Origin of the sequence: Xenorhabdus santafensis (genome assembly GCF_033949405.1) — a bacterium.
GTDB lineage: Bacteria > Pseudomonadota > Gammaproteobacteria > Enterobacterales > Enterobacteriaceae > Xenorhabdus > Xenorhabdus santafensis.
The window spans coordinates 1-52,528 of sequence record NZ_VCDN01000033.1; the positions used below are offsets into that span (position 1 = coordinate 1).

The 52,528-nt window shown below is 41.5% G+C and carries 41 protein-coding genes and 1 pseudogene; 23 read left to right on the forward strand and 19 right to left on the reverse strand.

Features of this window, described 5'->3' with window-relative positions; genetic code table 11:
* Positions 1-171: 171 nt before the first annotated feature.
* Positions 172-249: pseudogene (locus FE392_RS22130) on the forward strand (IS1 family transposase); the annotation flags it as partial.
* Positions 250-707: 458 nt separating this feature from the next.
* Positions 708-1,940, forward strand: a complete 1,233-nt coding sequence (locus FE392_RS09330) for an MATE family efflux transporter (protein ID WP_319929957.1) — start codon at positions 708-710, stop codon at positions 1,938-1,940.
* A gap of 32 nt (positions 1,941-1,972) precedes the next feature.
* Here FE392_RS09330 and ihfB read toward each other — a convergent pair whose 3' ends face one another.
* From ihfB to ansB, 6 genes are all read right to left on the reverse strand, one after another.
* On the reverse strand, positions 1,973-2,263 hold the full coding sequence (gene ihfB, locus FE392_RS09335; protein ID WP_038237207.1) for an integration host factor subunit beta: 291 nt from the start codon (positions 2,261-2,263) through the stop codon (positions 1,973-1,975).
* Positions 2,264-2,340: 77 nt separating this feature from the next.
* Positions 2,341-4,014, reverse strand: a complete 1,674-nt coding sequence (gene rpsA / locus FE392_RS09340) for a 30S ribosomal protein S1 (protein WP_092507134.1) — start codon at positions 4,012-4,014, stop codon at positions 2,341-2,343.
* Positions 4,015-4,206: 192 nt separating this feature from the next.
* A complete protein-coding gene (cmk, locus tag FE392_RS09345) occupies positions 4,207-4,893 on the reverse strand; it encodes a (d)CMP kinase (RefSeq protein WP_319929992.1) in 687 nt (228 codons plus the stop codon).
* A gap of 229 nt (positions 4,894-5,122) precedes the next feature.
* Positions 5,123-6,409 (reverse strand): 3-phosphoshikimate 1-carboxyvinyltransferase, encoded by a 1,287-nt coding sequence (gene aroA / locus FE392_RS09350; RefSeq protein WP_319929958.1) that lies wholly within the window; start codon positions 6,407-6,409, stop codon positions 5,123-5,125.
* 100 nt (positions 6,410-6,509) lie between these two features.
* A complete protein-coding gene (gene serC / locus FE392_RS09355) occupies positions 6,510-7,598 on the reverse strand; it encodes a 3-phosphoserine/phosphohydroxythreonine transaminase (RefSeq protein ID WP_319929959.1) in 1,089 nt (362 codons plus the stop codon).
* Between the two features lie 714 nt (positions 7,599-8,312).
* Complete coding sequence (ansB, locus tag FE392_RS09360; protein ID WP_319929960.1) at positions 8,313-9,356, reverse strand: L-asparaginase 2; 1,044 nt, start codon at positions 9,354-9,356, stop codon at positions 8,313-8,315.
* A gap of 147 nt (positions 9,357-9,503) precedes the next feature.
* Here ansB and ycaO point away from each other — a divergent pair, with 147 nt between their 5' ends.
* The 7 genes from ycaO to FE392_RS09395 all read left to right on the forward strand — a co-directional run bounded on the left by ycaO (position 9,504) and on the right by FE392_RS09395 (position 19,211).
* Positions 9,504-11,267, forward strand: a complete 1,764-nt coding sequence (gene ycaO, locus FE392_RS09365) for a 30S ribosomal protein S12 methylthiotransferase accessory factor YcaO (RefSeq protein WP_319929961.1) — start codon at positions 9,504-9,506, stop codon at positions 11,265-11,267.
* A 309-nt stretch (positions 11,268-11,576) separates the two neighbouring features.
* Positions 11,577-12,434, forward strand: coding sequence for a formate transporter FocA (focA, locus tag FE392_RS09370; protein ID WP_319929962.1), 858 nt, complete (start codon positions 11,577-11,579; stop codon positions 12,432-12,434).
* Between the two features lie 54 nt (positions 12,435-12,488).
* Complete coding sequence (gene pflB, locus FE392_RS09375; protein WP_319929963.1) at positions 12,489-14,771, forward strand: formate C-acetyltransferase; 2,283 nt, start codon at positions 12,489-12,491, stop codon at positions 14,769-14,771.
* Positions 14,772-14,915: 144 nt separating this feature from the next.
* Positions 14,916-15,656, forward strand: a complete 741-nt coding sequence (gene pflA / locus FE392_RS09380; RefSeq protein WP_319929964.1) for a pyruvate formate lyase 1-activating protein — start codon at positions 14,916-14,918, stop codon at positions 15,654-15,656.
* Positions 15,657-15,813: 157 nt separating this feature from the next.
* Entirely contained in the window at positions 15,814-16,968 is a 1,155-nt protein-coding gene (locus FE392_RS09385) for an endonuclease/exonuclease/phosphatase family protein (RefSeq protein WP_319929965.1), read from the forward strand.
* Between the two features lie 525 nt (positions 16,969-17,493).
* Positions 17,494-18,309, forward strand: a complete 816-nt coding sequence (locus FE392_RS09390; protein ID WP_319929966.1) for a BPSS1780 family membrane protein — start codon at positions 17,494-17,496, stop codon at positions 18,307-18,309.
* Between the two features lie 83 nt (positions 18,310-18,392).
* Complete coding sequence (locus tag FE392_RS09395) at positions 18,393-19,211, forward strand: BPSS1780 family membrane protein (RefSeq protein ID WP_319929967.1); 819 nt, start codon at positions 18,393-18,395, stop codon at positions 19,209-19,211.
* A gap of 80 nt (positions 19,212-19,291) precedes the next feature.
* Here the strand turns inward: FE392_RS09395 and serS are convergent, their stop codons facing one another.
* The 5 genes from serS to lrp all read right to left on the reverse strand — a co-directional run bounded on the left by serS (position 19,292) and on the right by lrp (position 26,913).
* On the reverse strand, positions 19,292-20,581 hold the full coding sequence (gene serS, locus FE392_RS09400; protein ID WP_319929968.1) for a serine--tRNA ligase: 1,290 nt from the start codon (positions 20,579-20,581) through the stop codon (positions 19,292-19,294).
* 89 nt (positions 20,582-20,670) lie between these two features.
* A complete protein-coding gene (locus tag FE392_RS09405; RefSeq protein ID WP_319929969.1) occupies positions 20,671-22,014 on the reverse strand; it encodes a replication-associated recombination protein A in 1,344 nt (447 codons plus the stop codon).
* Between the two features lie 7 nt (positions 22,015-22,021).
* Entirely contained in the window at positions 22,022-22,633 is a 612-nt protein-coding gene (gene lolA, locus FE392_RS09410) for an outer membrane lipoprotein periplasmic chaperone LolA (protein ID WP_319929970.1), read from the reverse strand.
* 113 nt (positions 22,634-22,746) lie between these two features.
* Positions 22,747-26,286 (reverse strand): DNA translocase FtsK 4TM domain-containing protein, encoded by a 3,540-nt coding sequence (locus tag FE392_RS22240; RefSeq protein WP_319929971.1) that lies wholly within the window; start codon positions 26,284-26,286, stop codon positions 22,747-22,749.
* A gap of 132 nt (positions 26,287-26,418) precedes the next feature.
* Complete coding sequence (gene lrp, locus FE392_RS09420; protein ID WP_004256338.1) at positions 26,419-26,913, reverse strand: leucine-responsive transcriptional regulator Lrp; 495 nt, start codon at positions 26,911-26,913, stop codon at positions 26,419-26,421.
* 693 nt (positions 26,914-27,606) lie between these two features.
* Between lrp and trxB the strand changes: the two genes are divergently transcribed.
* The 5 genes from trxB (at position 27,607) to infA (ending at position 33,478) form a co-directional block, all read left to right on the forward strand.
* A complete protein-coding gene (gene trxB, locus FE392_RS09425; protein WP_319929972.1) occupies positions 27,607-28,566 on the forward strand; it encodes a thioredoxin-disulfide reductase in 960 nt (319 codons plus the stop codon).
* Positions 28,567-28,855: 289 nt separating this feature from the next.
* Positions 28,856-30,625 carry a heme ABC transporter permease/ATP-binding protein CydD gene (cydD, locus tag FE392_RS09430; protein ID WP_319929973.1) on the forward strand — a complete coding sequence of 590 codons (1,770 nt, stop codon included), beginning with the start codon at positions 28,856-28,858 and terminating at the stop codon, positions 30,623-30,625.
* A gap of 2 nt (positions 30,626-30,627) precedes the next feature.
* Positions 30,628-32,406: a heme ABC transporter ATP-binding protein/permease CydC gene (gene cydC, locus FE392_RS09435; protein ID WP_319929974.1), complete on the forward strand. Its 1,779-nt coding sequence runs from the start codon at positions 30,628-30,630 to the stop codon at positions 32,404-32,406.
* An 8-nt stretch (positions 32,407-32,414) separates the two neighbouring features.
* Positions 32,415-33,122 (forward strand): leucyl/phenylalanyl-tRNA--protein transferase, encoded by a 708-nt coding sequence (gene aat / locus FE392_RS09440; protein WP_319929975.1) that lies wholly within the window; start codon positions 32,415-32,417, stop codon positions 33,120-33,122.
* Positions 33,123-33,259: 137 nt separating this feature from the next.
* Positions 33,260-33,478 (forward strand): translation initiation factor IF-1, encoded by a 219-nt coding sequence (gene infA, locus FE392_RS09445; RefSeq protein ID WP_092507156.1) that lies wholly within the window; start codon positions 33,260-33,262, stop codon positions 33,476-33,478.
* A gap of 87 nt (positions 33,479-33,565) precedes the next feature.
* On the opposite strand, the gene clpA is transcribed toward infA, so the two are convergent.
* Together clpA and clpS are read right to left on the reverse strand one after the other, a co-directional pair.
* Entirely contained in the window at positions 33,566-35,854 is a 2,289-nt protein-coding gene (gene clpA / locus FE392_RS09450; RefSeq protein WP_319929976.1) for an ATP-dependent Clp protease ATP-binding subunit ClpA, read from the reverse strand.
* A 31-nt stretch (positions 35,855-35,885) separates the two neighbouring features.
* Complete coding sequence (gene clpS, locus FE392_RS09455) at positions 35,886-36,206, reverse strand: ATP-dependent Clp protease adapter ClpS (protein WP_319929993.1); 321 nt, start codon at positions 36,204-36,206, stop codon at positions 35,886-35,888.
* A gap of 328 nt (positions 36,207-36,534) precedes the next feature.
* Here clpS and cspD point away from each other — a divergent pair, with 328 nt between their 5' ends.
* On the forward strand, positions 36,535-36,765 hold the full coding sequence (cspD, locus tag FE392_RS09460; RefSeq protein ID WP_319929977.1) for a cold shock-like protein CspD: 231 nt from the start codon (positions 36,535-36,537) through the stop codon (positions 36,763-36,765).
* A 139-nt stretch (positions 36,766-36,904) separates the two neighbouring features.
* Here cspD and macB read toward each other — a convergent pair whose 3' ends face one another.
* The 3 genes from macB to FE392_RS09475 form a co-directional block, all read right to left on the reverse strand.
* Entirely contained in the window at positions 36,905-38,857 is a 1,953-nt protein-coding gene (gene macB, locus FE392_RS09465; RefSeq protein WP_319929978.1) for a macrolide ABC transporter ATP-binding protein/permease MacB, read from the reverse strand.
* Positions 38,857-40,002 (reverse strand): macrolide transporter subunit MacA, encoded by a 1,146-nt coding sequence (gene macA, locus FE392_RS09470; protein WP_319929979.1) that lies wholly within the window; start codon positions 40,000-40,002, stop codon positions 38,857-38,859. The genes macB and macA overlap by 1 nt, the downstream gene beginning before the upstream one ends.
* 154 nt (positions 40,003-40,156) lie before the next feature.
* The gene (locus tag FE392_RS09475; RefSeq protein WP_319929980.1) at positions 40,157-41,851 is read right to left on the reverse strand and encodes a DUF2813 domain-containing protein; all 1,695 of its coding nucleotides are present in this window, start codon (positions 41,849-41,851) and stop codon (positions 40,157-40,159) included.
* 218 nt (positions 41,852-42,069) lie between these two features.
* Between FE392_RS09475 and FE392_RS09480 the strand changes: the two genes are divergently transcribed.
* The 5 genes from FE392_RS09480 (at position 42,070) to artM (ending at position 46,213) form a co-directional block, all read left to right on the forward strand.
* Positions 42,070-42,972 carry a LysO family transporter gene (locus FE392_RS09480; RefSeq protein WP_319929981.1) on the forward strand — a complete coding sequence of 301 codons (903 nt, stop codon included), beginning with the start codon at positions 42,070-42,072 and terminating at the stop codon, positions 42,970-42,972.
* 228 nt (positions 42,973-43,200) lie between these two features.
* On the forward strand, positions 43,201-43,929 hold the full coding sequence (gene artP / locus FE392_RS09485) for an arginine ABC transporter ATP-binding protein ArtP (protein ID WP_319929982.1): 729 nt from the start codon (positions 43,201-43,203) through the stop codon (positions 43,927-43,929).
* A 149-nt stretch (positions 43,930-44,078) separates the two neighbouring features.
* The gene (gene artJ, locus FE392_RS09490) at positions 44,079-44,816 is read left to right on the forward strand and encodes an arginine ABC transporter substrate-binding protein (protein ID WP_319929983.1); all 738 of its coding nucleotides are present in this window, start codon (positions 44,079-44,081) and stop codon (positions 44,814-44,816) included.
* Between the two features lie 12 nt (positions 44,817-44,828).
* On the forward strand, positions 44,829-45,545 hold the full coding sequence (gene artQ, locus FE392_RS09495; protein WP_319929984.1) for an arginine ABC transporter permease ArtQ: 717 nt from the start codon (positions 44,829-44,831) through the stop codon (positions 45,543-45,545).
* Positions 45,545-46,213: an arginine ABC transporter permease ArtM gene (artM, locus tag FE392_RS09500; RefSeq protein WP_319929985.1), complete on the forward strand. Its 669-nt coding sequence runs from the start codon at positions 45,545-45,547 to the stop codon at positions 46,211-46,213. The genes artQ and artM overlap by 1 nt, the downstream gene beginning before the upstream one ends.
* 211 nt (positions 46,214-46,424) lie before the next feature.
* Here the strand turns inward: artM and rlmC are convergent, their stop codons facing one another.
* From rlmC to FE392_RS09515, 3 genes are all read right to left on the reverse strand, one after another.
* Complete coding sequence (rlmC, locus tag FE392_RS09505; RefSeq protein ID WP_319929986.1) at positions 46,425-47,558, reverse strand: 23S rRNA (uracil(747)-C(5))-methyltransferase RlmC; 1,134 nt, start codon at positions 47,556-47,558, stop codon at positions 46,425-46,427.
* 24 nt (positions 47,559-47,582) lie between these two features.
* On the reverse strand, positions 47,583-48,092 hold the full coding sequence (locus FE392_RS09510) for a type III secretion system chaperone family protein (protein ID WP_319929987.1): 510 nt from the start codon (positions 48,090-48,092) through the stop codon (positions 47,583-47,585).
* A 79-nt stretch (positions 48,093-48,171) separates the two neighbouring features.
* On the reverse strand, positions 48,172-48,489 hold the full coding sequence (locus FE392_RS09515; RefSeq protein ID WP_319929988.1) for a YbjC family protein: 318 nt from the start codon (positions 48,487-48,489) through the stop codon (positions 48,172-48,174).
* Positions 48,490-48,696: 207 nt separating this feature from the next.
* Here FE392_RS09515 and FE392_RS09520 point away from each other — a divergent pair, with 207 nt between their 5' ends.
* The 3 genes from FE392_RS09520 to FE392_RS09530 all read left to right on the forward strand — a co-directional run bounded on the left by FE392_RS09520 (position 48,697) and on the right by FE392_RS09530 (position 52,359).
* Positions 48,697-48,966, forward strand: a complete 270-nt coding sequence (locus FE392_RS09520) for a GrxA family glutaredoxin (RefSeq protein WP_319929989.1) — start codon at positions 48,697-48,699, stop codon at positions 48,964-48,966.
* Between the two features lie 528 nt (positions 48,967-49,494).
* Complete coding sequence (ybjG, locus tag FE392_RS09525; RefSeq protein ID WP_319929990.1) at positions 49,495-50,103, forward strand: undecaprenyl-diphosphate phosphatase; 609 nt, start codon at positions 49,495-49,497, stop codon at positions 50,101-50,103.
* 951 nt (positions 50,104-51,054) lie between these two features.
* Entirely contained in the window at positions 51,055-52,359 is a 1,305-nt protein-coding gene (locus tag FE392_RS09530) for an HAAAP family serine/threonine permease (protein WP_319929991.1), read from the forward strand.
* Positions 52,360-52,528 lie beyond the last annotated feature (169 nt).

Sequence of the window (52,528 nt, forward strand, 5' to 3'; positions counted from 1 at the left end):
AAATATCAATGTGCCTTGAAGAACGACGAGTATAAACATTATTAATTAAGTTAACATTAGGGTGAATTTTAACGTTTCAATAACAATTATTGATTGATAAAAGGGTCGTTTGGATTCGATTAATAAAAGGCTCTCCAAAAAGGTATTTTGGGTAGTGACTCCAAAACGTTATTTGATACAAAGAGAAAGCAGGTAATAACACATGTATTCGGCCCACGAAGAACTGATGCGACCTGTCGCAAGCTAATTTAACTTTACATCATAATGACTATCTACTTATAGCAAGGCGGCAGAAGTTCAATTTATTTATACAAGATGCTAATTATATTTAATCTTAAACTGACAATAATTCATATCTAAATCATCAATCCTCAAAACAGCAAGTTGCAAAATAAATATCACACATGCATTAAAAATGTGACATACATCTCTTGAAAATTTTCTAAAGCCTGGATAAATTTTGTAACGGTTATTTTAACCAAGTGTATATAAGACCATAGACTTTAAATTGCAAACACAACAATCTTAGTTTATATAGCGAATTAAATGATAAATTATTCGGTGCTCAAAAATCAACTTTAGCAGAGCAGTTTCGTGAGGTTTTTATATAGATGTAGATAAAAATAACTACCCTATTGATGGCCATAGCTTTTTATTTTGGGAATCAAAAGAAAATAATGATATCCCGAAATTATCGGAGAGCAAAAATGAAAAATGATTTCATTTCACGTGCACTCATCATCTCCTCAACTCGTTTTATTGCTTTATCATTACCTTTTTGCGATATGATTATGCTAGGACATCAAGGTAATGAATATGTGAAAAATTTTTCTGTTGCTGCACAATTGAGCCAAATCTTTGTGATTTTATCAATAATGCTTAGTATTGGAATTAATATAGTTATTGGTAGAACCAGTTATCAAGATAGAGAGAAATATATTCAAGGCACATTTCGATACTCAATATATCTTGCCATTAGTCTTTTCATATTTAGCCTGCTCACAGCTCCTATTCTCCATTATAATATGGATATACTTAAAACATATCTAATTCTAAGCATTAGCATTTTCCCATTATGTATATCAATATGCTTTTCTAATATATTAGAAACTATTAAGCTGGAAAAGAAAGTTCTTATAATCACTTTATATAGTTCAATTGGAAATCTATTCTTAAATTATGTGCTTATTGAATGGATGGATAATAGTTCGATAGCTGTTTCAACATCAACTTGTTTTGTCAGGCTATTAATTTTATTTCCCTTGTTTCATTTGTTTTTAAAGGAAAAAATCAAATTATCACCTAGGAATGTTAAAGGGCTAAATAAGGAGCTTTTAGTATTAGGAAGAACTAATGCTATAACCAGCCTCTGTTTTACAGGAGGGTTATCACTTTTGGTTATCTATATTTCAAGCAACATGGAAACAGAATTTTCGGCTTTTTTCGGTTTGACCCTAAATTTTATGAATACGATTTCTGTGATTTTTGTTGGAATGACAATATCATTGACAATTTCATTATCAAAAGAAAATAATAATGCTAGATTGGTTACTGCTGGCTATCTTAAACACGCTTTTATTTATATTTTAGTTTTTTCATTTCTATTTTACTGCATTACACCATTATTGTCTTATGCTTACTTAGGTTACAAAAATCAATTGCTCATTAAATATTTTATGTTATCTATTGGTGTAATTGCATTTGATGGTATAGCCCAAGTTTTTATTGCAACTCTTAGAATATACGGTATATCACAGATCCCACCATTATTCAGGCTATCATTAATATTTATTGGGATTCCATTATCATTCATCTTTTCAATTGATAGTGATCCAATTGCAAATATTATCAAATTTATGATGATAGGTAATATTTTGGCAAGTATATTTTGTATCCTTTATTTTGTTAGATATTTTCCAAAACAAAAAACGGCACCCTGAGGTGCCGTTAGTTAATTAAGTAATAACTTATCTTAGCTTTCGCCATAGATATTCACGCGGTCACGTAACTCTTTCCCTGGTTTAAAGTGAGGAACGTATTTACCGTCCAATTCCACTTTATCACCAGTTTTTGGGTTACGACCCACACGCGGAGCCCGGTAGTGAAGAGAAAAGCTGCCGAATCCGCGAACTTCAATACGTTCACCTGCAGCTAATGTTTCTGCCATATGATCAAGCATTTCTTTCACTGCATCTTCAACGGCTTTGGCCGGCATGTGAGATTGTTGCTCTGCAAGTCTTTCGATTAATTCAGACTTGGTCATGGGTATACCTCCCTAAACTACCGTATTCGGGTAATATTATCGCTATGGAAAATATTACCCGCCGTTATTGACTTAGATTATTCGCCTTTAGCTGCTTTGAAAGCTTCAGCCATTGCGTTGTTAGCAAAGTTTGCGTCTTCTTGTTTGTTCACAGAAGCGATAGCGTCTTTTTCATCAGCTTCGTCTTTCGCACGAACAGACAGGTTGATTACGCGGTTTTTGCGATCAACGCCTACATATTTAGCTTCAACTTCATCGCCAACGTTCAGAACTTGAGTTGCATCTTCAACGCGGTCACGAGAAGCTTCTGATGCACGCAGGTAACCTTCAACACCGTCAGCTAATTCAACTGTAGCACCTTTTGCGTCAACTGCAGTTACTTTACCATTAACAATTGCACCTTTCTTGTTTACAGACAGGTAATTGTTGAATGGATCTTCTGCCAGTTGCTTGATACCCAGAGAGATACGCTCACGCTCTGCATCTACTTGCAGAACTACAGCAGCGATTTCGTCGCCTTTCTTGTATTCACGAACTGCTTCTTCGCCTGCAACGTTCCAGGAGATGTCAGACAGGTGAACCAGACCGTCGATGCCGCCGTCCAGACCGATGAAGATACCGAAGTCAGTGATAGACTTGATTTTGCCTTCAACACGGTCGTTTTTGTTGTGAGTTTCAGCAAATTGCTGCCAAGGGTTAGATTTACACTGCTTCAGACCCAGGGAGATACGACGACGTTCTTCGTCGATATCCAGAACCATAACTTCCACAACGTCACCAACGTTAACAACTTTGGATGGGTGGATGTTTTTGTTGGTCCAATCCATTTCTGAAACGTGTACCAGACCTTCAACGCCTTCTTCGATTTCAACGAAGCAGCCGTAGTCAGTCAGGTTAGTCACGCGACCAGTCAGTTTAGTACTTTCTGGATAACGCTTAGCGATTGCTACCCATGGATCTTCGCCCAATTGTTTCAGACCCAGAGATACGCGGGTACGCTCACGATCGAATTTCAGTACTTTAACTGTGATTTCGTCGCCCACATTGACGATTTCGCTTGGGTGTTTAACACGTTTCCAAGCCATATCAGTAATGTGCAGCAGGCCATCAACGCCGCCCAGATCAACGAATGCACCGTAGTCAGTCAGGTTCTTAACGATACCTTTAACTTCCATGCCTTCTTGCAGGTTTTCCAGCAGCTGATCACGCTCTGCACTGTTTTCAGATTCGATAACAGCACGACGGGAAACAACTACGTTGTTACGCTTCTGATCCAGCTTGATGACTTTGAACTCAAGCTCTTTGCCTTCAAGGTGAGCAGTGTCACGAACCGGACGAACGTCAACCAGTGAACCAGGCAAGAATGCGCGGATACCGTTCAGTTCTACAGTAAAGCCGCCTTTTACTTTGCCATTGATAACACCAGTGACAGTTTCAGCTTCTTCGTATGCTTTCTCCAGCATCAGCCATGCTTCGTGACGTTTTGCTTTTTCACGGGACAGGATAGTTTCACCGAAACCATCTTCAACCGCGTCCAGAGCTACGTCAACTTCATCGCCAACTTGGATTTCCAGCTCGCCCTGAGCATTTTTGAATTGTTCTACAGGAATTGCAGATTCAGATTTCAGACCTGCGTCAACCAGTACAACGTCTTTATCGATGGAAACGACAACACCACGTACGATTGCACCTGGACGTGTTTCGATAGCCTGTAGGGATTCTTCAAAGAGTTGAGCAAAAGATTCTGTCATGTTAATGATCTTCAAGTGTTTTAATTAACGTCCATTTAGCATCCGGCCGAATGGGGTTGTTTTACATACCTCGCAACTTTCCTTGTTACAAGGTGTTTTGGTGTGCCAGCGTATTTCACTACCCACACACCAGAATTCTATATACATCTTCTTAATACACTACTGCAATAGTGTATTTACGAAAATTGTCAATTATGCAGGTATTTCCAGCATATTTTTCGCATATGTCAGTGCTTTATCAATCACTTCTTCGATAGACATGCTAGTCGAGTCCAGGATCAATGCATCTTGTGCAGGCACTAATGGCGCGACAGTCCGGTTGCGATCACGGAAATCCCGTTCTTGTATTTCGGACAAAAGGTTTTCAAAGTTAACACTAAAACCCTTATCCTGCAACTGTAACATGCGTCTGCGCGCCCGTTCTTGCGCGCTTGCGTCAAGAAATATTTTCACTGGCGCATCAGGAAACACAACTGTTCCCATGTCACGACCATCCGCAATCAGCCCCGGAACAAGGCGAAAAGCTCTCTGCCTGCGTAAAAGTGCTTCGCGGACACGCGGAAAGGTTGCAGCCTGTGAAGCTGTATTACCAACGGTTTCAGTCCGAATTTCGTTACTGACATCTTCGCCTTCCAAAATGACCCGGAGCTTGCCATTTTCGGGTACAAAACGAACATCCAGATTTGCAGCCAGAGGAACCAGAGCGTCTTCAGACTGGATATCCACCTGATGGTGAATAGCAGCCAATGCCAGCACACGGTAAATAGCACCGGAATCAAGTAATTGCCAACCCAACGCTTCAGCCAATGCCTGACATAATGTTCCCTTGCCAGCGCCACTTGGCCCATCAACGGTTATTACTGGGGCTATCGCCGCCATCATTATCCTCCTTTTCGCATAACATTCGCATGAATGACAGATCATCTACCGAATGCAGATAATTGCTCATTTAATAAGCAATAAAAGTCTGTATTATTATACGCACTCAGTGGATGAGCGAAACAGGCGCGGCATAATTATCCCAAATTTTCATGCTGAACCATTTTTCAGCACGAAAATTTCTTGGGCACTTGTTTTACTCCGGCTCTTTTTTCCTGCTTTTTGGCTCTTACTCTACATACTGGCTGAGTTTTTCAAGCTGATTAAAATAGTCCGGGAATGTTTTTGCTGTGCAGCCTGGATCGAGAATAGTAACGGGAGTATCTGACAAAGCCACCAGCGAGAAGCACATTGCCACGCGGTGATCATTATAAGTTTCGATTTCAGCATGATTTAACTTTTCTGGCGGAGTCACACGAATGTAATCATGCCCTTCTTCCACTTCAGCTCCAACTTTGCGCAGTTCAGTTGCCATGGCATTGAGCCGGTCAGTTTCCTTTACCCGCCAGTTGTAAATATTGCGGATAACGGTCTCTCCCTGCGCAAACAATGCGGTTGTTGCGATGGTCATTGCTGCATCCGGGATGGCATTCATATCCATATCAACGCCTGTTAATGTTCCCCTTTCACATTCAACAAAATCATCCCCCCAGCGAATAATCGCTCCCATCCGCTCCAATACATTGGCAAATTTGGTATCGCCTTGCAGGCTGTTTTTACCAATGCCCGTGACACGGACTGTGCCCCCTTTAATCGCTGCTGCGGCCAGAAAATAAGACGCAGATGAAGCATCCCCTTCAACTAAATACTGCCCCGGCGAGACATATTGTTGTTGGCCTTTAATATGGAAAACCTGATAGTTTTCATTTTGAATCACCACACCAAAACTTTTCATCAATGCCAGCGTAATATCAATATAAGGTTTAGAAACCAAATCACCCTGGATTTGAATGTCGGTGTCGTTCTCTGCCAATGGTGCTGCCATCAACAAAGCAGTCAGGAACTGGCTGGAAACACTGCCATCAACAGTAACTTTTCCTCCCGAAAAACCTCCCTTGATATGCAATGGCGGGTAATTTTCTTGTTCAAGATAATCAATTTTTGCTCCACCTTGACGCAACGCATCTACCAAATGACCAATTGGGCGCTCTTTCATCCGTGGCTCACCGGTCAGTACAACATCATTGTTTCCCAGACATAATGCTGCTGCCAATGGCCGCATCGCGGTTCCCGCATTGCCCAAAAACAGCTCCAGCCCGCTTTTTCCTGTGATATTTGCTCCCATGCCATCAACTTCACAGATAGTGCGATCAGCAGATAAGCGATAGGGAATATCTAACGCTGTCAGCGCATTAAGCATGTAACGAATGTCATCACTATCCAATAAATTGGTCAGACGGGTAGTTCCTTTGGCAAAAGCAGCAAGTAGTAATGCGCGATTGGAAACACTTTTAGAGCCGGGCAGATTGATAGTTCCATGAATACGAGAAATGGGTTGTAGCGTCAGGGATTGCATAAAGAGAGGGATCTCCGGTTTTTAACACATTATTTTTGAATTTTTAGAAGCGAGTCAGGATATTAATATCGGGAGACTTTATTCCCCCGACGATAGAGCATTAAGCGTTGCGGCGTTCGAAATCGGCCATAAATTCAACCAGTGTTTTTACACCTTCATAAGGCATCGCATTATAAATAGAAGCTCGGGCACCACCTGCGACTTTGTGCCCTTTCAGCGCATGTAAGCCGCGAGCATAGGCTTCTTCCAGAAACTTGCCATCCAATGCCGGATTAGCGAGCTGGAATGGAACATTCATAATAGAGCGGTTTTTAGGTTCAATACGGTTGATATACAGATTGCTGTCATCAATGGCACGATAAAGGAGTTCTGCTTTCGCATGGTTACGTTTGCTTATTTCATGTAACCCCCCCTGCTCTTTCAGCCATTTAAATACCATACCAGACAGATACCATGCAAATGTCGGTGGTGTATTGTACATGGAGTCAAATTGAGCCTGCACAGTGTAATCCAGTATGGATGGGGTGTGCTTGTGTGCTTTGCCCAAGAGATCTTCACGAATAATGACAACCGTAATTCCCGCCGGCCCAATGTTTTTTTGTGCCCCTGCATAAATGACAGCATAACGGCTGACATCAATTGGTGCGGAAAGAATTGTTGAAGAATAATCGGCAACGACGATTGTATCATCACCAAAATCAGGCTCTTCAAAGATGCCGATGCCTTCAATGGTTTCATTGGGGCAATAATGGACATAAGCAGCATCTTTGTTCAAAGCCCATTCACTCATTGGTTTCACACCTTTGATGCCATCTGTTTCTGTTCTGATATCAATGACATTTGGCGTGCAATATCTTTTTGCTTCTTTCGCAGCACTTTCAGACCAATAACCACTGACGATATAATCTGCGGTTGATTTGTCTCCCAATAAGTTTTGCGGCAATGCCGAAAATTGCCCACGGGCCCCACCGTGGCAAAATAACACCTTATAATTTTCAGGTATTGCTAATAATTCTCTTAAATCTTTTTCTGCTTCAGCCGCAACTGCTACAAATTCTTTGCTGCGATGGCTGATTTCCATCACCGACGTTCCCAGACCATGCCAGTTACAAAGTTCCTGCTCTGCACGGCGTAACACCTCTGCTGGCAACATTGCGGGGCCAGCGCTGAAATTATATACCTGATTCATTAATTTCACCCTATCAATGGATACAATAAAACCGGATGTATTGGTTTTATCACTCTCGCCCTGTCACTGCAATGGTTATTAAAATAAGTTATCGCCATCTATATAACTTATTGTTCTTAATGGCATCACTTCCCATATGCAAGGACTTCAATTGAATGTCACAATGATATTGTTCCATTATTAATATCACTAAAATGAGGATTAAAAATGACACAGAAATTATCACAGGCATCGATACAAAGAGAAAAAAATCAAACAATTTAGCCAAATTGGATTTAATTGATATTTTTATACAAGGGCCTGTGGAATATGCTGAATATTACACAATAACTACAACGGCACACACAGTGAATTATCGAGAGTTATCTGAGAAAGTTTACATACTGGCAGATAATTCTTAATGCCTATGTTTCTCGAAAAAGCTTATAGGCAGCTTACCTACTGGACGTTGTGTGAAAATATGCTTGTAGTTAATGCACAAAATGCAGAATTGACGTTAAAAGGCGAATATTTATCCTATCTTACGATGAACAGCTAATTACCGGATCGGTAGTTTGTCTATTGGAAACAAAATAATTCTCTATCATAGAGATAATTTTTAACTGAAAAAACAGAAAGATGTATTAAATGCATCTTTCTGTTTTTCTATATCAGAAATAATTAAAATCAAAAATCAGTACTTAATATCGAAAAATAAGTACTCAATATCAGAAATTAATATTTGCTGAACATTTCCTGAATTTTTGCTGTATCAGTAGTCTGAGTCAGAGCCAATTGCAGAAGAACACGAGCTTTCTGTGGGTTCAGACGTTCAGATGCTACAAAACCATATTTGCTGTCGTTAACTTCAGCATTCTGGGTAGTGTAGCCGAAAGGAATGCGGCTGGAGCGAACAACAACAACACCATCTTTTGCTGCTTTAGCCAGCGTATCCAGAATAGAGGTATAGATGTTGCCATTACCTACGCCTGCACTGATAATGCCTTGGAAGCCATTTTCAATGAGCGCTTTTGTTGGCAGTTCAGATGCATTGGAGTAGTTATAGACAATGCCAACTTTTGGCAGTTTATCCAACTTGCTAACATCAAACGGTGCTTTTTCAGTTTTTACTGGTGCATTAGAGTAATAATTTACTTTACCGTTGTGAACGAAGCCTTGTGCACCCGCATTCACAGCCTGGAATGCCTGAACTTCAGTGGTGCTCAATTTACCGATGTCACGACCGTGGATCACGGAATCGTTCATCGCGAGCAAAACGCCACGGTTTGCAGAGTTTTTGTCAGATGCGACAACAACCGCATTGTACAGGTTCAGTGGGCCATCAGCGCCCAGAGCGGTGGATGGACGCATTGCACCAACCATCACGATAGGTTTCTTACACTGAGTAGTCAGATCGAGGAAATAAGCTGTTTCTTCCATGGTATCAGTACCGTGGGTAATCACGAAACCATCGGTCTTATTACAATCTGCATTGATTTTTTTCGCCAGAGTCAGCCAAACTTGGTCATTCATATCCTGAGAACCAATGCTAACAACCTGCTCACCTTTCAGATCTGCAATGTTTCTAATTGCTGGTACAGCATTCAACAGAGCATCAACACCAACTTTACCCGCTGTATAGTTAGATTGAGTTGCGGATTCACCACCCCCTGCAATTGTTCCCCCGGTTGCCAAGACGGTGATATTTGGCAAAGCAAATGCAGAACCACTGATTAAAGCCAAAATACCGGCTATTGCTGTTTTTTTAGTCTTTTTCATTATTTAACCTCTTGTAAAAAAACCATTTTATTATGTATTACAGTAAAAAATAAACTCTAATTAACAATAATTTTTGGTAATTGATAGAGCAGACAAAAAAAACGCCGTATGATATGCGGCATCTAACATAAATTGAAGTGAATTACGATGACGCAAACCTATATCCCAGGCAAAGATGCCGCATTGGAAGATTCCATTAACCGTTTCCAGCATAAGCTGCAATCTCTTGGTTTTAACATTGAAGAAGCTTCATGGCTGAATCCGGTTCCTAATGTTTGGTCAGTACATATCCGTGATCGCGATTGCCCTCTGTGCTTTACCAATGGTAAAGGTGCAAGCAAGAAAGCTGCCTTGGCTTCTGCACTGGGAGAATATTTCGAGCGCTTGTCGACAAACTATTTTTTTGCTGATTTTTATCTTGGCAATGCCATTGCCAATGGCGATTTTGTTCATTACCCAAATGAGAAATGGTTCCCTCTGCCAGAAGATGATTCTCTGCCGGAAGGCATTTTAGACGAACGCCTGCATCGTTTTTATGACCCAGATCATGCGTTGTGCGCCAGCCAACTGGTTGATCTGCAATCAGGTAATGAAGAACGAGGTATTTGCGCCCTGCCTTTTACTCGTCAATCAGACAACCAAGCTATTTATATTCCGATGAATATTATCGGAAACCTATATGTTTCAAACGGCATGTCAGCGGGCAATACTTCCAATGAAGCCCGGGTTCAAGGCTTATCCGAAGTATTCGAACGTTATGTGAAAAACCGTATTATTGCTGAACGCATTAGCCTGCCTGAAATCCCACAAGAGGTTATGAACCGTTACCCTGGTGTAGTTGCATCAGTGAATAAATTGCAAGAAGAGGGCTTCCCGCTTTATTGCTACGATGCCTCACTCGGCGGCCAATTCCCGGTAATCTGTGTAGTCTTGTTCAATCCGAGCAATGGAACCTGTTTTGCCTCCTTTGGTGCCCATCCTGATTTTGGCGTAGCATTGGAACGTACTGTCACCGAATTACTGCAAGGCCGTAGTCTGAAAGATCTGGATGTCTTTACGCCACCAAGCTTTGATGATGAAGAAGTTTCTGAGCATACCAATCTGGAAACTCACTTCATTGATTCAAGCGGTGCCATCAGTTGGGATCTGTTCAAACAAGATGCCGATTATGAATTTGCAGATTGGAATTTCAGCGGAACAACCGAAGAAGAATTTACGACTTTGATGAATATCTTCAATGTGTTGGATGCTGAAGTTTATATTGCTGATTATGAACACCTCGGTGTTTACGCTTGCCGTATTCTGGTTCCGGGTATGTCAGATATCTATCCAGTCGAAGATCTGCACATCGCCAATAACACTATGGGCACTCATCTGCGTGACACTATCCTGGCACTGCCGGACAGCCAATGGCAGCCGGAAGAGTACCTTGCACTCCTTGAACAGTTGGATGATGAAGGATTGGATGACTTCACCCGTGTCCGTGAATTGTTAGGCATTGCGGCTGGCAAAGATAACGGCTGGAGTAACCTGCGCATCGGTGAATTAAAATCCATGCTGGCGCTGGCGGGTAATGATTTGGAGCAAGCTCTGATTTGGGTTGAATGGACACAAGACTTCAATAATTCAGTCTTCACCGCAGAGCGCACTAATTATTATCGTTGCCTGCAAACACTGTTACTGTTGACCCAAGAAGAAGATCGCGAGCCAGAGCAGTATTATCAAGCATTTGTAAGAATGTACGGTCAAGACACAGTAGATGCGGCCTCTGCTGCAATTGCCGGGGAAAATTGTTTCCACGGTCTTTGGTCTATCGATTCAGAATTAAAAGCGCTGCCAGCACATCAGAGTTTATTGAATGCTTATGAAAAGTTGCAAAAAGCCAAGCGTGAATTTTGGATAACTAAATAAGCCAAATACATTAAAAGTAAAATTCAGGTTAAATACAATTTATTTTAAAATGACAAATAAATAACAATTTAACCTGTTATTTTACTTTTTATTCCCTCACAACCAAAACTCCTTATATAAAATATTTTTATAAATTTTAAAAAATATTTTTCCTTTATAAATCACCATGTTAAAATAAAATAATCGTATTTAGCCCCCGAACAATCACCAGACTTTCGGCCTAATATGATCCATATCAAATTTAGGTCTGTGCCCATTTGTTACTATCATTGCGTGCTATAATTAACTAAGGATAAAGAGAGTGTTAGGATGAAAACTGACAACCCTTTTAATTTATTTTCACCTGCTGTAATGGCACAAATCGCTGATGACAGTGGTGTATATAAAGTCAATAAACACCTCACAGTGACTTATTTATCAGCAATCATGGCAGGTGTGTTTATTTCCATTGCTTTTGTTTTTTATCTTACAGCAACGACAGGAACATCCTCTGTTCCTTATGGATTGGCAAAATTAACCGGTGGGATCTGTTTTTCCCTTGGTTTAATGCTGGTGGTGATATGCGGTGTCGATCTCTTTACATCCACTGTCCTAACAATCATCTCAAAAGCGACAGGCCGCATAACCTGGTCGCAAATGTTCAAGAACTGGCTCAACGTTTATGTCGGTAACTTGATTGGGGCACTGTTTTTTGTCGCCTTGCTCTGGTTCTCAGGCCAATACACCGTTGCCAATGGTGCTTGGGGGCTGAATGTATTGCAAACAGCAGACCATAAAATGCACCACTCCTTTATTGAAGCCGTCTGCTTAGGTATTTTAGCCAATCTGATGGTATGTCTGGCTGTTTGGATGAGCTACGCCGGGCGCAGCCTGATCGATAAATTATTCGTGCTGATACTGCCTATCGGCATGTTTGTGGCAAGTGGTTTTGAACACAGTATCGCCAATATGTTTTTAATTCCGTTCGGGATCGTCATCAAAAACTTTGCCCCAGATACATTTTGGGAAAAAACAGGAGCAAGCCCCGAACAGTTTTCCCAACTCACCGTTTCAAATTTTATTACTGATAATTTAATCCCCGTAACGATAGGCAACATTATCGGTGGTGCGATATTGGTTGGGTTGACTTATTGGTTCATTTATTTACGTGGCGGCAAAAAGAGTTAATCCGCCTCCACGCCAAGTTTCTTAAAAGTTCCACTGTTAAAAGGTAGAAGTATCATGTCCGAGTTAAATGAAAAATTTTCTGTAGCATGGCAAGGCTTTAACGAGGGTAGCTGGAAAAATGAAGTCAACGTTCGCAACTTCATCCAACAAAACTATACCCCGTATGAAGGAGACGAATCATTCCTTGCAGGCGCCACAAAAGAGACAGATATTTTGTGGGAAAAAGTCATGGAAGGTATCAAAATTGAAAACCGTACTCATGCACCGGTAGATTTTGATACCAACGTTGCGTCTACAATTACCTCTCATGATGCTGGTTATATTGAAAAAAGTCTGGAGCAAATTGTTGGTTTGCAAACCGAAGCACCTCTGAAACGTGCCATTATTCCATTTGGTGGCATCAAGATGGTGGAAGGTTCTTGCAAAGCATACAATCGCGAGCTGGATCCAAAACTGAAACAAATTTTTACCGAATACCGCAAAACTCATAATCAGGGTGTCTTTGATGTTTATACACCTGATATTTTGAAATGCCGTAAATCTGGTGTTTTGACTGGCCTGCCGGATGCTTATGGCCGTGGTCGTATCATTGGTGACTATCGCCGCGTTGCATTGTACGGTATCGACTATCTGCGCAATGACAAACTTGCGCAATTCACCTCCCTGCAAGAAAAATTAGAAAATGGCGAAGATCTGGAAGCCACTATCCGCCTGCGCGAAGAAATTGCTGAGCAACATCGCGCTCTTGGCCAAATCAAAGAAATGGCGGCCAAATATGGATATGACATTTCCAATCCAGCAACCAACGCCAAAGAAGCGGTACAATGGACTTACTTTGCCTATCTGGCAGCCGTGAAATCTCAAAATGGCGCAGCAATGTCCTTCGGTCGTGTTTCCAGCTTCCTGGATATCTACATCGAACGCGATATTCAAGCAGGCAAATTGACTGAGCAACAAGCGCAAGAATTGATCGACCATCTGGTCATGAAGCTGCGTATGGTGCGTTTCCTGCGTACCCCTGAATATGATGAACTGTTCTCTGGCGACCCGATTTGGGCTACCGAATCATTGGCTGGCATGGGATTGGACGGTCGTACACTCGTAACGAAAAGCACCTTCCGTTTCCTGAATACACTCTACACCATGGGGCCATCCCCAGAGCCTAACATGACCATTCTGTGGTCTGAAAAACTGCCGATTAACTTTAAAAAATTCGCAGCAAAAGTGTCTATCGACACGTCATCCTTGCAATATGAAAACGATGACCTGATGCGCCCTGATTTCGACAGCGATGACTATGCTATCGCATGTTGTGTCAGCCCAATGATAGTTGGTAAGCAAATGCAGTTCTTCGGTGCTCGTGCAAACCTTGCAAAAACCATGCTGTATGCCATCAATGGCGGTGTGGATGAAAAACTGAAAATGCAGGTTGGGCCGAAAGAAGAACCTATGCAAGATGCTGTGCTGGATTATGACAAAGTCATGGAACGCACGGATCACTTCATGGATTGGCTGGCGAAACAGTATGTCACTGCTTTGAATATCATTCACTTTATGCATGATAAATACAGCTATGAAGCGTCATTGATGGCTCTGCACGATCGCGATGTGCTCCGTACCATGGCATGTGGTATCGCAGGTTTATCTGTGGCAGCTGACTCATTGTCTGCAATTAAATATGCAAAAGTATCTCCAATCCGTGACGAAGATGGGCTGGCCATTGACTTCAACATTGAAGGTGAATACCCACAATTTGGTAACAACGATCCACGCGTCGATGATATCGCTTGTGATCTGGTTGAACGCTTCATGAAAAAAATCCAGAAGCTGCAAACATACCGCAATGCTATTCCAACACAGTCTGTACTGACCATTACCTCTAACGTAGTGTATGGCAAAAAAACGGGTAATACACCTGATGGACGTCGCGCTGGGGCACCATTCGGGCCGGGCGCCAACCCAATGCACGGACGTGACCAGAAAGGTGCGGTTGCTTCATTGACATCAGTGGCCAAACTGCCATTTGCCTACGCCAAGGATGGTATTTCATACACCTTCTCCATCGTGCCTAACGCACTGGGTAAAGATGATGAAGTACGCAAGGCAAACTTGGCAGGTTTGATGGATGGTTATTTCCACCATGAAGCTGATATCGAAGGTGGTCAACATCTGAATGTAAACGTGATGAATCGTGAAATGCTGCTGGATGCGATGGAAAACCCTGAGAAATATCCTCAGCTGACCATCCGTGTATCAGGTTATGCTGTACGATTTAACTCGTTGACTAAAGAGCAACAAAAAGACGTTATCACCCGTACTTTTACGCAAACAATGTAATCATTGAGATCCATTGCTGAAAATAACGTCAACTAAAATTGTGTTACCTAAAAATGCCATTATCTTCTATTGAAATGGCATAAACTAAAGGCCCCTAAATACTTGGGGCCTTTATTACTTGTCAGTTTTTGGAGAAATCCGTTCATGTCCGTACTTGGTCGTATCCACTCTTTTGAATCTTGCGGAACCGTCGATGGACCGGGGATCCGTTTTATTGTTTTTTTTCAGGGTTGCTTGATGCGTTGTCTTTACTGCCACAATCGCGATACCTGGGATACCCACGGAGGAAAGACGGTTGCTGTTGAAGAACTCATGAAAGAGGCAACGACCTATCGCCATTTTATGAATGCATCGGGTGGTGGTGTTACTGCTTCAGGCGGTGAAGCCATTCTTCAGGCTGAATTTGTCCGTGATTGGTTCAGGGCTTGCCATGCAGAGGGAATCAACACATGTTTAGACACCAATGGATTTGTCCGTCGTTATGACCCAGTGATTGATGAACTATTGGACGATACTGACCTTGTTATGCTGGACTTAAAGCAAATCAATGATGAGATACACCAAAAACTGGTCGGTGTATCCAATCACAGAACACTTGAGTTTGCCCATTACCTAGCCAAACGCAATCAAAGAACCTGGATCCGTTATGTTGTCGTTCCTGGTTGGTCGGATGATGAACAATCCGTTCATTTACTTGGTGAATTTACCAAGGACATGAAAAATATTGAAAAAATTGAATTATTGCCTTACCACGAACTGGGTAAACATAAATGGGTTGCCATGGGTGAAGAGTATAAATTGGATAATGTTCATCCTCCTTCAAAAGAAACGATGGATAGAGTAAAAGAAATTTTAAGTAGTTATGGTCATCATGTGATTTATTAAGTTTCTGCTCTAACTCCATTAGAATATTAATAAAAACTGACTTTCCAAGAATTGAAGTCAGTTTTTTTTTGAAAAAAGCTTTTTAGCAATATAAATTCGATCTAGTATTACCTGTCAGAAACAAAAAATCATTTTTCATTACCATTAAGAGGGGATTATGATGAAAAATTTAATTTTTTATTTTATGATATCAGGGGTATCATTAATTTCTTTAAATATACAGGCTAATGATAAAAATTTAGCTCCCGATAAATATCTTGATGAAAATAAAAATAACATCTTGATTAGCCATGATAAAAATTCTATTAAAAGCGAATCCGAACCAAATTCCATCAATAAAAATATCTTTCATAAAAACATTCCATTAAAAGTTTTCACATTAAATATTTGGTTAGAAGGTCATTACATCAAAGGATCATATGATGGCATTGTAAATGCCATCATTGCTGCTAATGCTGACCTCATTTCTCTTAATGAAGTTAAAAATTACAATCACATTGATTTCACTAAACGGCTAGTAAACTCACTTAATAATAAGGGATTTAAATATTATTCTTATAAATCAGGAAATGACGCCAGCATTCTCTCTCGCTATCCTATAATAAAACATGCTAATTTTGATAGATTTACTAAAGTACTCATTAAGAAAAATGGCGTTTACATCGATTTTTATTCTGCTCATTTAGATTATAAACATGCGGCCAACTATCTTCCCAGAGGCTATGACGGTAACACATGGAAAGAATTACCTAATGGCCCAGATACGAATATCAATCATATTTTGAAAGAAAATAATAAATCACAGCGACCAAACTCAATTAATTTATTTATAAAAAATGCAAAAAATGGGATCGATAACCATCACATGATTATGCTTGCAGGTGATTTTAATGAACCTTCTTGGCAAGATTGGTCAGAAAAAACAAAAAATATGTTCGATCATAATGGTACTGTTGTACCCTGGACCAGTATCAAATTATTAACTAACGCAGGTTATATTGACACCTATCGAACTAAATATCCTGATCCAGTTACATACCCCGGTTTTACCTGGCCAGCAAACAATATAAACGTTGATATTAGTAAACTAGCATGGGCACCAAAAGCAGATGAGCGCGATCGCATTGACTTTATTTTTTATCATTCAGATCCACGTTTGACAGTAAAAGATGTCATGATTATCGGCCCTTCTAGCAGTATTGTCAGAGGCAAACGAGTTGAGGAAAATTCCCATGATAAATTTAAACAACCAAAAGGAATTTGGCCGACTGATCATAAAGGAGTATTAAGTACCTTTATCCTGGCACTATGATCAGCATAGCAACTCAAGATGTAACTATAAAAATCAAGCAACAATTCATTCATATTTCTTATTAAATCTTACATTATACTGATGCCAATAAAATAAAATATAAAACAGCCTTTTAACTCATCCACTTAATAAATGGAGTAAATTATTGCAATACAAAGATATAACTCCATTTATTACTTTATGCAAAAGCAATACTTATATTTTTAAAAATATAAAAAACGATATTTTAATCTATAAAAACACGCTATCGCTTACTAGAGATAAAGTGATTTTCCTTGTATCAATATATATTAGGGAATTAAGCTAAAATTGGATTATTGCAATAAGAAACCCATTCAAGGCATTCGTCAATATCCATAATATAATGCATATTAATCCACAAATAAGTTACCCAATTAACACTTGTTGCTTAATAATTTTTATAAGATAATCCGGCCTGCTTTCTCTACAAACGCGCATTAATGGGATGGTATAGAGAAAACATAATTCAAAAATAATCATTCAATAAGATAATTCGGAAAAAAAATGGATAATCAAGATATTAATTTCGATTCAAGGGAAAATAATGTTTCTCTGAGTAAAGAGAAAGAGATATTCATTCCTGGCGGGCGTGCTGCAGGCGCTGGAGCGGCCACAGAATGGATAGGTGATGCTTGGCAAATATTTAAAGCACAGCCAATGAAATGGATACTGATGGGTTTGATTTACATGGGCCTTTTAGCAGTTGTACAATTCCTGCCTTTCCTTGGCATCTTCAGTATGTTGTTTGGGTCAGTCCTAGTTGCCGGCTTCATCGCAGCGGTTCAACAACAAAGAGCCACTGGCGACTTTGACATAGGGCTGCTTTTCTATGGATTTCAAAATAAGCTAGGTTCATTAGTTGCAGTTGGCGGGCTTACCTTCGGTATCTATTTACTTGGAGTGATTGCAGCAGTTATTGTTGGCGGTACAAGTATATTACAATTGATCTTATCAGCAGAAGATCCAGATTCAGCATTATTATTAAGCAGCCTTTCCACTTTATTCTTTGCATTTATTATCTTATACGCTTTCATGATTGTTGCACTTGCATTTAGCTGGTTTGCTCCTGCCTTAATCATCATTAATGATCTAAAATTTGGCGAAGCAGTATCCATGAGTCTGAATGCGGTCAAGAAAAACCTATTCGGTGGTTTTATATATTTCTTATTGATGGGTGTTATAATATTTATTTCAGCAATCCCATTATTCTTAGGTTTCTTAATTACTATGCCTATGTGTATGATCACTGTTTATACAAGCTACCGTAGCATTTTTTATGCTCCAAAAGAAAACGAACGTAAATCTACTCTAATCAGCTGATTATTTGTGAATAGATAACTATATATAAAAAAGCGCTTTTCATAGCGCTTTTTTATTATTTATTAATAATGGGAGTACAAATAATGGATGAAAAAGACATCAAAATAAATTTAGAAAAAACAGCAAATGAACCAGCTAGCGACAGTTTACTCTCTGAAGGACAACAAATTAATGTCGATGCAGCTATCGGCTCGATAAGTGATGCCTGGAATTTCATTTCACCCAAACTAGGAAGTTGGATACTACTTGGCATTATTTATAGTATTATTAATTTAGTAATTTTCTTTATTCCTTATTTTTCTTTTATTATTTCTAATGTACTGGAACCTTTATTTATAGCAGGAATCATTTCTGTCTGTCATACACAAAATACAACGGGAAAAGTTGAAATAGGCCGGCTTTTTTATGGTTTTCAATATAAATTCAGTTCAATGCTGATGGTCGGTTTCGTTGCCTTCGGCATAAATCTTATAGGATATACTTTTTCTGCTCTTATAGATGGCGATGATTTATATCAAGTTATTTTTGGAGATATATATAGCGATATTAATTCAATATTCTCTAATGAAAATTCATCATCATCATTTTTATCTCTATTTTCTTGCATCGTTACTCTATTTTTATCTACTGCATACTCTTTGTTTGCTCCTGCATTAATTATACTTAATGGTTTTAGTGTAAAAAAATCTCTACTCGTTAGTTTGAATGCAGTATGTAAAAACCTAGTAGGGATATTGCTCTTCTTTTTCTTCCTCAATTTATTAATTTTTATTTCTGCTCTTCCTTTGTTTATAGGCCTTTTGTTCACTATGCCGCTGCAAATGGCAACCTATTATTCTCTGTACCGTAAAGTTTTTTATGCCCAAGAAACGAAGAAAAACGAAATAGCCATAACGAATTAACCCGTGTTTCCTCATCATAAAAAAAGCGCCAAATAATGGCGCCTTTTTATCTATCACTTTTTTATCGATTATACAGATGATTAACCGATATATTCCAACCCATTCATATAAGGGCGCAATACTTCTGGAATTTCGATTCGGCCATCTGCCTGTTGGTAGTTTTCCATTACAGCAACCAAAGTACGGCCTACCGCCAGACCAGAACCATTTAGTGTATGAACCAACTGAGTTTTCTTGTCATCCTTGCTACGGAAACGCGCCTGCATGCGGCGAGCCTGATAATCCCAAGTGTTAGAGCAAGATGAAATTTCACGGTAAGTATTTTGCGCAGGCAACCAAACTTCCAGATCGTAAGTTTTTCTTGCGCCGGCTCCCATGTCACCCGTGCACAGCAGCATTTTACGATATGGCAGATTCAGTAACTGCAATACTTTTTCAGCATGCCCCGTTAATTCTTCCAGTGCTTCCATCGATTTCTCTGGATGAACAATTTGAACCAATTCAACTTTATCAAATTGGTGCATACGGATCAGGCCACGGGTATCACGACCGTAGGAACCTGCTTCAGAACGGAAGCAAGGTGTATGGGCCGTCATTTTCAGAGGTAATTCACTTTCATCCAGAATTTCATCACGAACCAAGTTAGTGACAGGAACTTCTGCTGTTGGGATCAAAGCATAATTACTGGCAGATTCTTCTTCCAATGGTCTGGTGTGGAATAAATCTTCACCAAATTTAGGTAATTGACCTGTACCGTACAAAGAATCATGGTTAACTAGATAAGGAACGTAAGTCTCCAGATAACCATGCTGTTCAGTATGCAAATTCAACATGAACTGTGCGATGGCACGGTGCAGACGAGCAATCTGACCTTTCATTACGACAAAACGTGAACCGGTTAATTTAACTGCGGCTGCAAAATCAAGGCCACCAGCCAGTTCACCTAATGAAACATGATCTTTGATTTCAAAGTCATATTGGCGAGGTTCACCCCAACGGCTGATTTCAAGGTTATCGCTGTCGTCCTTGCCTTCAGGGGAAGAGTCATCAGGAATATTCGGCATGCTTAATGCAATATTGCGGATCTCCGCCAGCAACGTTTCCAACTCAGCTTTTGCCGCATTCAGTTTTTCACCCAACTGATTGACTTCCTGACGCAGTGGTTCGATATCTTCACCGCGGGCTTTAGCTGCACCAATAGTTTTCGATCGGGAATTCCGCTCTGCCTGCAGGGTTTCAGTTTCAACTTGTAAAACTTTGCGGCGCTCTTCTAACTTGCGCAGCATCTCCACATCAAGGGTATAACCCCTGCGAGCCAGTTTTTCGGCGACTGCGTCTAGCTCATTACGCAGCATATTTGGATCGAGCATGCTAGTCCTGTGTTTGTTGTTATTGAAAATAATGTTATTGGGATAAATAGTGAAAACTATTGAATATAAACCTTACCGTATCAGTGAGATTAACGATAGCGTTTTATTGGGCTATTTTGGTTCTGTTCCATTAACCAGTTTAATTTTTCCCCAATTTTACCTTCCAGCCCTCTGGCTGCCGGATAATAATAACGTGTTTGTTCCATTTCAGGCGGGAAATAAATTTCACCGGCAGCATATGCATTCGGTTCATCATGAGCATATCGATATGCTTCACCATATCCCATTTCTTTCATCAGTTTAGTTGGAGCATTGCGCAAGTGAACCGGGACATCATAATCGGGTTTATCTTGTGCATCGGCCATCGCTGCTTTGAATGCGGTATAAACCGCGTTACTTTTGGGCGCACATGCGAGATAAACAATTGCCTGTGCAATGGCCCGTTCTCCTTCAGCCGCCCCTACACGGGTGAAACAATCCCATGCAGCAATTGCGACTTGCATGCCACGTGGATCAGCATTCCCTACATCTTCGGAAGCAATAGCCAGTAGCCGTCGGGCAACATAGAGTGGGTCCCCTCCCGCGGATATGATCCTGGCATACCAGTAAAGTGCTGCATCAGGCGCAGAGCCGCGGACGGATTTATGCAAAGCAGAAATTAAATCGTAATATCGATCACCTTTGTTATCAAAGCGCGCACTTCTTTCCCCGCTCACTTCTTTCAACAATTCCGGCGTCAGGATCCGTTGCCCCTGTGAATTGACTTCTGCCATATCTGACATCATTTCCAGCAAATTCAATGAGCGACGCGCATCCCCAGCTACAAGCTCTGCTATCATTTGACGGGTATCGTCCGGCAATACGATATTTTGCCCACCAATCCCATGCTCTTTATCTTCCATCGCCTGAATCAGTACTTGCTCAATTTCCGCCTTTGAGAGCGATTTCAGTAAGTAGACGCGAGCCCGTGACAGTAATGCCGAATTTAATTCAAAAGAAGGGTTTTCAGTCGTTGCGCCAATAAATGTGATCGTGCCATCTTCAATATGCGGTAAAAACGCATCTTGCTGGCTTTTATTAAATCGATGGACTTCATCGACAAATAAAATCGTTCTGCGCCCTGCATTGCGGTTTTGGCGTGCTTTTTCTATGGATTCACGAATTTCTTTAATGCCCGACGTTACGGCTGAAATCCGTTCTATATCAGCTTGGGCATAGTGACCTATGATTTCAGCCAGCGTTGTTTTCCCTGTTCCCGGTGGCCCCCATAAGATCATGGAATGAAGGTGGCCTGCCCGGATTGCCCTTGGCAAAGGCTTACCTTCGGCCAATAAATGTTGCTGACCGATATAGTTATCTAATGTGACTGGCCGCATTCGGGCGGCCAGTGGTTGGAATTCGTTCTGCGAAAAATCGAGTGAAAGGTTGTTCACTTAAACCTCACTGACGTTGATCATCCAACGTTACGCCATCTGGGACTGTAAATTTGAATTTTGACGCATCGACACGCGTATTTTGCTGACCTTGCAGTTGATAAGCACTTTTTTGCCCATCTTGTTCAATCGCTGTAAATTTCTGAATTGTGCCCTCTGGCGTCACTGTAATTGAAAAATGTTTTAAGTTCCCATTGGTATTATTGGGAGTCAGCTCAAAGTCATTACCACTTTGTACCACTTTATATTGCTTCCAATCAGCAGGATCATTGCGTGCAATCAGCATAAACGGCGTATTGCCCGTTGCATCTTTTAGCCAATTCGCGGTTACTTGCTCAACAAATGGATTATAAAACCATAATGTTTTGCCATCAGAGACCAGCACGCTTTCATCAGGCGATGTCATGTGCCAGTTAAATAAATTGGGGCGTTTAATCCAAAGCTCACCTTCCCCTTTTTGGATTGCAGCGCCATCACCGCTCGTTACGGTTTGAGTAAAGTTGGCATGAAAGCTATTGACTTTCCCTAAACGCCCTTGCAAATCCTGCGTAGCATTAGCCCATGCAGAACCTGCACTCACACCCATAATCAGACAACCAATCAACATCAGTTTTTTCATGTGCGAGATACCTTCAATTCGTATTGTTATCAGCCGCAGTGGCTGATATAGCTTTACATTTAACAAACCGCATTTAATAGACTGCATTTCGCAGATTGTATTAAAAACAAGGATTAATGTTCGTGTGGCGGTGGTGCCAAAACTTCACGATTGCCATTATGCCCGGGTGTACTAACAATTTGCTGTGCTTCCATTTGTTCAACAATTCGGGCTGCACGGTTATATCCGATGCGGAATTGACGCTGCACACCTGAAATGGAAACCCGGCGTTTTTCAATCACAAATTCAACGGCCTGATCAAACAGTGGATCCAGTTCTTCATCGCTGTCAAAGCCTAAGCCACCTTCTCCATCCTCTCCGCCTTTAATGATGCTGTCAATATATTGAGGGCGACCGCGAGCTTTCCAGTCATTAACAACTTCATGAACTTCCTGATCACGTACAAATGCGCCATGGACACGTACTGGAATGGAAGAATTTGGTGCCAGATAAAGCATATCCCCCATGCCAAGCAATGATTCGGCTCCCCCCTGATCCAGAATAGTACGGGAATCAATTTTACTGGATACCGTAAATGCAATGCGTGTAGGTATGTTTGCCTTAATCAAACCGGTAATAATATCAACAGAAGGACGCTGAGTTGCCAGCACTAAGTGGATTCCGGCAGCACGTGCTTTCTGGGCCAAGCGAGCGATTAACTCTTCCACTTTTTTCCCTACCGTCATCATCAGGTCAGCAAACTCATCGACCATAACAACAATATAAGGCTCTTTTTTCAGCACTGGATGTGTTGCGTCCATACTGTCACCCGGTTTCCAGAATGGATCAGGAATTGGGCGCCCCATATTTTCTGCTTGTTTGATCTTATCGTTATAACCCGCGATGTTACGCACACCCAGTGCCGACATCAGTTTATAGCGCCGTTCCATTTCATTCACACACCAACGTAACGCATTGGCTGCATCTTTCATGTCAGTGACAACTTCAGTCAGCAAGTGGGGAATACCTTCGTAAACCGATAACTCAAGCATTTTCGGGTCGATCATGATAAAGCGGACATCTTCTGGTTTCGCTTTATACAGGATACTGAGGATCATTGCGTTGACCCCAACCGATTTACCTGAGCCCGTGGTTCCCGCCACCAGTAAGTGAGGCATTTTACCCAAATCAGCCACTACCGGTTGCCCACCAATATCCTTTCCAAGCACGATGGTTAATGGTGATGGATTATCCCTGAATTTCTCACAATCCAATACCTCACGCAGATAAACTGTTTGACGTTTTTTATTCGGTAATTCCAGCCCAACATAAGGTTTTCCGGGGATCACTTCCACGATACGAACAGCGACCGCAGAAAGTGAACGGGCAAGATCGCGTGATAAGTTAGATATGCGAGAAGCTTTAACTCCCGGAGCCAAATCCAGTTCAAATCTTGTGATCACAGGGCCAGGTGAAAACCCGACGACATCAGCTTTGACACGATAATCGTTTAGGCGTGCTTCGATTAAACGTGAAGTTTGCTCAAGGGCAAACATATCAACAGGCTCTTCTTCCTCTGGTGGTGCTGCCAAGAGATCCAGAGAAGGCATTGGTGTTGTCGGTTTTGGCAATGGCTGATCATTGCGCATTAAAAATGGATGGAACAGGCTATCTTGCTGCGGTTGCTGCGGTTGCTGCGGTTGCTGCGGTTGCTGCGGTTGCTGCGGTTGCTGCGGTTGCTGCGCAAAAGTATGCTGAATTTCCGGCTCATTGAAAGCCGGAACAGGAATTATTTTTTCCTGCTGAGCATGCTGTTCATCCGATGAGCCTGAGAAACCAAAAGCAGGTTCGTCAGATTCATATTTATCAAGATAGCCAGCCTGAGAAGAAGCAGTACATTCAGTTGCTTCATCTGGAACTAATGATGACGTTGGCGTAATGGGCTGGTTCAGTTGGTAGCGTTCACGTTGCTGCTGCTCAAATGCTATCCGTAACATTTCTTCTTGTACTTTTGCTTCTTGCTCTTCTGCACTTTCTGCCGCACTACTTTTTTCTACAGTATTTCTTTCTGTAGTCAATGCCTCGGTTGCTGACTGGCTGGCTGGCGTTTCCGGTTGTGTATCTACTGGTTTAGGGTCTACAAGACTCGTATCGATTGATACTGACGCCGCAGTTTCCTTATCTGAATCTCTGTTTTCCGATTCAAAATCACTGCCATAACGCTCGCGTTGCTGTTCAATGAATTGCTGCCGCAGGATATTTTCCTGTTGCTCATCCATTTGTTGCTCATTGGCTTCTGCAACCAATTCATTCTGCCTTTCTTTTTCTTCTCGTTGCAGATGCTCAGCCAAGCGATATGACGGTACTTTGATACCATATAATTCACGACGCGTAGGTATTCTGACCGGGTTGGGGCGTGGCATTTCAGGGCCAATACCTTGTTTAACCTGAGGATTTCTCACTACCGGCACAATGCTGGCAACGCTTTCCGTGGCCCCCTTCACGCCAGTGTCATTTGGGAAGCTCTGTGAAAAATCACCAGATTCTGTATTTGCTTGATAATCATCAGGCAATTCAAATGTGTAATGGACTGGTTCTTCTGGTTGTTTTTCTCCAGTACCAGTATGCCCTATTACAGTGTGTACGGCCTCTGACGAAGTTTCTGGGGCTTGTATGGCAGGTTGTTGGGCTGGTTCATGACTGAACGCCTTTTCTGCCGCTTCTGGTGGAATAGATTCTGCCAACATAGCTTCTGACAAAGGCATGTTTTCAGAATCCGACTCAGGTAAGCTATTTTCCTGCTTATCGTTATTTTCCTGATTATTGCCGGCCTCTGCCTGAGAACCCGGTAATCCAGCATCTGTACTTGCCAGTTCAGTTATTGTCGGCGCAGTTAATAATATGTCATCACCAGCGAAATCTTCAGATACAGCGACTGTCTTGGGCGCTCCACTCTTATCGGAATTGTCTGCTGTGTGTTCAGTCTCACTGAGCGAATATGTAGGATCGGTTTCGTCTTCCTCGCCTTCCTCGTCGTATTCATATTCAGTGTCATTACGACCACGATTGACGACAAAACTCAGCGAATTCAGGATGATTTCACCTATTTTTTCCGCAATGGTAAGCCATGACCAGCCAGTAAATAATGTGAAACCCACAACCCAAGTGCCAAGTAAGGCCAGTGTTGCTCCCAATACATTGAACCAAGGTAAGATGGCATTGCTGAACAAGTTACCAACCACCCCGCCGGCAGCAAAATCGTTTAAATCATCAATATTGAGAGCGGCCAACCCGCAAGAGGTCAATATCAAGGCTAAAGCCCCGATGGCGCGCAATGCGAGTGTAAAGAAATCAACGTACTCTTGCCTATCTTTCTGACGGAAAGCATTCCAGCAGCCTAAAAGCATTAACGGCGGGACTGCATAGGCAAGAATACCAAATGCCGAGAACAGTATGTCAGACAACCAAGCACCAACACTGCCGGCCCAATTATGGACAGGTTCATGCCATGCAGTTTGTGACCAGCTTGGATCGGAAGGGTTGAAGCTGACGAGTGCCAGCATTAAGTACACCGCACAAATAGCAATAACCAACAAAACGGCTTCCAGAAGCCGCCGGCCACTGCTTATTCTTTTTAACTTAACACGTTTGTCTTCTGTATATTCCTGGTTCAAGAAAGGCTCTCCAGGTTTTCCTGTTGATTAAACGGAACAACGCTGAGGGTAGCTCAGCGTTGAAACTGTATGCATAAACAGGAGTGTACCTAAGTTTTTCCTGTTTTGCATCTGTACATTGTAGACAAAAGCTTAACGAGTCTTAATCACCAGACGATTACTCTGTTTAACTTCTTCCATAACGACATAAGTACGAGTATCGTTAACACCTGGAAGACGCAACAACGTTTCACCCAGTAATTTACGGTAAGCAGACATGTCTGGTACACGCGTTTTCAGCAAATAGTCAAAATCACCAGAAACCAAATGACATTCTTGGATTTCTTCCAGTTTCTGAACAGCGGTATTGAATTGTTCGAATACATCCGCTGCACCACGATTCAACGTAATTTCGACAAATACCAGCAATGATGCATCCAAGTAATGGGGATTTAGCAAAGCTGTATAGCCAGAGATGAAGCCCTGACGCTCCAGGCGGCGTACACGTTCCAAACAAGGTGTTGGTGATAAGCCTACGCGCTTGGATAGTTCGACGTTAGAAATACGGCCATCTTTTTGTAACTCATTAAGGATATTACGATCTATACGATCAAGATCTTTTCCTGGACGCTTCTTATTATCAATCATCTTATTGCTCTCTCTTTATATTCCTACACCCATAACTTTTCCCTATCTCTTTCAAGCAACTGAGCTGGAAAAGATGTCTTTAAAGGTTGAAGCTCAATCTACAACCAAGTTTTGAGGCCCACTAAAGTCTCCAAAATACAACGTCCCAGAATTCGATTAACGAAAATTCGATTTGCCAGAACCTCATTTTGCAAAGCACTATTTTCAGAGCACTAATTTCTTAAAGCACAATTCATCAAGACACTGTTTATCAAAACACCGTTAATCAAAACACCGCATCTTTCTGAAAAGCAGCTGAACGACAATTTTTATATTCTATGAGAAAATCACTCCCACTAATTTGTCTATTCTATAGAAACAATTGATTAGCGAGGTAGATAATTATCTCTTACACAGATGTTTTCGCAAATGCACAGCCGATTGTCAAAGTAAATGAACAAAAATCAGAACAACATACCAAACAAATTTTTGGTAAATCGTTCAAATAGCTTGTTTCATACATCAAGTGTATAAATGATGTTCAATTCATAAGGTTAAGCAACGCTCCCTTACATTTCGATTACATCATAGTTACTATCTATCGGTAAAATCGTTAATAACATGAATATTTTATCTGATAATCGCTTTTTTTAACCTATTATTTCTCCTACAATCCCTAAATCCGCAATATGCTATAATGGAAATGAGGTATTCATGAGCACAGCAACACACAGAAAACTCATCATTCTTGGCTCAGGCCCTGCTGGTTATACAGCTGCTGTTTATGCTGCCCGCGCAAATCTAAGTCCCGCACTCATTACTGGGGTTGAAAAAGGCGGTCAACTGACGACGACAACTGACGTTGAAAACTGGCCCGGTGATCCTGAAGGGCTGACTGGCCCAGATTTGATGGAGCGTATGTTCCAACATGCTGAGAAATTTCAAACTGAAATCATTTCTGACCATATTAAGAAAGTTGATTTCTCAAACAGACCATTCCGCTTATATGGGGATGATCAGGAATATACCTGTGATGCTTTGATCATCTCAACAGGTGCTTCCGCTCGTTATCTGGGTCTGCCTTCCGAAGAAGCATTCAAAGGCCGTGGGGTTTCTGCTTGTGCAACATGCGATGGTTTTTTCTACCGCAAGCAAAAAGTTGCCGTGGTTGGTGGTGGTAATACTGCCGTTGAAGAGGCTCTGTATCTGGCAAATATCGCTTCTGAAGTTCATTTGATCCACCGCCGTGATACTTTCCGTTCAGAGAAAATCTTGATTGACCGTTTGATGGATAAAGTGAAGAACGGCAACATCATTCTGCATACTGATCGCACATTGGATGAAGTTCAGGGTGATGAAATGGGCGTAACGGGCATCCGTATCCGTGATACGAAAAATGACAGCATCGAAGAGCTGGATGTAGCCGGCCTATTCATTGCTATCGGCCATACCCCGAATACCGGTATTTTTGAAGGCCAGCTTGAATTGGAAAATGGTTACATTAAAGTCCAGTCCGGGTTGCATGGCAATGCCAGCCAGACCAGTATTCCTGGTATATTTGCTGCCGGGGATGTCATGGATCATGTGTACCGCCAAGCCATTACTTCGGCGGGTACAGGCTGTATGGCTGCGCTGGATGCCGAGCGCTTCCTTGACAATTTGCCGGCCCAATAATCCATCTTCCTCAAAGGCGCTATTTCGATAGCGCCTTTTAATAGTGAGCAATATACACCCATTGGATTTCAAAATGCGGCTCGACGGCAAGGGAACGAATTTGCCCGGTCAAAAACTGGCCTCAGGTGAGAAGAAAGAAATCGCTCATTTATTCCCGAAAGTATAGATAACCGTATGCTTATAAAAATGGTGAGTGAGTGCAACCCATCAAGATGCAACTTGAAAGACGGCGAGTATAGAGCTTGTGTTGATATTCCGCATTATTACCTGCTAACCAAATATTTTTCTTATGGATAAAACAAGACAATCTGAATTGGTCCGATGGCTGAGACAGCAAAGTGCCCCTGCCCGTCGCTGGCTTCGCCTCTCCATGCTTCTCGGACTTATCAGCGGATTATTGATCATTTCTCAAGCCTGGCTCTTAGCTTCCATACTTCAAGCCCTAATTATCGACCATGTTCCTCGTGAAAATCTCATTAATCAGTTTCTGATGCTGGCAGCGACGTTTGCATTCCGGGCAATCGTTACTGCCATACGTGAACGTGTCGGTTTTATTTGTGGCAAAGTGGTACGCCAACAAATCCGTGGCATGGTATTGGATAAATTAGAGCAATTGGGGCCTGTATGGGTTAAAGGAAAACCCGCAGGTAGCTGGGCTACCATTATTTTGGAGCAAATAGAGGACATGCAGGATTTTTATTCCCGCTACCTGCCCCAAATGACACTTGCTGCTATGATCCCAATTCTGACTCTGATTACCGTATTTCCGGTGAATTGGGCCGCTGGGTTAATTTTACTGTCCACTGCACCATTGATCCCCCTGTTTATGATTTTGGTCGGTTTAGGGGCTGCCGATGCCAATCGGCGCAATTTCGTTGCGCTCAGCCGATTAAGCGGTAATTTTCTCGACCGCTTACGTGGACTGGATACTTTGCGCCTGTTCCATCGCGGGACTGCCGAAGTTGAACAAATCACCAAATCAACGGAAGATTTTCGTCGCAGGACGATGGAAGTACTGCGCATGGCCTTCTTATCTTCGGCCGTATTGGAATTTTTTGCCGCGATATCCATTGCCGTTGTTGCCGTCTATTTTGGTTTCTCTTATCTGGGAGAACTGCACTTTGGCAGCTATGGGATGGGCGTGACTTTATTTGCTGGTTTTCTGGCTTTAATTCTTGCTCCTGAATTTTTCCAGCCGTTGCGTGATCTAGGTACATTTTATCACGCAAAAGCCCAGGCTGTCGGGGCAGCAGAATCACTCTTTACTCTGCTTAGCAGTGATGGAGAAAAGGCAATAACCAACGGTGAAAAAACACTATCGGATAACAAACCGGTCACCATTGAAGCTGAAGCACTGGAAATTCTATCCCACGATGGTCATCGTCTTGCTGGCCCCTTGCACTTCATCATTGAAGAACACCAACGAATCGCATTGGTTGGTAAAAGTGGTGCAGGAAAAAGTTCCTTGATTAATGTGTTGCTGGGATTTTTGCCTTACCGCGGCTCCCTGAAAATTAACGGCATCGAATTGCGTGAATTAAATCTCACCAACTGGCGGGAATGTTTAAGCTGGGTTGGGCAAAACCCACACTTACCGGAACAAACCCTGCTCGATAATATTCGCCTTGGCCAATACGATGCAACACAAGAACAAATCCGCGAGGTAATGGAAAAAGCGTATGTCAGCGAGTTTGTTGCCGAACTGCCGGATGGAATCAATACCATAGTGGGTGATAATGCAGCCCGCCTGTCTGTCGGGCAAGCTCAGCGTATAGCCGTTGCACGGGCGTTATTGAATCCCTGCCAATTATTACTGCTGGATGAACCTGCCGCCAGCCTTGATGCACATAGCGAACAGCGTGTGATGATGGCCTTGAATCAGGCGGCTCAGCAGCAAACCACGTTATTGGTTACTCACTTACTAGAAGAAACGCTGGAATATGACCAAATCTGGGTAATGGAAAACGGGTTACTGATTGAAAAAGGTGATTATCAGAGTTTGAGCCAATCTCAGGGGGCATTTTCCCGTCTGTTATCTCACCGCAGTGTGGAGCTTTAATCATGCGCATATTACTCCCATTTCTCGCTCTCTATCGCCGCCACTGGCTCCTCATCAGTTTAGGAATGGTGCTGGCGATTGTAACGCTACTGGCCAGTATCGGCCTGCTGACGCTTTCCGGCTGGTTCCTTGCAGGAACTGCCCTGGCCGGGTTCGCGGGATTATATACGTTTAACTATATGCTGCCTGCCGCAGGCGTACGTGGTGCCGCTATTTTTCGTACTGCCGGGCGCTATGGGGAACGCATCGTCAGTCATGACGCAACATTCCGTGTTTTGGCTCATTTGCGTGTTTTTACTTTTCAGAAAATTTTGCCCCTTTCTCCGGGAGGCATTGCCCGTTTTCGCCAAGGTGAAGTATTAAATCGGCTCGTTGCTGATGTCGAAACTTTGGATCATCTTTATTTGCGGGTAATTTCCCCGGTGATCACTGCTTTTGCCGTGATCGCAGTGCTGACATTTGGTTTGGGATTTCTGGATCCCACCCTTGCTTATCTTCTCGGCGGTATTATGTTAGGGTTGCTGCTGTTGCTGCCTTTAGGGTTTTACCATGCCGGAAAACCGCATGGCACTAATATCACCCTACAGCGCGGCCAATATCGGACTTTACTCACCAGCACCTTGCAGGGACAAGCCGAATTAAGCGTATTCGGCGCACTTAAGCGTTTCCGTCAATCCATGACCGACGTTGAGCAAGATTGGTTGAAAAGCCAGCAGAGGCAAGCCGGTTTGACAGGATTATCGCAAGCCATCATGATTTTTTTCACTGGCATGACTGTCACCTTGATGCTGTGGCTGGCAGCAGCCGGTGTGGGTGAAAATAGTCAACCCGGCGCATTAATCGCGTTATTTACATTCTGTACACTCGCTGCTTTTGAAGCCCTTGGGCCAGTCACGGTAGCATTTCAGCATATGGGGCAAGTTATTTCATCAGCGACCCGGGTTTCCCAATTAATGATCCAAAAACCGGAGGTCAGTTTTCCTTCTCAAGGCCCTCAAGTCAGCAGTAATCTCAGCCTTGAGGTTAAAAATATTGATTTTACTTATCCCGGCCAACCCTTACCTGTATTGAAGAATGTCTCCCTGTCTTTGACAGCTGGTGAACATATCGCTTTATTAGGGAAAACAGGATGTGGCAAATCGACGCTATTACAGTTATTGACCCGGGCATGGGATATCAATAGCGGTGAGATCCAACTCAATCACAAACCTATCTCCAGTTATGATGAAACAACACTGCGTTCGATGATGTCTGTTGTTCCCCAAAGAATTCATGTGTTCAGCCACACTCTGCGTGAAAACCTTTTATTGGCAAAACCAAATGCCAGTGATGAGGAATTGGAAACGGTATTGATACAGGTAGGGCTGGGAAATTTGCTAGACACTGATCAAAAGCTAAACTGTTGGATGGGAGATGGCGGACGCCAGCTTTCTGGTGGAGAGCAGCGCCGTTTAGGTATTGCCAGAGCCTTGCTGCATGACGCTCCTTTAATGCTTCTGGATGAGCCAACCGAAGGGCTTGATGCTGATACTGAACAACAAATTCTGTCATTGCTGAACCATTTCTGCCAGCACAAAACACTGATCACCGTTACCCATCGCCTAACGGGTTTACAAGATATGGACAAGATTTGTGTCATGGATAACGGACACATTGTTGAGCAAGGTAAACATGATGTTCTGTTGGCTCAAAAAGGGCGCTACTATCAATTTTATCAACGGCATAACGTTTATCAGAAGAATAATTTCCATCAAGAAAATAGCTATCCTAGGCAGGAGTGACACATTTTATGTCGATAGCTCAACTGGGCGATTCATATGAATTCCCCCATCCGAGCCGCGCATTAATTGAGCCAAATGGCTTGCTGGCGTTTGGGGGAGATCTAAGTGCAGAACGTTTAAAAGTGGCTTATAATGAGGGCATTTTTCCGTGGTATTCGCCTTATGAGCCCCCCTTATGGTGGTCTCCTGACCCCAGGGCAGTATTAATTCCTGGAGAATTACATACTGGCAGAACACTGCGCCGTTTTATTCGCAAGCATACTTACCAAATTACGGTAAACTATGCTTTCGATGAAGTAATATATAATTGTGCCCAACGGCAAGAAGGGACTTGGATCGGGTCAGCAGTCCAGCAGGGCTATCAAACGCTGCATAAAGAAGGTTCAGCTCATTCAATTGAAGTCTGGCACGAACGTCAACTGGTGGGTGGCCTATATGGCGTTAGTGTAGGCACGCTGTTTTGCGGTGAATCAATGTTCAGCAAAATGGAGAATGCCTCCAAATGTGCTTTTGTAGCGTTCTATCACCATTTTTTACGTCATGGTGGCCAATTGTTTGATTGTCAGGTATTGAATCATCATACCGAATCATTGGGCGCCAGAAATATTCCGAGGGGAGAGTTTCTCCAGTATCTTTACCAACTAAGAGCGCAGTCATTACAAGCGAACTGCTGGTCTGCGCAATTGCTTGATTTACAGTTACCCCCTAAGGATTAAAGTTGTTTACGGTGGAAATGTCGTTGCCTGTCATATGCAAAATGATGGTTTAAAATACGACATTCCTTTACATAATGATGGTTTTTCGGCATTATCTTGCCGGTTAAAAACTATGGTTGTTACATTTAGAGGATTAGATGGCCAAAGAAGAAAATATTGAAATGCAGGGTACTGTGTTAGAAACACTGCCAAATACTGTGTTCCGTGTCGAATTAGAAAATGGACACATCGTTACCGCTCACATTTCAGGAAAAATGCGTAAAAACTACATCCGCATCCTGACTGGAGACAAGGTTACAGTCGAGCTAACTACATATGACACGGAAAAAGGCCGTATCACCTTCCGTAGCCGCTGATTAAGTGCCTTTAACACCACAGGTGTATTTTCTGTATCCACCTGTGGTGTGGCCTTGATTGAAATGCCTATAATCGCTTAAGCATGGTTACAACACAGCGTCTTCTGATTTCTTTTTGTTGTTTGATTTTTGTGCTCTTTTAAAGTCGTAAATTAATACTTGTTTCACTTTATCAAGATTAATCCTGACCGAACCACCATGCACCAACGAACCAAACAATAACTCATTAGCCAGTGGTTTTTTGAGGTTATCCTGAATAACACGAGCCATTGGACGAGCCCCCATAGCTTTATCATAACCTTTGTCACATAACCATTGACGGGCATCCGCACTGATTTCGAGAGAAACACCTTTTTCATCCAATTGAGCTTGTAACTCAACAATAAATTTATCAACAACTTGTTGAATAACTTCAGAGGAAAGTGCATCAAACCAAATGATGCTATCAAGGCGATTGCGGAATTCAGGCGTGAAAATCCGTTTAATTTCTTCCATTCCGTCCGTGCTGTTGTCTTGCTCAGAGAAACCGATGGATTTACGTTGTGTTTCCCGTACCCCGGCATTGGTTGTCATTACCAGAATAACGTTGCGGAAATCCGCTTTACGGCCGTTATTATCTGTCAATGTGCCATTATCCATGACCTGCAACAACAAGTTGAATACATCCGGGTGAGCCTTTTCAATCTCATCCAGCAACAGTACAGAATGTGGATGTTTAATGATTGCATCGGTCAATAAACCACCTTGGTCATATCCCACATAACCGGGTGGCGCACCAATTAAACGGCTGACCGTATGCCGTTCCATATATTCCGACATATCAAATCGCAATAATTTGACATTTAATACCTTAGATAACTGGACTGTAACTTCGGTTTTACCTACTCCCGTCGGCCCGGCAAACAGGAAAGAACCAACCGGTTTATGATCCTGCCCCAAGCCAGCCCGGCTCATTTTAATCGCTTCTGTCAATGCGCCGATGGCTCTATCCTGACCAAAGACCAGCATTTTCAGGCGATCATCCAGCGTTCTTAATGTATCTTTATCACTGGCTGACACTGTTTTTTCAGGTATACGGGCAATGCGAGCCACAACAGACTCAATATCAGTTACATTGATTGTTTTTTTGCGGCGACTGGCCGGAATTAGCCTAGTTCTGGCACCGGCTTCGTCAATAACATCGATTGCTTTATCTGGCAAATGGCGATCAGTGATGTACTTAACTGATAACTCAACTGCGGCACGAATAGCTTTCGCTGTATAACGGACATCATGGTGTGCTTCATATTTAGCACGCAGCCCATTAATAATTTGTACCGTTTCCTCGGCTGAAGGTTCAACGATATCAATCTTCTGAAAACGACGGGCCAATGCTCTGTCTTTTTCGAAGATATTGCTGAACTCATGATAGGTTGTTGAACCGATGACCCGAATACGCCCACTGGACAGCAAAGGTTTAATCAGGTTAGCTGCATCTACTTGCCCGCCTGAAGCCGCACCAGCGCCAATGATTGTATGGATTTCGTCAATGAAGAGAATACTGTTGCTGTCTTGTTCTAACGTTTTTAACAAAGATTTGAAGCGCTTCTCAAAGTCTCCTCGATATTTGGTTCCGGCAAGCAATGAACCAATATCTAATGAATAGATGGTGCAGTCTTGTATCACTTCAGGGACATTTTTTTGCACAATGCGCCATGCAAGCCCTTCAGCAATCGCTGTTTTACCGACTCCAGACTCCCCGACAAACAGAGGGTTATTCTTGCGGCGGCGGCACAATACCTGAATTGTTCTTTCTAATTCATTCTGACGCCCAACAAGTGGATCGATTTGACCTTTTTGTGCCAATACATTCAGGTTAGTCGTGAAATTCTCCAACCGATCTTCGCTTATTACCTGTTCTTCCTGAACAGGGTTGATGTTGTGGTGAGAATCATTGTCAGGTTCATCTTTGCGTGTTCCATGGGAAATGAAATTCACAACATCTAAGCGGCTGACATCATGCTTACGCAGCAAATAGGCGGCCTGTGATTCTTGTTCACTAAAAATGGCGACTAAAACATTCGCCCCGGAAACTTCTGAGCGCCCTGAAGATTGAACGTGAAATACTGCACGCTGCAATACACGCTGAAAACTTAATGTGGGTTGTGTATCCCTGTCATCATTTTCAGATAACAAGGGAGTGGTTTGTGAAATAAAATTTTCCAACTCCTGGCGCAACATCGCCAGATCGACCTTACAAGCCTCCAGAGCCTCTCGCGCTGATGTGTTACTCAACAACGCCAGCAACAGGTGCTCTACAGTCATAAATTCATGCCTGTTATCCCTTGCTTTGGCAAAAGCAATGTTGAGACTAAGCTCCAGTTCTTGATTGAGCATAAGCACCTCCTCCTAAAATCAGTGAGCCAGATTAGACCTTTTCTAGCGTGCAAAGTAATGGATGCTCGTGCTCCTTAGCATACATGTTCACTTGCGCAGCTTTAGTTTCTGCGACCTCTGCCGTATAAATTCCGCAAACTGCCTTCCCTTTTTGGTGGACATCCAGCATTAGTTGCGTTGCTCGTTCAACATCATAAGAAAAGAACTTTTGCAATACGTCAACCACAAACTCCATAGGGGTATAATCGTCATTGTTAAGAATGACCTTATACATTGATGGAGGTTGCAGCTTTTGTTTTGCATCGTCCTCAATAAATTCTTCAACTTTCAAATTGTTATAAAACTCAGTCATCATTCTTCCGCTGGGTATTAGCTTTCCATTGGATTTTAGTACGAATTAATCCATTACACTGTCATATATTTTATCACTTCGTAGCGCACTCTGCTTATTCTCCTTTGATTACGGAATAGAGATTTTGCTTAAAAAGCGGATACCGTTATCTATATCAAACTTTAGCCATCTGAAACAGCTTGACGTTATTTATATGCTTGACGAAGCAATGAATTTCACTACAGTATATTTTATGAACACAAAACCCTTTATGGGCGCCTGTTCATTTTTTTTTTGAAATTTTTTGTGACTCCTAAACCCGAAATCGTCATACGAGGGATAGAGAAGTATGGAAACAGGTACTGTTAAATGGTTCAATAATGCAAAGGGCTTTGGATTTATTTGCCCGGCTAGCGGGGGTGATGACATATTCGCTCACTATTCAACCATTCAGATGGATGGTTATAGGACTCTGAAAGCTGGGCAAAAAGTAAATTTCAGTGTTAACCAAGGCCCAAAGGGTAATCACGCCAGCCTTATTGTTCCTCTGGAAGGTAGTGCAGGATCAGAAGAAAAGTAAGTCAATAAAAATAAATTTATAATTCCACGCCACAAATAAACAGTGTACTTATTTGTGGCGTGCTATTTTGCGTCATTCTCTGCCTGTCCTTATAGGTTACAACCCTAACGGCTTACAAAATAAGCTTTGTTTACAACATTCATTCCCGCGCTAATGCCTCTATAGGGTCAAGGCGAGCTGCGTTACGGGCTGGCAGGAAACCAAAAATTATCCCGATTGCCGTTGAACAACTAAAGGCAATGATAAGCATGGTGAATTTATAAACCAAGTTCCATTGCGGAAACATCCATTGTCCGACTATCGACAAGCCATATGACAGCCCTATCCCTAATGTCCCGCCAATCAAGCAAATTAAAACTGCTTCAATGAGAAATTGCTGCATAATGTCACTATTCCTGGCTCCCACTGCCATACGAATACCAATTTCCCGTGTACGCTCTGTTACAGATACCAGCATGATATTCATCACGCCAATCCCACCAACAATCAAGGATGTCAGCGCCACCAATACCAAAAAAAGCTGAATGTTTCGTGCTGTTTTAATCATCAACTGAATATATTGCTCAGGACTAAATACATAAAAATCTTTTCTACCATGGCGTAATGTCAATAGCTGCGTAACTTTATCAGCCACTACGCTAGCAGAATAACCATCCTGTACCCGAAAAACGATCGAGTTTAGATAATCCTGACTTACCATGCGGTAATTCATCGTGCTATAAGGCAACCAAATTTGCGATCTGTTGCTACCATAGTGTTCTAATTCCGTGGAGAGAACCCCGATAACTCTCAGAGGGGTATTTTTCACCAGTACAATTTCACCTATTACATTCTTTTGATAAGGAAATAATTTCTTCCGTGTGTACTCGTTAATGACAACTACCTGAGCCTGACGATGAACCATCTCTGATGTAAAAGGGATACCTTGAGCAAACTTTGAGTTATTTATCTGAAAAAAATCTTTTCCTACACCATTTATGTTCGTTTTGATATCAACATTACCTTGGCGCAAGCGCCCACTTGTTGTTAATTCTGGAGAAGCGGCTTGAATGTAACTCTGAGATTTTATGGCTAAAACATCAGTCTGCTTCAATGATTGCATTTCTGATGCTTTGCCACTGCCAAAATCACTGCCAAAATCGCCTCCCGGGAAAATACGGATCTGATTAGCCCCTATGGCTTCAACATTCGATAACACCTTTGATTTCATCGCATTACCAATCACAGAAAGAGTAACAACAGAAGTAATGCCGATAATAATGCCGAGCATGGTCAAAAATGTTCTCAACTTATTGACAGTCATTGCACGCCATGCCATCAATAGCGCTTCGTTGAAACTATCCCAAGTCCGTTGAACTGAAAAATTTTTTTCATTAACAGGAGAAAGATGGGTTTTCGTTTCATTCACGGAAGTTCCTGAATCATTCAAGAGGCGACCATCTTTAATTTCAATCACCCTTTGAGCCTGCGCCGCAATTTTGGGATCATGAGTAACAATGACGACGGTGTGCCCTTGCTGACAAAGGTGTTTCAGGATATCCATCATCTCCTGACCTGAAGCGCTATCCAATGCTCCCGTTGGCTCATCGGCAAGGATTACTTGGCCACCATTCATCAATGATCTGGCAATACTAACTCGTTGTTGCTGCCCGCCAGAAAGTTGGCCTGGGCGATAATTAATACGATTTTGCAACCCAAGTTTTTGGAGTAATTCAATAGCCCGCTTACGACGCTGCATTTTGGAAACGCCGGAATAAATTGCCGGGACTTCAACATTTTGCTCTGCCGTCAGGTGAGTCAGCAAATGATAGCGCTGAAAGACGAAACCAAAGGACTCCCTGCGTAATTTTGCTAATTGATTACTGGTTAAATCAGCAACATGTGCACCTGAAACCCAATATTCGCCACTGCTGGGTTTATCCAAGCAACCAAGTATATTCATCAAAGTGGATTTACCTGATCCCGATGCACCAACAATAGCTACCATTTCCCCAGCTTGAATTGATAATGAAATATTATCCAATACAGTGACTTGTTCCCCACCGATCAGATAGCTGCGGCTGACATTTTTTAGTTCCAGTAAAGTTCCCATCACAACGCCCCAGAGTTGTTTTGATCACTGGAGCCAGTGATTACATGTTCATTTTCTTTTAGCCCACTAATAACCTGAACATTGATGTCATTAAAAATACCCGTCGTGATTATACGTTTCTCTTTTTTACCATTTTGCAAGACGCTGACTTCATACTGATTGGGAGATACCAGCTTCTCCAGCGCTGAAATCGGGATCATCAATACATTGTGCAATGACTGAACCTCTATGTTTACTTGAGCAGTCATTTTTAAACGCAGAATATGCCCCTCATTTGGAACTTCGAAGCGTGCATAGTAGAAAATGGCATTATCATTGCTATTATTCTTATCTTTATCCGCCGCTGGTGGTGCCGGAAGAATATCCAGTAAATGGCTCGAAAAATGTTTTTCCGGTGCACCTAAAATAGTGAATGATACTTTTTGGCCGGGCTTTAATTTCACGATGTCTGCTTCTGATATCTCAGCGTTAACAATCATGGTGTCGAGGTTTGCCAATGTGAGGATAGTCGGCACTTCTTGGGCCGCATTAACAGTTTGACCTTGGAGGGTTTTTATATTTGTCACGACTCCCGCGATAGGCGCGGTAATAGAGGTATATTGAAGCTTTGTTTTAGCATTATTCAGAGTAGCTTGGCTCTTCCTGATTTGTGCTTTGAAAGAATTAACTTTGGCAAATGCCGAATCCGCACTTTTTACCGCATTATCCAGATCATATTGAGATATTAAATTTGACTTAATTAACTTACTTTTTCGACTCACTTCGAGTCGAGAAAATCTTAATTCAGCTTCTGCTCCTTGTAGATCAAACTGCAGTCCTTTTACCGTTTCTTCTTTTTCTTTCACATCATTTTTCGCAGTTTGTGGATCAATCATTGCCAATAATTGACCTTTCTTAACTTTATCCCCCAATTTCACGTAAAGCTCTTTCAACTGACCGCTAATCTGTGCACCCACATCAACTTTACTGACCGCATCCAATGTTCCCGTTGCAAGGACACTTTGTTTCAAATTGCCTTTCATGACAACACTGGTTTGATACGTAATAGCCTTGGGGAAGTAGTAGGAAGAGATAAATACAGATGCGACGATTAACAAAATAAGTACTGCAAAAACCCAGAGGCGTTTGGCGTTAAAAAATTTCATCGACAAATACTCACTATTAAAATGCCATGGTCTAATTACCTCAATATACTTTATATAACCTCAATAATTATTATCAGCAAATGTTTTTTATAATAAAAATTTATAATAAATCCCATTTTTCTTCCAAAAATACCTGATAGAAACTTATTAAAATCTAATTGATTTTTCCCCTTGCCAACCAAACAACCCTGGAAAACATCTCTTTCAGAATCAATGGAATAGAAGTAACTCCACGCTTAGCGGCATAATTAGCAACGGCTATCGCCAAATCAGGTTTAGAAGAGCGCTGGATAGCCTTTGCAAGAACTTTCCTCGTTGATATGCGGACATTTTTGGGAATATTGGCAATTTCATGATAAACATCACTGAAATCAAAACGATATAGAAAATGTTCCATATCTGGTGCAGGTAAAGAAGTTAATCTATTACTGACAGTATCACCGATTTCTTCCGCAAACAATTTAGCTGTGGCAGCATATTTTTTACCTGCATCATCACCATCGACCAACGTGTGCCATTCAATTCCCATGTGATTGGCAAATTTCAAGAGAGGTTTTAGTCCGCTTTGAGCAAACTCAATGACTTTAATACCTTCTGATTCGAAATAATAACCACATTGACGAGCCAAATCATTAATTAGCCAAACTTCCGTTTCCCCTTCAACCAGTAGCCAACAACGGGCGAACAAAGCTGATGGGCGATTAAAATGGATATGGAACGAAACTCGGCGAGTTTCTTCCGCAGTTAAATAATTTTCTCCCAGACGATAAGCCATCACGCGACTGGAATTTCTAATTAAACGGCAAACGCCACTGAGAGGTGCTTGAGATAATAACTCTCCTGAATTCGTCGTGGTGATTTTTTGCAGCGAGAATAAACTCATCAACCCCCAGGAAATGGAAAGCATAATCGGATGCAAACGTGTTTCGGGATTTTCGATAATGACAAGCGGGCGAGCGTCGGAATCAAGGGAAATATTACTATTTGACTGTAGCAGTGAGGAAAAGATACTCAAAATAATCAAGCGAACATTGCGCTGGTCGGGCTTTGAACTGATCCGGTGGATAGCATCCAACACCTGCCAGCCCCGTAATCGATGTTGGCTATGTGATTGATTATTTCCGCGTTTATATTTTACATTTTTATGCTCAAATAAATCAGCGCCTTGTTCAGCAAAGTAATGTCCGATTAATTGCTGCATAGCTTCCATTCCCTGCCATAATTCTTCATTCGTTAATTCTTGCGGATTATCCATCAAAGCCAACGTCAATAATTCCATTTTTTCTCGAATTTCATCATGATAAGTGGAATTATCCGTAGCTTCTTTTAATGATTTATTTATTAATGTTTCATTGACAAAACGGGCGTCACGTAAGCGCAATACAGGATATAACCGTATAATTTCACGCAGTAAAAGTTCATTATCATCTAACTGTAAAGAATTTTCCTGTTCATTCAAAAAACAGCGATAAGTTTCTACTGAACCGTCTTTTTGTAATTCTCCGCTAACACGCAAATATATTCGTTTAAGTTCGTTTCTGGCCCCGATCCACAAGGGACGTAAATTACGTAAACGCGCTAGCCGATAATTTCCCTTCTGTTTTTCGCAAAATGTCAGGATTATTTGTAAATCACATTTCTTAACTGTGGTTTCATCCCATGCATGATAGAAATCAAGTTTATTAAAGCGATAAAATTCAGGCTTAGGTGATAATAAAGCGGTTAAAGCATCTAAAAGGCTCGATTTACCCCAGGCATTTTCGCCAATCAAGATAGTATTGTCATCAAGCATCAACGATAACCTGTTTATCCCTCTAAATCCTGAAATTTCAATACGTTCCAAGAACATATATTCCCCTATTCAAATAACCTGATTTATTTAACTTTATTTATAACATTTACCTTTTTCTAAAATAGAAATGCGTTGAATTTCAGTGCATTTACCTTTATTCTCTCTGTTATTTTAGTGTAAATATTTTGTTTCTGTTTGTTTGTTGGTCTTTATGACCAACTTCCATTATAAGAACTAGATAAAAAAAACTTTTTAATTAAATAAGGATGTAAAACATGTATTCAGGATTACTCATCATTCTCCTGCCATTATGCCTAGGCTATCTGATTCACCTGAATAATAAATCAGTAACGGCAATGGTTCACAAACTACTCGGCATCATGGTTTATATTATTCTCATTCTTATGGGCATTAGCCTCGCCATGCTGGAGAATTTAGGCAGCAATTTATTTTCTATCTTATTATATGCAACGACATTTTTTCTCTGCATATTATTCACTAATATGCTAGCCCTTTTTCTGCTGGATAAACGAGATCCGTGGATTGTTAATGCGCATAAACAAGAAAAACCCCCTTCCCGATTACATATGGCATTAGATTCCCTCAAACTTTGTGGCGCTCTCATTCTGGGATTTCTCATTGGGCTAACTGGCTGGTCATGGTTCCGCTTTTCCAGCAATGCCAGTGAAATTGTACTGGTTTTTCTGCTGTTTCTGGTCGGAATACAATTACGTAACAATGGCATGAGCCTAAAACAAACTTTGTTGAATCGGCGTGGCACCGTTATCGCGCTAGTTGTTGCCGTCAGCTCGTTGCTGGGTGGAATGCTGGCTGCATTTTTACTCGGATTGCCCACCAAGACCGGTCTTGCTATCGCATCCGGCTACGGCTGGTATTCTCTTTCCGGCATTTTGCTTTCCGATGCTTACGGGCCGGTTCTCGGCAGTACCGCATTTTTTAATGACTTAGCCAGAGAACTGGCATCCATTATGCTGCTCCCAATGCTGGTAAACCGCTTTCGCTCGACTGCATTAGGTTTAACCGGTGCGACTTCAATGGATTTTGCCTTACCGGTTTTACAGCGCTGTGGCGGAGCAGGAATAGTGCCAGCGGCTATCGTGCATGGTTTTATATTAAGTCTGATGACACCCTTGTTTATCGCATTTTTTACCCAGTAAGCAATACATTGCAATTAATCGTGCTAACTGATTAAAAAAAACTTTTAAAGTGCAAAAATAAATCCGATTGACTAATAAAGAAACAGAAAGTAATCTGAAAAAATGTCTATAGTCTGATTAGTTAAGTCACTAATTTGATAAAAACGACAATTTTATGCAGATATTATTGCATAGTTATTCTTATGGGATTAATATCCGAACAATAAACTAACTATTCACATTTTTCGCATGAGCATTCAATTAAAAAATATAAATTGCTTCTATGGTTCGCATCAGGCCCTGTTTGATATCAATTTTGAATGTACATCAGGGGAAACAATAGTCCTGCTTGGGCCAAGTGGCGCAGGTAAAAGCTCGTTGTTGAGAGTATTGAACCTGCTAGAGATGCCCCGCTCCGGGCAACTCAATGTGGCAAAACACCAATTTGATTTCAGCCAGAAACCTAATCAAAAAGAGATTCTGGCATTACGGCAAAATGTCGGTATGGTTTTCCAGCAATACAACCTGTGGCCACATTTGACTGTAATGGATAATTTAATTGAAGCACCATGCCGAGTCTTGAAACTTTCTAAGCAACAGGCACGGGAAAAAGCCGAAAAACTTCTTTCTCGCCTTCATCTGGACGAATTTGCCAGCCGTTTTCCATTGCACCTTTCAGGTGGTCAACAACAACGCGTTGCAATTGCCCGGGCATTAATGATGGAACCCCAAATTCTATTGTTTGATGAGCCTACCGCTGCGCTTGATCCTGCAATTACATCTCAGGTCATTGATATTATCAAGGAACTGGCAGGCACTGGCATTACCCAAGTTATTGTGACTCATGAAGTGGAGCTGGCCCGCAAAACAGCAAGCCAGGTTGTATACATGGAGCAAGGACGCATTATCGAAAAAGGTGATATGACTCACTTTGCGCAACCGCAAACTGAAGCCTTTGCTCACTATTTATCACACTGAATTTATCGTACTGATACACCATTTAACACACAGATATACATTTATCACATTGATATACCATACTTAATCTGTCATAACGGCAATCAGTGATAAAACAAACACCAAGAACATTTATCAATCACAACATCCATGAATGACAGGATATTGCTATGAAAAAATTATTATTTGCAACTTTATTAAGCGCAATAACCTTATCGGCAACCGCAGCAGAGCAAGCCACTCTCCGTTTTGCCACAGAAGCCTCTTATCCGCCATTTGAATTTATTGATGCAAACAATAAGATTCAGGGATTCGATGTCGATCTGGCGAATGCAATATGTGCAAAAATCCACACTAAATGCACATTCACCAACCAAGCCTTCGACAGTTTGATTCCCAGCCTGAAATTCCGTCGTTTTGATGTCCTGATGGCCGGTATCGATATCACACCAGAACGCCAAAAACAGGTGGACTTCACTGATACTTATTATGATAACTCCGCTATTTTCATTGCTGTTAAAGGGAAATTTAACAATATTTCTGACCTGAAAGGTAAACTGGTCGGTATGCAAAATGGCACAACTCACCAGAAGTATCTGATGGAGCAACATAAAGAAATCAAAACTGTGCCTTATGATAGCTACCAAAATGCGATCCTTGATCTAAAAAATGGCCGAATTGATGCGGTATTCGGTGACACCGCTGTTGTTAATGAATGGCTGAAAACGAATAAAAACTTAGGCACTGTTGGCAATAAAGTGACAGATAAAAACTATTTTGGAACAGGTTTAGGCATTGCAGTTCGCAAAGGTGATACTGATTTATTGAATAAACTGAACAAAGCTCTCGCTGAAGTGAAACAAGATGGTTCGTATGACGTCATCTATAAAAAATGGTTTGAACAATAAAACTGAGTCCCAATGAGTGAACTTCAATCTTTAATCAGCGCCGCCGGAACAACCGTCGGCCTTGCTATTTCTTCGCTTGCAGTAGGTTTGGTTCTGGCAATGCTTTTTGCTGCGTGGGAATCCGTCCGTTGGAAGCCAATCGCTTTTTTAGGCTCTTGCTGGGTAACATTGATTCGCGGGCTGCCTGAAATTCTGGTCGTTCTTTTCATCTATTTCGGAAGCTCACAGCTTCTGATAATGCTGTCAGAGGGTTTGGAAGTTAATCTGGTTGTCTGGCAATTTAAGCTACAAATGCAAATTGACAATTTTGATGTCAGCCCTTTTCTTTGCGGCGTTATTGCCCTTTCATTGCTTTATTCAGCTTATGCTTCACAAACATTGCGCGGAGCTTTGAAAGCGGTTCCCGCAGGGCAACGGGAAGCAGGCCAAGCATTGGGATTAAGCCAAAGTCGCATCTTTTTTCGTCTGGTAATGCCACAAATGTGGCGGCATGCCCTGCCAGGGTTGGGGAATCAATGGCTGGTTTTGCTGAAAGATACCGCCTTGGTGTCACTCATCAGTGTCAATGATTTGATGTTACAGACAAAAAGTATCGCAACCCGCACGCAGGAACCTTTCACTTGGTATATGATTGTCGCTTTGATCTACTTGGTCATTACACTTGTCAGCCAGTTAATTCTCAAGCGGCTCGAGATGCGTACCACTCATTTTGAACGGAGCGCTTCGTAATGTTTGAGTACATAAAGGAAATTTTGCCGGGTCTGCAAACCAGCCTCAGCCTGACTTTTTCGGCATTACTGACCGCGTTTATCTTGTCAGTTATTCTAACCATGATCCTGACAATGAAGCTGCCGGTGCTTTCCCAATTAGTAAAAGGCTATATCACGTTATTTACCGGAACTCCCCTGCTTGTTCAGTTTTTTTTGATTTATTACGGGCCGGGGCAATTTCCTGCAATAAAAGAATACGCATGGTTATGGCAACTTATGTCAGAGCCATGGCTTTGTGCGATGGTGACGCTGGCATTGAATAGTGCTGCTTACTCAACTCAACTGTTTTATGGGGCAGTAAAAGCGATTCCTGAAGGGCAATGGCAATCTTGCCAGGCTCTCGGCATGTCCAAGATTCATTCTGTGCGCATCTTGCTGCCTTATGCTTTTAAAAGAGCTATCTCCTCCTATTCCAATGAAATCGTTCTGATCTTCAAGAGTACTTCACTTGCCAGTACGATCACCTTATTGGATATCATGGGGTATAGCCAACTTCTATTTGGACGCACTTATGATGTTTCTGTCTTTGTTGCTGCGGGCATCATATACCTCTGTATTAATGCCCTGCTGACATTAATAATGCGTATCATTGAACATCGCGCTTTATCATTTGAGCATCGTAGCTGAACCTGATTCAGCCCTATCCTTATGAGTTGCAGCCTTATTGGCTGCACTCATTCCGCCTAACCTCATCATTACAAGTTGTGGCCCATCCATGTGCTTGGGAATCGCTCCCAATTGATAGAAATTCATTGGCTATATTCAACTAATTGCCATTTATTTGATTTACTCCGGCGATAACCAGTAGTTATCACCGGAATGAGCCGTAAGAATTGGGTTAGTTTGAATCCATCACTAACAATGCCAGGGTTTCATAATGTTCTGTATGAGGGAACATATCGAATAGCTGTACTTTTTCTATTCGATATTGTTTGAGCATGGCAATATCTTTAGCCATCGTCTGAGCATTACAACTTGAATAAAGCACAAACTTAGGAGCCATTCGGCCAAGGTATTCGCAAAGCTCTTTACCAATGCCCCGACGAGGAGGATTGACCAATACCAGCTCCGGTATCTGCGATTTATCAAGGGCAAAATGGGTGGAATCCAGCGCTTGAAACTCAACTGACTCCAGCCCCAGAGTTTTGGCCGAACTTTTGGCACACTCTATAGCTTCGGCACTAATTTCAATGCCGGTCAACTTAGTTTCTTTATCCGCACAATGCAGGCCAAAACCCCCCGCACCACAAAACAGATCCCACATGCTGCTTATCTTCAATTCCCTAACCCAGCGCCCCGCAGTGGCATACAGCTCTGACGCGATATCCGGGTTTGTCTGGAAAAAGCTACGCGGACGAATAAATAGTGGAATGCCATTAAAGGTTTCTTGCAGCATTTTTTGTTCTGTGAAAATGATCTCTTTTTCACCTTCCAAAATTGCCATATGCGTTGGTTGGATGTTGGCAGAAATGACGGCTAATTGTGGCAATTGCTCCTGTAACCAAGGTAAAGCCCGTTCCAATTGCGCCAATTTTGTTTCTGAACGCAAAACAAATCGCAGCATCATTTCACCATTGGCACGGCTCTCTGTCAGAAGAATAAACTTCAACTCTCCCTTTTTCCGGCCAACGTTATAGGGAACTAAGCCAGCTTTAGCAATGAATACCTTTATTGCTTCAAATACTGGCTGAAAATATTGTGGATACAATGGGCAATCACAAAGATCCACCGTTCTACCATCGCGATGCAGCATACCGAGTAAAGGACGTTCAACACTGCCACTTACTACCATTTTAGCTTTATTGCGAAATCCACTCGTTGTGCTGTCCACTGGCGAAAGCCAGTGTATGACAGATTCTTCCTGTAAAAGTTGTTTTAAATTTTGTTGTTTATCAGACAATTGCTGAGAATAGGACTTATCAAGCCACTGACAGGAGTGACAATGCCCCGCAGTATACTGCACACATCGCATTGTAAAAAACCGTATCGAAAAATATTAATGCAAGGTAAATGTTGATGTATTCGTCGAAGCCATTAACTCTTCCTCTTCAACTTCCATCTCACTTTCCATGTCATGATTAACATAAAGCAGATTATTACTGTGAATTTCGAAAATCACATTGGCAATTTGCTCTTCGCCCTGTTTCATAAAATTGGAAAATTGCCTGAACGTCATGCCCGCAGCAATAGGAAATGCCTGACAAAGAATCAGCTTAGGTAAGTTTTCGTCCTGTACATCAAGAAATGCCTTAACAGTGAGTGAACTAGCATTAATCTGGCTCAAATTGGCAACTAATGGAATTATTGCAGTTGGTCTCACTTCTGCCAGAGCAGAAAACAATACAACATCACCCAGCAAATCGATTTTGGCATCAAACAAGCCATCAATATTCTGCATATGGGGAAGATGCAAAACTGAGCCTGAATCATTTTCAAAATGAGAGATTTTGAGCCGTTCAAGCCACGTGCGCAATATTGACAAATCGGGGGTAACCATAGAATCCATCGCATTAACCTCGTATGACCAAGAAGTTACACATGCTACTTAGGGGAAGTATTCCGTCGAGTAGCAGCATGACCAATAATTAACCTATTTTGTTTTTTTCATCATCAGAAACTATCTGATGATTTTTATCTGTTTTCTTATGATCAACCCCTAAAAAGGAAAGATTATAGACTGCACGCCAGATAATATGGATAGCTGCTGGTATCAAGCAACCGATACCCAATAAGATCATAGCAATGTGTGCTTCGGTCGTCATTAATAAAGGTGATAGAATTATGCTATCAGTGATCAACAAATACGCGAGAACCAGTAGCCCAACCCCCAACGCTTCCAATAAAATGACCAGCTTAGGCATGTCTGCCAAAGATTTCATCTCTGCTGATGAATTTTTTTTCATTCTCCGCCTGTTCCTCCCAATCTTAAAAATAGACGCCTACCGATTGCAACAAATGCAGCAAGATATCATACCTGAATCCGTTCTATTGGCAGGACTAATTACATTGAAAGGAAATTCCTGCTTTTTTTTACCTTCGCTTACAGGCATAGTAACTCTAGATGACAATCTATGAAGTTCACGATCATAACCATTTCATAAGGAGTTAATATGTATACTGTCATTTTTGGACGTCCTGGTTGCCCATACTGTGTTCGTGCTAAAGATTTGGCTGAAAAATTAAAAGCAGATCGCGAAGATTTCGATTACCGTTACATCGATATCTGGGCGGAAGGCATTAGCAAAGAAGACCTATCAAAAACGGTTGGTAAACCTGTTGAAACAGTTCCTCAAATCTTTATTGATGAGAAACATATCGGTGGATGCACTGATTTCGAAGCCTATGCTAAAGCAAACTTGGCACTTTATACCAATAACTAAAAAAATAACTAAAAAACCTCAAAAAAAAACCGCTATCCAGCCAGAAATGCCCATCCTACTGGATAGTGGTAAGATTAGCCATACTGGCTAAATACCCCTGGTTTCACCTTCCTGAAAAAATTTTATGTTTTTTTCTCTTTGCTGAGAACTTTCGTATTATCGCGCAGTCTTAATTATTGCCACTGCTTTTCTTTGATGTCCCCATTTTGAGGAGCCCGATAGTCATCCACTTTGGTTAAAGACTATCGGGTTTTTTATTACTTATTTTTGTTACTAACTTAAAACATTATGTTAACTTTGGGCGTTTCACGACTTACAATCACTACATACTTACCAGTCCATAGGCTATCCGTTGCTCTTGTCACGGTTCTATTATTGCCCTATGCAACTTCAATACTCATTAAATAAAATCATGAATCCAAACAATCCCTTTTTACCCCTCGATATTATAGAATTACTCATTCTGACAACGAGTTGATAAAATGGATTTATCATATTTACGTAAATATCGCGCTTGTGAGGCTCATTTTGCTAGAACAACTTAACCACAACTTGTTTACTTTCATCAATGCAACACCAGATTCATCACCAGCAATGATCCTGATCGCAATCCTTATCGCGAAATATTGCGTATTTATTTACCCGGCGACTCTGGCTATCTGCTGGCTTTGGGGAAAAGAAAAAAATATCGCACTGCAACGGATTGTCGTGAGTAAATCTTGCATCGCTTTTGCCCTGGGGATCACTGCCTCATATATCATCGGGATACTCGTTCCTCATGCCAGACCTTTTGTTGAAGGCTTTGGCTACAATTACCTCCTCCATGCCCCAACAGAATCGTTTCCCAGTAACCACGGAACAGCCGTATTTACGTTCTCACTGGCATTCCTCTTTTGGCATCGTATCTGGTCAGGTTTATGCTTGCTGGTTATTGCCTGTGCCATTGCCTGGTCTCGGGTTTATGTCGGCGTTCATTGGCCACTGGATATGGTAGGTGCATTTTTAATTAGTTTGTTGAGTTGTGCCTTAACCCAAATGTTTTGGAATGTATGCGGGCAACAATTGCAAAATAAACTTATTCGCATTTACCAATTTATTTGTTCATTCTTTATTCAAAAAGGCTGGGTTAAAAATTAACTTTAAATTAACCTTAAATTAACACATACCTTCATTTTCTAAGTTTCAATTAAAAATGAAGGTATAAAAATGGCATCTGTTTTTAACTCAATATTCTTGGAAGAATAGAAAATTTCATTTTACGAAAATTATTTTTATACTGAATAACTCTGACAGATTATCGAAGTACAACCATCTGCTGTTATCCGTATATTGAATAAACACAGGCATGAAATGATTATCATTTCTTCACAAAGAAAGGGCATTATGGATAGATTTCATACATAACGATGATGTAAATTGGCAGCGTTTATTAATGACTAATCAATAAGAGAGTTGAATAAGAGCCAATAATGCTTCGTATCCACATCAATCCAACAAACTTAAAAATTATTTATTATCAACAAATTACTAAAGCAATATCAGGCAGATAGACATATTCAGATAAAAACATTGACATTTATCATCCTATTCAATTTTATTTCCCCTCCGTTAAATGATCACTATTAATATATAAATAAAATGCATTGCAATCATAAATCAACACATTAAATTGAAATAAATATAATGATATCTTTTTTACTGCTTTTTAAACTTGTTTGCATTTAATATTTAATCAACATTTTTATAAAATCTTATAACAATTTTCCTTTCCCATATAAATCTTGCAATTGCGAGAATGATCACGGTACATTTCACCAAAAATAATTATATTTCCACCATCAAACATCTGGAGTTACATTTTCTGATTTAGATATCAAAAATACAGCGTAAGAACTTACCACTCCTTTGTTTTAAATGAATAGGTTTTAGACAGCATTATTAATGTAATAATAAAAACGTTTAAATAAACATCAGCACTACATCTGATAACTTATTATTCATATAAAAATCCAACTCGTGCATTGTCATCAATGTGCGAGTTAACCAGTTTTTTAAATTTTACTTTATAGCTTTATTTCGGAGATATTTATGGACACATCTCAAACAGGTTCAATCGCATCCTCTGCGTTAAGCAAAAGCGATTATTCTACCTGGCGTAAATCAGACACTGTATGGATGTTGGGATTATATGGCACAGCTATCGGTGCAGGTGTTTTGTTCCTTCCCATCAATGCCGGTATTGGTGGTTTGATTCCTCTTATTATCATGGCAATACTTGCTCTTCCCATGACATTTTTTGCTCACCGTGGGATGTGTCGTTTTGTTCTATCCGGTAAAAGCAGCGGTGAAGATATCACCGGCGTAGTAGAAGAACACTTTGGTAAAGTTGCCGGTTTCTTGATAACCATTCTTTACTTTTTTGCAATTTTCCCAATTTTGTTGGTTTACAGTGTTGCGCTGACAAATACGGTAGACAGCTTTATCACCCATCAGCTTCAAATGGAGGCTCCTCCACGCGCACTGTTGGCTTTGGTGCTGCTTCTTGGTGTAATGAGCATTATCCGTTTAGGTGAGAAATTCATCGTTAAAGCGATGAGCGTGCTGGTATTCCCATTCGTTACCGTTTTGATGCTGTTGGCCCTGTATTTGATCCCTCACTGGAACACCGCTATCTTTGACACTTTGTCACTGAGTAACGCCACATCTTCTGTAGGCAGCACAGGCTTGCTGTTCACTTTGTGGTTGGCAATTCCAGTCATGGTTTTCTCCTTTAATCACTCACCAATCATCTCTGCATTTGCAGTAGCAAAACGCGAAGAATATGGCGAGCATGCTGAGAAAAAATGTTCACGCATTTTAGCTTATGCCCACATCATGATGGTTCTGACCGTAATGTTTTTTGTTTTCAGCTGTGTACTTAGCCTGTCACCTGAAAATCTGGCGGAAGCAAAAGCCCAGAACATTACCATTTTGTCCTACCTGGCTAACCATTTCCGTGTACCAGCGATTGAGTATGTAGCTCCGTTTATTGCTTTCATTGCCATTACTAAATCATTCCTTGGCCACTATCTTGGTGCGCGCGAAGGCTTCAACGGCATTGTGAACAAGACTCTGAGCTCTCGAGGCAAAACTATTCAGCATAAAACGCTGAATCGAATCACCACTCTCTTTATGTTAGTAAGTACCTGGATTGTTGCGACTCTGAACCCAGGCATCCTGAGCATCATCGAAACGTTGGGTGGGCCAGTTATTGCCATGATCCTGTTTATCATGCCAATGTACGCCATTAAAAAGATCCCGGCCATGCAGAAATATTCTGGTAAACCAAGCAACATTTTTGTAGTGATTATGGGAAGCATCGCAATTTCTGCTGCGGTTTACTCCCTGCTCTAATTTCAAATTTGGGGCAACATTTTATACTGTTTGCCTCATGAAAAAATGCCAGCCACTGATAAAGTTGGCTGGCATTTTTCTGTTCATGATCTTTTTGCATCTTACCCGTTTTATACCGCTTCTATATAGCTAAAGACCATTCTTGCTACTATACGCAATGAATTTCAAG

What these genes read in the sequence shown, in the direction of transcription:
- FE392_RS09330 (WP_319929957.1), top strand. Translation starts at nt 708, where the DNA reads ATGAAAAATGATTTCATTTCACGTGCACTCATCATCTCCTCAACTCGT.
- ihfB (WP_038237207.1), bottom strand. Translation starts at nt 2,263, where the DNA reads ATGACCAAGTCTGAATTAATCGAAAGACTTGCAGAGCAACAATCTCAC.
- rpsA (WP_092507134.1), bottom strand. Translation starts at nt 4,014, where the DNA reads ATGACAGAATCTTTTGCTCAACTCTTTGAAGAATCCCTACAGGCTATC.
- cmk (WP_319929992.1), bottom strand. Translation starts at nt 4,893, where the DNA reads ATGGCGGCGATAGCCCCAGTAATAACCGTTGATGGGCCAAGTGGCGCT.
- aroA (WP_319929958.1), bottom strand. Translation starts at nt 6,409, where the DNA reads ATGCAATCCCTGACGCTACAACCCATTTCTCGTATTCATGGAACTATC.
- serC (WP_319929959.1), bottom strand. Translation starts at nt 7,598, where the DNA reads ATGAATCAGGTATATAATTTCAGCGCTGGCCCCGCAATGTTGCCAGCA.
- ansB (WP_319929960.1), bottom strand. Translation starts at nt 9,356, where the DNA reads ATGAAAAAGACTAAAAAAACAGCAATAGCCGGTATTTTGGCTTTAATC.
- ycaO (WP_319929961.1), top strand. Translation starts at nt 9,504, where the DNA reads ATGACGCAAACCTATATCCCAGGCAAAGATGCCGCATTGGAAGATTCC.
- focA (WP_319929962.1), top strand. Translation starts at nt 11,577, where the DNA reads ATGAAAACTGACAACCCTTTTAATTTATTTTCACCTGCTGTAATGGCA.
- pflB (WP_319929963.1), top strand. Translation starts at nt 12,489, where the DNA reads ATGTCCGAGTTAAATGAAAAATTTTCTGTAGCATGGCAAGGCTTTAAC.
- pflA (WP_319929964.1), top strand. Translation starts at nt 14,916, where the DNA reads ATGTCCGTACTTGGTCGTATCCACTCTTTTGAATCTTGCGGAACCGTC.
- FE392_RS09385 (WP_319929965.1), top strand. Translation starts at nt 15,814, where the DNA reads ATGATGAAAAATTTAATTTTTTATTTTATGATATCAGGGGTATCATTA.
- FE392_RS09390 (WP_319929966.1), top strand. Translation starts at nt 17,494, where the DNA reads ATGGATAATCAAGATATTAATTTCGATTCAAGGGAAAATAATGTTTCT.
- FE392_RS09395 (WP_319929967.1), top strand. Translation starts at nt 18,393, where the DNA reads ATGGATGAAAAAGACATCAAAATAAATTTAGAAAAAACAGCAAATGAA.
- serS (WP_319929968.1), bottom strand. Translation starts at nt 20,581, where the DNA reads ATGCTCGATCCAAATATGCTGCGTAATGAGCTAGACGCAGTCGCCGAA.
- lolA (WP_319929970.1), bottom strand. Translation starts at nt 22,633, where the DNA reads ATGAAAAAACTGATGTTGATTGGTTGTCTGATTATGGGTGTGAGTGCA.
- lrp (WP_004256338.1), bottom strand. Translation starts at nt 26,913, where the DNA reads ATGATTGATAATAAGAAGCGTCCAGGAAAAGATCTTGATCGTATAGAT.
- trxB (WP_319929972.1), top strand. Translation starts at nt 27,607, where the DNA reads ATGAGCACAGCAACACACAGAAAACTCATCATTCTTGGCTCAGGCCCT.
- cydD (WP_319929973.1), top strand. Translation starts at nt 28,856, where the DNA reads ATGGATAAAACAAGACAATCTGAATTGGTCCGATGGCTGAGACAGCAA.
- cydC (WP_319929974.1), top strand. Translation starts at nt 30,628, where the DNA reads ATGCGCATATTACTCCCATTTCTCGCTCTCTATCGCCGCCACTGGCTC.
- aat (WP_319929975.1), top strand. Translation starts at nt 32,415, where the DNA reads ATGTCGATAGCTCAACTGGGCGATTCATATGAATTCCCCCATCCGAGC.
- infA (WP_092507156.1), top strand. Translation starts at nt 33,260, where the DNA reads ATGGCCAAAGAAGAAAATATTGAAATGCAGGGTACTGTGTTAGAAACA.
- clpA (WP_319929976.1), bottom strand. Translation starts at nt 35,854, where the DNA reads ATGCTCAATCAAGAACTGGAGCTTAGTCTCAACATTGCTTTTGCCAAA.
- clpS (WP_319929993.1), bottom strand. Translation starts at nt 36,206, where the DNA reads ATGACTGAGTTTTATAACAATTTGAAAGTTGAAGAATTTATTGAGGAC.
- cspD (WP_319929977.1), top strand. Translation starts at nt 36,535, where the DNA reads ATGGAAACAGGTACTGTTAAATGGTTCAATAATGCAAAGGGCTTTGGA.
- macB (WP_319929978.1), bottom strand. Translation starts at nt 38,857, where the DNA reads ATGGGAACTTTACTGGAACTAAAAAATGTCAGCCGCAGCTATCTGATC.
- macA (WP_319929979.1), bottom strand. Translation starts at nt 40,002, where the DNA reads ATGAAATTTTTTAACGCCAAACGCCTCTGGGTTTTTGCAGTACTTATT.
- FE392_RS09475 (WP_319929980.1), bottom strand. Translation starts at nt 41,851, where the DNA reads ATGTTCTTGGAACGTATTGAAATTTCAGGATTTAGAGGGATAAACAGG.
- FE392_RS09480 (WP_319929981.1), top strand. Translation starts at nt 42,070, where the DNA reads ATGTATTCAGGATTACTCATCATTCTCCTGCCATTATGCCTAGGCTAT.
- artP (WP_319929982.1), top strand. Translation starts at nt 43,201, where the DNA reads ATGAGCATTCAATTAAAAAATATAAATTGCTTCTATGGTTCGCATCAG.
- artJ (WP_319929983.1), top strand. Translation starts at nt 44,079, where the DNA reads ATGAAAAAATTATTATTTGCAACTTTATTAAGCGCAATAACCTTATCG.
- artQ (WP_319929984.1), top strand. Translation starts at nt 44,829, where the DNA reads ATGAGTGAACTTCAATCTTTAATCAGCGCCGCCGGAACAACCGTCGGC.
- artM (WP_319929985.1), top strand. Translation starts at nt 45,545, where the DNA reads ATGTTTGAGTACATAAAGGAAATTTTGCCGGGTCTGCAAACCAGCCTC.
- rlmC (WP_319929986.1), bottom strand. Translation starts at nt 47,558, where the DNA reads ATGCGATGTGTGCAGTATACTGCGGGGCATTGTCACTCCTGTCAGTGG.
- FE392_RS09510 (WP_319929987.1), bottom strand. Translation starts at nt 48,092, where the DNA reads ATGGATTCTATGGTTACCCCCGATTTGTCAATATTGCGCACGTGGCTT.
- FE392_RS09515 (WP_319929988.1), bottom strand. Translation starts at nt 48,489, where the DNA reads ATGAAAAAAAATTCATCAGCAGAGATGAAATCTTTGGCAGACATGCCT.
- FE392_RS09520 (WP_319929989.1), top strand. Translation starts at nt 48,697, where the DNA reads ATGTATACTGTCATTTTTGGACGTCCTGGTTGCCCATACTGTGTTCGT.
- FE392_RS09530 (WP_319929991.1), top strand. Translation starts at nt 51,055, where the DNA reads ATGGACACATCTCAAACAGGTTCAATCGCATCCTCTGCGTTAAGCAAA.